Below are 57,671 nucleotides of genomic sequence, written 5' to 3'. Positions count from 1 at the left end.
AAACAAATTAGAGAATATTACGATATAGAGAGTCTTTGGGGAGATGCCAAAGTAACTGTTATCGAAACAAACTATTAAAATCAATACATGGCTGATAAAAATAAAAAAGTAGCACCAAAAAAACCTAAATTTAATCCGTATTGGATTTATGGAGGTATTATTATTTTCTTCATAGCACTTCAGGTATTTGGTAGTAGCGCAGACACTACAAGCAAAACATCTCCTGCTCAATTTTTCGAATATTTGAGATCTGGTGATGTAGAAAAAGTAGATATCATAAACGAAACTACTGCAAAAGTTTACCTAAGAAAAGAAGCCGAAGCCAAAGAAGAACATAAAAAGTCTAAGCCAACGTCTATTTTTCCAACAACAGCTAAACTTCCAAATTATTCATTTCAATTTGGTGACTTAGCTTTATTTCAAGAATCTATAAAAGAGATCAACTCCGAAATAGGAAAAGACAAAGCTGCCGAATTAACTTTTAGCATAGACAGTAACCCTTGGGGAGAATTACTATTTAGCCTTTTACCATTTATATTATTAATTGGTGTTTGGGTATTTATAATGCGTCGCATGTCCTCTGGAGGAGGTGGTGGAGCTGGTGGACAGATATTTAATATCGGAAAATCAAAAGCGAAACTTTTTGACGAAAATTCTGAAGTTAAAACAACCTTTAAAGATGTTGCTGGTTTAGAAGGAGCAAAAGAAGAAGTACAAGAGATTGTAGATTTCTTAAAAAATCCTGAAAAGTATACTAACTTAGGTGGAAAAATTCCAAAGGGAGCCTTACTAGTAGGACCTCCAGGAACAGGTAAAACGTTATTAGCAAAAGCAGTAGCTGGAGAAGCTAAAGTTCCTTTCTTTTCTCTATCAGGATCTGACTTTGTAGAAATGTTTGTTGGTGTTGGAGCTTCTCGTGTTAGAGACTTATTTAAGCAAGCTAAAGAGAAATCACCTGCTATTATTTTTATTGATGAAATTGATGCCATAGGACGTGCTAGAGGTAAAAATGCAATGTCAGGTAGTAATGACGAGCGTGAAAACACGTTAAACCAATTACTAACAGAAATGGATGGTTTTGGAACCAATACAAACGTTATTGTATTAGCTGCAACCAACAGAGCAGATATATTAGATAATGCATTAATGCGTGCTGGTCGTTTTGATAGACAAATACATGTTGATCTACCAAACTTAACAGAACGTAAAGCAATATTTGAAGTACACCTTAAGCCACTTAAAAAGGTAGCAGGACTAGATGTTGAATTTTTATCAAAACAAACACCTGGTTTTTCTGGTGCAGATATCGCAAACTTATGTAATGAAGCTGCTTTAATTGCTGCAAGACATGATAAGAAAGCTGTTGAAAAGCAAGACTTTTTAGATGCTGTTGATCGTATTGTTGGTGGTTTAGAAAAGCGTAGTAACTTATTCTCTGTTGAAGAGAAAAAGACAATCGCTTATCACGAAGCTGGGCACGCTACAGTAAGCTGGTTTTTAGAACATGCTGATCCATTAGTAAAAGTTACTATTGTACCAAGAGGACGTAGTTTAGGAGCTGCATGGTACTTACCACAAGAAGCATTTATAACTAGAACAAGTAAGTTTTTAGATGAGATCTGTGTAACAATGGGTGGACGTGCTGCAGAAAAAATAATCTTTAATGAAATCTCTACCGGAGCATTAAGTGATCTTGAAAATGTAACTAAAAAAGCAAAAGCTATGGTTATGATTTATGGTCTTAATGAAAAAGTAGGAAACATTACTTACTATGATCCAGCTGGAGAGAGTGGTTTTGTTAAACCTTACAGTGAAAAAACATCTGAATTAATAGATAATGAAATCAAAAACATTGTTGAAACGGAGTTCCAACGTGCTTTAGACTTATTAGAATCTAAAAAAGATGTATTAAAACTTTTGGCGGAAAGACTAATTGAAAGAGAAGTTATTTTTAAAGATGATTTAGAAGAAATTTTAGGTAAACGTCCGTTTGCTGAAATAGATAGAAAACCATCTGAGAAAATTCAAATAGAAACAAAGGAAGAAGAATAATATCATTTTATCATAATATATTTAAAAATCTTAGATTATCGCATCAGATAGTCTAAGATTTTTTATATTTGATTATCCCATAAAGGAATTTTGATTATAGCAACGCGCGAATGAGTCTGTTTAGGAAACTTTTTAGTTCTAAATCTCAGAAGAAAAAGGAAGAGTTAAAGTCTGAAGAAAGAGGCAGATATATGCCTACCCAAGACATTCCTATTGACGAAAGTTTTACAATTAACTTCAAAAAAAACGGTGGAAAATTCCTGTATTGTGATTCTCTAGACGAAGTGTTTGAAAACTTAAACAACATTATTCTAGAAAATAACTGGGAAGACGACGCTGCATTTTTCTACGATACTAATTTAAAGGACAGATTTAAATCTTCGCAACTTAAAACAGATAGCAGCCTATCAAATTGCACCTATTTTATTACCACTTGCGAAAACTTAATAGCCAACGATGGCTCATTATTAGTTTGCTCTAACCAATTAGCAGAGAAAAAGCTTAACGAATTTCCTAACAACGTAATTGTTTTTGCGACAACAAGTCAAATTGTTTCAAACATAGGAGAAGGTCTACGTGAAATTAAAAATAAAAACACCACGAAGATACCCACTAACATTACGACTATCAAGCATTTTAAAATGCAAGAGGAAAAAGACTTTTTATCTTACGGAAGCAGTGCAAAAAACCTATATTTGTTGCTTTTAGAAGACCTTTAGTTTTATGAACGAAACCCTTACCAGAGCACTTTCAGGATTCTTATACGTAAGTTTGCTAGTAGCCTCACTGTTAAACCAACACGCTTTTATTGTGTTGTTTTTTGTGTTTGGCTTTATTTGCTTAATGGAGTTTTGTAAACTTATTCAACTAAAAAGCATTTTTCCTTATATCATATTTACAGTACTCTATTTTATATTTGGATATTGGCAACTTGTAATGAGTTCTGACAAAGGACTAGACGAGACCACACAAATTCTGCAAGTCATAACACTATTTGTGCAATTGCTTTTAATTAAGGATTTATTTTCAGAAAAGACAATACCCTTATTTAGTTCTAAAAGATTTATAATCACTACGTTTTACCTATCAAGCGGATTCGTGTTTTTAGTACTAATAGCAAACCATAATGGCCAGTTTACACCGGCTTATATATTAGGATCGTTTATATTAGTATGGGTCAATGATACCTTTGCGTATTTAGTAGGTAAGAATTTTGGTAAGCAAAAGCTATTCCCAAGTATTTCACCTAAAAAAACAGTAGAAGGCTTTTTGGGTGGTTTATTTTTTGCCTGTATTGCCAGCTATTTTATTTATATCTTTACAGACCACACATTAACCTTTACGCATTGGTTAATTTTAAGTGTTATAATAAGCGTTTTTGGCACACTTGGAGACTTAATAGAATCTAAGTTTAAGCGTCAAGCAAAAGTTAAAGACAGTGGTGTTATTATGCCTGGACATGGTGGTCTAATGGATCGCTTTGACAGCATGATATTTGCAGCTCCTTTTATTTATTTATTTCTAAGAATTTTAAATTATGTTTCATAAAGAAGGTTTTAAAATAATTGCAATTACTTTTTTACTGGTGGCTCTTTTTGCAGTGGTGGTAGATAAGTTTGTGTCGCTACAATGGTTACAATACCTGTTGTTTTTCACATTGTTTGTATTCTTATTTTTGATACTACAATTTTTTAGAAACCCAAAAAGAACCACACTTTTAAATGACAACACAGTTGTATCTCCTGTAGATGGTAAAGTTGTTGTGATAGAAGAAGTATTTGAACCTGAATTTTTTAAAGAGAAACGCTTACAAGTAAGTGTTTTTATGTCTCCAATAAATGTACACGTTACACGTTATCCAATTGGCGGACAAGTGGCCTACAGTAAATATCATCCTGGAAAATACCTAGTAGCTTGGCACCCTAAAGCTAGTACAGAAAACGAACGCACTACAGTTGTAGTAGACAACCCAACTTACGGTAAGGTTTTATACAGACAAATTGCTGGAGCATTAGCTAAACGTATTGTAAATTATGCTAAACAAGGAGACGCTGCAACGCAAGGTGAAGACTCAGGATTTATCAAATTTGGTTCGAGAGTAGATTTATTTTTACCTTTGGACACTAAGATTAAGGTAAACTTAAACCAAAAAGTAAAAGGTGGTGAAAGTATTATTGCCGAAATGTAAGCATATGACTACCGAAGAGTTAAATACTATTTTTGAAGATGCTGTAGAGCGTATTAACGCGCATACAGAACCTTTTCCCGCAGATTTCCTACTACGTTTGTATGCTTATTATAAAAAGGCAACAAACAATTACGAAAGCCCAAGCAGTAAAAAGCGCATAATAAATGCGTTTAAAGCGAATGCCTTATTTCAAATTAAAGACATTACAACAGACCAAGCAAAAGAAACTTATATTGAGCTGGTTGATAATTACTTCCTTTATAGAAAATAAAAGAAAACGCCACTACCCCTTTTACTTACAACAACATTAAACAACAGACCACTTTACTTTATCGTAACGTCATAAATACGCACCTTTTTAATTAGCGCTGGGTATTGCCACTTTTTACTTAATGTTACATTAAACAACAATGCCATACTTTTAATAAAGTATGGCATTGTTGTTTATAATCTTTTTTTACTAAAACAGAATTATATAGTCTTCTAAAGACTAGTTTTCTAAAACAAATTCTAAAGGTTTACCAGATGCTCCATTTGGAAAACTAATCCCTAATAAAGCAGACATTGTAGGTGCTATATCAGGAATAGTAGTATGTTGTAAAGTACTTCCTGTATTGATTGCTTTTCCAAAAAATAATAATGGTACGTGAGTGTCATAATTTAAAGCAGATCCATGAGTAGACCCTGTTTTGCTATAACTAATAACTGCTGGATCTAAAACGTATAATACATCTCCTGAACGTTTTTGATTAAACCCATTTTGAAGTAAATGCTCTACTCCTCTCGAAAACTCAGCATTTGTCATACTACTAGCAGTATATGCTTTATACACTTGCGGGTAACCAATAATTACATCCACTAAAGCTTGTTGTACTTCTATTAGGTTTAAACCATAACCTTTAATAACCTCACGATCCAAAAAGACTTGATTGTTACTTATGTTTTTAATAAACGATTCTGCTTTATAATTGGAAATGATTGTCTCGTTTAACGTCTTTTTAAAAGCATCATTATTAAAGTATCCTGATGGTACTTTTACAGACTCTAAATAAGATGGCACCTCAACAGCACCATGATCAGAAGATAAAAACAATGTATAATTACCTTTACCAACTTTAGCATCCAAAGCATTTAGTAAACGTTCGATGTCCTTATCTAATCTAATATAAGTGTCTTCCACTTCTTTACTATTAACACCAAAATTATGACCAACATAATCCGTACTAGAAAAACTAACCGTTAACACATCTGTAATATTATCCTGTCCCAACTGCTCACCATCTAAGGCTGCAATTGCAAAGTCTGCAACAATACTATTTCCGTAAGGTGTTGCTTTAATAATATCATAACCTCTATTGGTTTTACTCAATGCTTTTAAATCATAAGGAAACGTTGCAGTTTCTTTTCCTTTAAAACCTCCTTCAAAAGCATTTAAATCACTCCCACTTTCTGTGTAAGTATTAATGTCGTATAATGTATTCCATTCCTTTAAATAACTTTCAGCAGCACCTGTATCATTAAAAGCTTTAACCCAACTAGGTAAAGTTTCTAGGTAATAAGTACTAGTAATAAAACGCCCTTCATCTGCACCATGAAACCAATATGCCGCATTAGCAGTATGACCGGCTGGCAAAATAGCACCTCTATCTTTTACAGAAATACCTATTGTTTTTCCTCGCATTTGCGTAAACAATCTATTTTCATCTGCAAATGATGTTGTTTTTAATCTGTGCGGAGACATTTGCCCTGCTTTATTTGTAGTCCCTACAGATTGTACTGTTGTATCACCTGCACAATACACATAACTATCAGAGACTTTGTCGTACCAATTATTAGAAATTATACCGTGTGTTTTTGGTGTCGTACCAGAAAATATTGAAGCATGTCCGGGTCCTGTATATGTCGGCACATAATTAAAATGATTGTTTTTACAATTAAAACCTTGTGACATTAAACGCCTAAATCCACCCTCTCCATACTTATTATAAAATCTAGTTAAATAGTCATATCTCATCTGATCTACAACTACACCTACAACAAGTTTAGGTTGTGTATTTAATGTTGCAACATTAGGTTTAATAACGCTTTTTTGTGACTGACAACTTAACAGAAAACATATCACAAATACTGATAGTATCGCTCTCATTTTGGATAATTTAATTTTAGAGGTCAAAAATACAGATTTTAAAACATCTAATTTGAAATTAAGGTTAAATACCTACTAGAATTTTATATTTTAGCAGTAACAAATAAAACATGAATTACCTACACTATATTGGGACGTACTTTTTAATGGTTGTCGAGATGTTTCGCAAGCCTACAAAGTGGTCTGTAATGAAAAAATTAATACTAAAAGATGTTGACGATTTAATTATCGGCTCCATTGGTATTGTCGCATTTATCTCCTTTTTTGTAGGTGGTGTTGTTACAATACAAACAGCATTAAATATTGACAGTCCTTGGATACCAAAAAACTTAGTTGGTTTTGCCACAAGACAATCTATTATCCTAGAATTCGCACCTACTTTTATGTCTATAATTATGGCAGGAAAAGTAGGGTCTTTTATCACATCTAGTATCGGAACCATGCGTGTTACAGAACAAATTGACGCACTAGAAGTTATGGGAATAAACAGTTTAAACTACTTAGTGTTTCCTAAATTTATAGCGCTAACACTATACCCATTTGTTATTTCAATTTCTATGTTTTTAGGAATTATGGGAGGATTAGCTGCTTGTGTTTATGGCGGTTACGCAACAATGCCAGATTATATAGAAGGTATCCAACTAGACTTTAAGCCTTTTCATATGGCCTACGCATTTATCAAAACATTAATTTTTGCTTTTATCTTAGCAACTGTACCGTCCTATCATGGTTATTATATGAAAGGTGGTGCGTTAGAAGTTGGTAAAGCTAGTACGACATCTTTTGTATGGACTAGTGTAATGATTATCCTTTTAAACTATATATTAACTCAACTCCTACTAAGTCAATGATAGAAGTAAAAAATTTACACAAATCGTTTGGAGACGCTCATATTTTAAAAGGGGTTACAACTACTTTTGAAAAAGGTAAAACCAACTTAATCATTGGACAAAGTGGTTCTGGTAAAACCGTATTTTTAAAGTGTCTCTTGGGGCTTTTTGATTACGAACAAGGAAGTATTGCTTATGATGGTAAAATATTTACGCAATTAAGCGAAGACGAAAAAAGAAACATGCGAGCAGATATAGGTATGGTTTTTCAAGGAAGTGCCTTGTTTGACTCTATGACTATTGCCGAGAATGTTATGTTTCCGCTTAAAATGTTTACAAAACAAAGCAAAAGTGAAATGGAAGACCGTGTCAACTTTGTATTGAAACGTGTTAACCTAGAAGATGCACACCACAAAAAGCCAAGTGAAGCGTCTGGAGGTATGCAAAAACGTGTTGCTATTGCACGCGCTATTGTAAACAAACCTAAATACTTGTTTTGTGACGAACCTAACTCTGGACTGGACCCTAAAACATCTATAGTTATTGATAATCTGATTAAAGAAATAACGGAAGAATACCAAATTACAACCGTAATCAACTCGCATGACATGAACTCTGTTATGCAAATTGGAGAAAAAATTGTATTTCTAAAAAATGGTTTAAAAGAATGGGAAGGTTCTCGCTACGACATCTTTAAGACAGATAACGAAGCAGTAACTGACTTTGTTTACTCTTCAGAACTATTCAAAAAAGTACGTCAAATGTACTTGGAAGAACGCGGTTAATAAACATTACATCACTTAGATTAAGTATCGCTATCATTCAGAAGAAAGACTAATTGCAACCTTATTATTTTAAATAAATAGATGCTTTGCTTTACTCTGAATGATAGCGTATATAATTATTCTAAATCCTGAATTTTAGTTTACTTGCTTAACCACTAATGTGTCTAATTTTAACTTTAATTTTAACCAACGATATAGTTTATCTTTCTCTTTAGACACTTGTGCAGCATCCGCCAAACTATCATTCCATTTTACCTGAAACACAGCTAACGTATCTATACTTTTAAAGTTAGAGTTTACAACGCTAGCATAAGATAGCGCCTCGATATTTTCGTAGTTAATATTAACCTCTTTAGATAATTCTTCAAACGGAACATAACCTTGTTCTAATTTAGACAACTCTCTAACTTTATCTTCTAAAAATGTGATTTTCTGTTGCTGACTCATTAGGTCTAAAGAGTCTCTTGTGCGCAACTCTTCCATATATTCTAAGTTATTAATCTGTCTATTTTTAGTCTGATTAATTAATAATTTAGAATTTTTTAAATATGTATATTCTTGTAATCTGTTTTCTAAGAAGTGTTTCATATCGTCAGAAATCACATCTGTACCAAAAGTAGTCAGCTCTATATTAGACTCTCCAGTAGGTGAGTAATTAGGTGTTGCGTATTTCTGAATATAACTAGCGTTTGGTAACGACTTTAGCTCCATGCTAATAAAGTCTTTAGCATCCACTTTAAACTGACTTTCTCTAAGTACACTTAAAAAGGTAAACATAGCTGGTATCATAACAATAATAGCGACTAATGATGCAATTCTAGCGGTACGTTTACGCTTTGCAGAATTAGCATATTTAAGCATTGGAAAACGCAATATCTTAAGTACTAAAAAGGTCGCTAATGCGATAAATATGGTATTAATAGTAAACAAATACATGGCTTGGCCAAAGTAGGTCCAATTGCCTTTTGCTAAACCATATCCGGCTGTACACAAGGGTGGCATTAATGCTGTAGCAATTGCAACTCCAAAAATAACAGATGCTATTGTTCCCTTTTTAGTTCGGGCAATAATTAAAGCTAACCCCCCAAAAAAGGCAATTAGTACATCTCGAATATCTGGTTGTACACGACCTAAAAGCTCTGAAGTGTCCTCGCTTAAAGGAAAAAATCTAAAAAACAAAAAGGCTGTTAGCAAACTAAGCACAATCATAATTGCTAAGTTGATTAACGAGCGTTTAAGCGTATCAATATCGTTAATAGCAATAGATAACCCAACACCAAGTATTGGTCCCATTAATGGAGAAATTAACATGGCACCAATTACAACCGCAGTACTATTGGCATTTAAACCAATGGATGCCACAAATATAGAGCATATTAAAATCCATGCAGTTGCCCCTTTAAAAGGTATATCTGCCTTTATGGCTTCAATAGTAGCATCTCTATCCGTATCTTCTCTAAAATCAAGTAGCTCTTGCATAAAGGTTTTAATACTTTTAAATAACCCTTGTGCATCTTTTTTAACAGCTGCTTTTTTTTGATCTACTGCTTCTTGTTGTTTCTCCTCATCAGAGAAATCAAATTTATTTTCCTTTGGCGTATTGTTTTCTTCCATAGTTAAATCCTATCCGTAATGCTCTCCGTACTTGTCTTTTACTTTTTGGAGTACTGATTTAATATCTTGTTCTTTTGACTTCGGAAAGATAAGTAAAACTTCGTCTTTATCCACAATAATATAATCTTTCAACCCATCCACTACCACTACCTTATCGGTCTTAGTACGGATCATATTTCCAGAGGCATCTTCCGTTAATGTTTTGGCATTAACTACCGCATTATTGTTTTCGTCTTTATCTAATTTATCATATAAACTTCCCCAAGTCCCTAAATCATTCCAATCAAAAGTTGCTGGAATAACGTAGACGTTTGTTGAAGATTCCATAATAGCATAATCTACAGAGATGTTTTCAGCTTTAGCGTAATTATCTCTAATAAAATCGTCTTCAAACTCGGTATTATAAGTCGGTAATCCTGTTTTAAACAACTCATATAATCCTGGTTGCTTTTCTTGAAAGGCTTTAATGACACTAGAAACAGACCACATAAATATCCCTGCATTCCATAAAAAATTACCTTTTGCTATAAATTGCTTAGCAGTATTATAATCTGGTTTTTCTCTAAATTGAATAACGTCACTTATTTTTTCTTCTGATGCTTCTCCACATTCGATATAACCATATCCTGTATTTGGAAATGTAGGTGTAATTCCTAAGGTCATTAATGCATCATTAGTCTCACAATATTCAAACGCTTGTTTTACGTTGGTTGTAAATGCGTCTTCATCTTCTATCCAATGGTCACTTGGCGCAACAATCATGACAGCATCAGGGTTTTCCTTTTGTATTTTTAAGCTAGCATACAAAATACAAGGCGCTGTGTTACGCATAGCTGGCTCTAAAACTACTTGACGTTGATTAACTTCTGGAAGTTGCTCTAATACCAAATCGTTATATTTTTCGTTAGTTAAAATAAAAATATTCTCTTTAGGAATAAGCGTACTTAATCTGCTAAACGTTTTTTGGATTAGCGTATCTCCAGTTCCAAGCATGTCATGAAACTGCTTCGGAAACTCTTCCGTGCTAACTGGCCAAAAACGTGAGCCTACTCCTCCTGCCATTAATATGGCGTAATAATTTTTATTTTGCATGTCCTTCTTGTTGTATTAAGCCTTTACTTAATCGTTAATAATATCTACCTCAGCATTGGCATTAAACAGGTAGGTTTTACCCGTTTTTACCTCAACACACTCATGACGAGTCCGTCGTTTTGCTCCTTTTTTAAATACACGTCCATTGTGTATCTTAAAAGTCTGATGTAAAGGTACTTCAAATATAAAGCTTTTATTATTTGGTGCGTCCAATTGCTTTAAAGCTAAGGCCAGTTGCACATCTGTGTCGCTAGACGCTTTTGGATTTTTAAAATGTTTTGCCAGTGCTGGTAAAATAGCATCAGGAAACACTTCTGGATTTATAAATGGTAACATTAAATGCTGAAACGTCTGCTTCCACTCCAAACCATGAGGTTTAATTTGGCGTCCAAATTTAGAAAATGCTTCTAAATGTGCAATTTCATGAATTAATGTAATTAAAAAACGGTATTTATTTAAGCTACCATTAACCGTAATTTGATGCTTTCCATTTGGTAATCTGCGATAATCTCCATGTCTTGTTTTACGTTCCTTTTTAACCAATACAATTAAATTATCGTGTTCCAATAGTTCTAACACTCTAGGTAAAGACGCTTCCGGTATGTAATGAGAAATGGTGTGTTGCATTGTCACAAAAATAGTAGATTTTGATGAGATTATTAGACAGTTTTACACTTAGATTTCTTAACTTAAATAAATCTTTTTTATCACTTCAATTTATAATCTATTAACAAGACTTTAAAACAAATGCTGCTTTGGTTGTTGTATCTTTAGATATGAAACAATTATTACTTCTAACACTACTATTTATGATAACAACTGCTGGACTAACCATAGACTTTGGACAAGATAAAGCTATAGACACTTGGCGCATTGTTAATGATGGTGTTATGGGAGGACTCTCCAAATCAGAAATCCAACTTACAAACAACAGTATCCGATTTACGGGCGCTGTAAGTCTAAAAAACAATGGTGGATTTGCAAGTATGCGTACATTGATTACTAAAGGTGCATTAAGCGCTTGTAAAACAATGACTATGCGCTATAAAAGTAGCAGTACAGATCGGACGTTTGGATTATCTTTAAAAAACAGTCAACAGTATTACATCCCGTATTACAAACACACGTTTTCGCCAAAAACAACTGAATGGGAAACGCTAACAGTTAATTTATCAGACTTCAAGCATTATCGTATCAGCGAAGTTATTGGAAACGACATGCCAATTACTGCATTAGATGACATTTATAATATGGCATTAATTATTAGCGATAAAAAAGCAGGCGACTTTGATATTGAAATTGACTATATCAAGTTTGAATAATTCACATATAAATAAGTGGCAGCAATTAAAAATAAAAACACTTTTTAAAACATAAAAAAACACTTTCAAATAAATGAGAGTGTTTTTTTTATAATAAGTAAAAAGGTGAAATTTAAAATCCAAATCCTATTGAAAATTGCCAAACTCTATTTTTTGGCGCCCCGTCATCATAGATATCTCCTAACCCTAAATGATAACGCACACCAATACTAACTCCTGTTTCTGTTTTAAAACCTGCTCCAAAATTAACACCATAGTCAAAATTATTAGGCTCAAACTGTTGTGATGTATCAAACAAATTAAAATTACTATCGTATGTTTCTTTATGTGACACCGCATAACCTATTTGCGGTCCTGCTTCTAAATAAAAAGTACTAACAGGATATATTTTTAAAGACAATGGTAGATTTATATAGTTTAACTTTTGTGTAAAGGTCCCTCCATCACTTTCTATTTGATAGCCTTGTTGCGAGTACATGACTTCAATTTGGATAGCTGCAAAATCTGTAATATATGATTCGCCATATAATCCAACATGGAAGCCACTTCTTTGACCTGTTTCTGCTTCTCCATCATATTGTACTGCTGCCAAATTATAACCTCCTTTTAATCCTCCTGACGATTTGCTTTTTGCTGTTTCATCTTGTGCTTGTACTAAAAATAAGGCACTAAAAAATAGGGCAATTGTTAAAAATTGATTTTTCATAATAATTAATTTAAGAAAGTTTGATTTGTTTTTTCTGTAATTTATTTACCTCCATTAGCCTGGAGATCTGCAATGCATTGCGCATCTAATTGAGGTGCAGAGCCACCCGAGATCATATTCATAACACCATTACCTGTTTCGGCTTGCCAAAACATTAAGCAGCTTTCTACATCGCAATGCTTTGGATGTCCACCATCTTCATGATTAGACTGCAAAGGACTTCCTAGGTTTGTTAACCCCAAAATATGTCCAAACTCGTGTGTAATTACTGTAGTTTCTAGTATTGAAGTTGTGTTTGTTATGGTACCAGATGATAATTGCTCTATAGTTTCTTGATAAATCACGAAAGAAGTATTTCTGTAAGCGGTACCTAATACAACTCCTGCGTCTGTGTTATTAGCAGATTCTGCGTCTGCAAAAAAGGCCCAAACGGCTATTTGATTTTCATTATTATATTGTGTTCTATTTGTATCTTCAATTAATATTATGTCTTCATTTGTGTAAGACGATTGTCCTGGAGAAGCAATTGCTCTTTTTAATACAGTAATACCATTAGGCTTGTAAATTCTACTTTCTAAAAAAGCGACAAAATTATTTACTGCTGTTTGAGAAGGCTCAAAACCATCGACATACACCACTTCTACAACTAAACTACTGAAATTTACATCTGATAATAAATCGTTTGCAGATACACCAACACCTAATTTATTTGCCTGTGTAGTTGCTGTGTCTGAAGTTTCATTATTAGTTTGTGTCTCATCCGTACTACATGCTACTAAAACAAATAAAATACTATATAAATAACTGATTTTTTTCATCTTTTGTCGTTTTAATTTAACAATACTGCCATATTTATTAGGATAGCAGTATTGCCAAACATACTATTAATTAACTAATTAAAAGTATTCTAAAGTTGTGTTAACACTAAAGTTAATGCTGCATTAGTAGTACTTTGTAAAGTAATTGATGTTGAACTATAACTGGTAACTACCCAATTTTGATTTAATAAAGTAAACGCAACATTACCCGTAAACATTAAATCCAAATACACTTCTGTTTGCGATGTTACTTGATAGGTTCCCGCTACATCTTGTATTGCTGCATTTACTACATTTTCTGCCACTACAGTTAAATCGTTTGCAAAATCTATGGTAAACTCTTCAAAATCCGTAGCTGTATCTACACCTGCGTTTACAATAGACTCCACTTCAAATAAACCATCTACCAGTATTGTTTCTAAACTATCTGCATCTTCACCCGCCTGATCTTCTATTTCTTCAAAACCTACACAGTCTGTAATTGCTGCTTGTAAATCAGCATCACTAGTAAACGTAACCGATTGACTTGCGCTAGCATCTACAGTTGCAGTTGCAGTTATTGGGTAATTTATGGCAAATAACTGATCGTTTCCAAAGTTATTTATATAGGTATATAATTGTTGTTCAGTTTCTATAACCACACTACCTGTTTGTTCTAAATCTAAACTGTATGTTAAAATAGTAATTGGAAAATCGATATCGACACAAGAAATTGCGTCTTCGCCAGCAGCTTCAAGTGCTTGACAAGCTTCAGTAATATCATCATACTGCGCTTGACTTGTTACTACAACTTCTGTGTAATTACTTAGTGTAACGGTAAACGGGAATTGTAAAACTACAGTATCATCATCTGTATTAAACAACGCTAAAATATCTATTACCTGCTGGTAATCTGATTGATTTACCAAGGTTAACTGTGTACCGTTTACAGTTGCTGTAACTGGTAATAAAATAGAAGAACACGAGTTACCATCTAAAAAATCATCAAAAGATCCATCGTACATAGCGCTACGTTCTAAATTGCTTGCTGTTTGTGAGTTTGATGTATTAGTATTTGGATTATCCCCACTTTCGTTATCAATTTCATCTTGACAAGATGTAAATGATAATAATGTAATTAAAAATAATGCAGTAAATAATTTTAGGTTTTTCATAATTTTAAATGTTTGTAAATTTAGTTTTTATTTTTTTATTTTATTTTATTTTCAAAGTGCTTTTTTCGCCTTTCTAATAGTAAGACAACTGTGTTTTATTTTACCCTACCCTATAATTTTAAATAAATGATTTATAATATAAAAAGAGGCTGCAAAGCTTATTATTAAAACAATAATTAAAAAGACTTCTAAAATGGCTATTAGTTTTTCGGTTGGCATAATTTTATGGTTTTAGATTATTACATCCTTAAGACAACACAAAATAATTTTACCCTACTTTTGTAAAAAATAATTTTTAAGACTGGCTTTTTTAAAGGCGATATTTGATATATGATTGACAACAAAAACAATCTTTGTAACGACCATTATTTTAGTGATTTTTATTTAGAGCACCTCCAATCTGCTAGTAACTTTGCATACTATAAATGTGGCGACAATGCTAAAGCTTTAGATTTGGTTCAAGATGCGTTTTCTAAAATTTGGCAAAACTGTTCTAAAATAGAGTTAGCAAAAGCAAAGACATATCTTTTTACATCTATTAACAATATGTTTTTAAATACTATAAAACATAATAAGGTGGTTATGGATTACGCAAAAGCAGCACCTTATATAGATACCAACAATCAAAGTCCAGAATATCTATTAGAAGAAGAAGAATTTAAAACTAAATTACTAAATGCAATTGCTTTATTAACGGACGGTCAAAGAGAAGTGTTTTTATTAAATAGAATTGAAGGTAAAAAATACAGAGAGATTGCAGAATTACTTAATATCTCGCAAAAAGCAGTAGAAAAAAGGATGTCTGGTGCTTTAAAAACATTAAAACAACACATAGAAAACATTTAATAAAGTAGGGTAAAGTACTATTTAATTGTCTTAAGACTGAAGCACTTTTATAATGAAAAAAGAAACTAACATACTAAAATGGTTTAATAATGACCTCTCTAAACAAGAGCTTGAAAAATTAAAGCAAACTGAAGATTTAAAAACTTTAGAAAAAATAAAGCATTATAGTGCCCAAATGCAAGCACCTCAAGTAGATGCAAAACAAGCCTTAAAAGCGTTTAAACAAAAGCAATTATCTAGACACGAGACCAAAGTTGTTAATCTAAATATTAAAGCCTTATTTAAAGTAGCAGCAATGCTTGTGGTCATGCTTGGCGCTTCTTATTTTATCTTTTTTAATAATGTAAAATCTATAACAACTCAAGTTGCAGAAACCACAACAGTGACTTTACCAGATAATTCTGAGGTTATACTAAATGCAAAATCTAAACTATCATATAATAAAAAAACTTGGAACGATACTCGCGATTTACAATTAGACGGTGAAGCATTTTTTAAAGTGGAAAAAGGTCAAAAATTTACAGTCAATACAAACGCCGGGATTGTACAAGTTTTAGGTACTCAGTTTAATGTTAAAGAACGTGATAATTATTTTGAAGTCATTTGCTACGAAGGTTTAGTTAGCGTAAAACACAATAACAAAATCGTAAAATTATCTAAGGGTAATGGGCTTAAAGCGACCAATGGAACCATTGAACTTATAAAAGATAACACCTCTACTAATCCAGATTGGCTACAAGCCGAAAGTAGTTTTACAAACATAGCTTTACAAGAGGTTATTGCGGAGCTAGAACGACAATATAAGGTAACCATAAAAGCAACAGACGTAGACGTATCTCAACTATTTACAGGTACATTTACACATGATAATTTAAATACGGCATTACAATCTATAACTATACCTTTAAAAATCAAGTTTAAAGTTAGAGGACAAATCGTTACATTTTATGACTATGAAGGGTAAACATTGGTCAATCTGTTTTATGTTGTTAATGGGCACGATCTGTTTTAGTCAAAACAAACAGATTAAGTTAGCAGATTATATTACAACAATCGAAACAGACTTTAACGTTAAGTTTAGCTACGCTGTTCAAGACGTTATAAATCTGACTATTACAAAACCAGAAGCCACATTAAATTTACAAGACACCATTAACTATTTAAACGCAAACACACTTTTAAATTTTAAGACAATAGATAACCGTTACATAACCGTTTCGGTATTAGAAAAGACTATTTCTATTTGCGGAACTGTTTTGTCTGCAAATACAGACCAAGCACTTTTAGGTGCTTCAGTTATTATAAATGGCACAACAAAAGGTACAAGTACTAATTATAATGGCACCTTTACATTAGACAATATTCCTTTAAACACAATCTTATCCATATCCTACTTAGGGTTTGAAACTAAAACTATTAAAGCTAAATTTTTTTTTAACGAAAATCAAACCTGTAAACCTGTAGTCTTAATAGAAAATAGTCAACAATTAAACGAGGTATTAATTATCAAGTATTTAACCACAGGGTTACAAAAACTAACAGACGGAAGTTTACTTTTAAACACAAAACAGTTTGGTATTTTACCAGGATTAATAGAACCCGATATTTTACAATCCATACAAACACTTCCTGGAATAGAAAGTGTAAATGAAAGCATCGCTAATATTAATGTTAGAGGAGGAACCAATGACCAAAACCTAATGCTTTGGGATGGTATTAAAATGTACCATTCTGGTCACTTTTTTGGTCTAATATCTGCTTACAACCCAAATTTAACCAACAAAGTTATTGTAACCAAAAACGGAACAAGTAGTCAATATAGTGATGGTGTATCTAGTACAATTAACATGTTTACCAAGGACAAAATAACGGAGACTTTTTCTGGTGGAGCTGGTATTAATTTAATTAGTGCAGATGCTTTTTTAGAACTCCCTATTACTAAAAAATTGGCTATACACCTTTCTGGACGACGATCAATTACAGACGCATTTAGCACACTAACTTATCAGAATTATTTTGAAAGAAGTTTTCAGGATAGCGACATAAACACTAATCCTAATTTAGACAATAGCACTACACAATCCGATTTTGTGTTTTATGATTATACCGCAAAGCTATTATTTGATTTAAATGGCAAGCATCGTTTTAGAGCCAATATAATTGGTATCAACAATAATTTAGATTATGCTGAAAATGTTAAGGATAGTAACAATACAACCACGTCAAAAAGCAGTAATCTAACGCAAAAAAACTTAGGATATGGCGGAAAATGGCAAGCACAATGGACCGATAAATTTAACACAACACTGTCAGGAAGCTACTCGCAATACAATGTAGACGCATCAGATTTACGCGTTCAAACCAATCAACGCTTAACACAAGCAAATGAGGTGTTAGAAACTAACCTACAACTAAAAACGCAATATCAAATCAACCCAAATATATCGCTTATAAATGGTTATCAATTTAACGAGATTGGTATTCTAAACCAAACCATAGTAACTGCACCATCCTACTCACGCACAAAAAAAGACGTATTATTAAATCATGCCCTATTTACAGAAGTGCAATACCACAAAAACAACACCTATTTAAGACTTGGTATACGTGCTAATTATTTTCAAAAATTTGACCAATTATTATTTGAACCTAGATTAAATATCCGACAAAAACTATCTAACCAATTTGCTTTAAAACTAGAAGGCGAATTTAAAAATCAATCTGCAACACAAATTGTCGATTTTCAAGATGACTTTTTAGGTGTAGAAAATAGACGTTGGATACTTGCAGACAACCAAAGTATACCTATAGCAAAAAGCAAACAAGCCTCTTTTGGTATAGATTTTAAACAAAATAATATTAATTTAGATTTAAATAGTTTTTATAAAGTGGTTAATGGTATTACTGCAAGTAATCAAGGCTTTTATAACAATTTTCAATATTTAAATGCCACAGGAAATTACACCGCAAAAGGTATCGAGTTTTTAGCAAATAAAACAGCAGACCGCTACAGCACATGGTTTAGTTACACCTACAGTATTAACAACTATCAGTTTGACAGTTTTACACCATCTGTATTTCCTAATAATGTAGATATTAGACACTCTTTGTCTCTAGCGTTTAACTATACTATTCTTGATAATTTACAACTATCTATTGGTAGTGTTTGGCATTCCGGGCAACCCTACACAAATCCATTAGCAAATAACCCAACAGTACAGATAAATAACAATTACTACGTTAATTACGACCAACCCAATAGTCAAAATGTGGAAGCTTTTTTTAGAATAGACACCTCTATTGGTTACGACTTTAACGTTACCAACCATTCCAAACTTACTCTTAGAGCTGGTGTTATAAACCTAACTAACCAAAATAATATAATAAACCGTTATTTTGAAGTCGATCCAGAGGACAACAATCAAACCATACAAATAGACAACAAATCGCTTGGCCTAACACCAAACGCTAGTTTACGCGTTAGTTTTTAATGGATTACCTTTCTACATAGCAAACAGTTATACAAGTAAAGTAGTACACTAAAATGCTAATAACCAATACTATATTTTAAGATGAATAAAATTGTATCAGTAATCATACTTTTTTTAGGATTGACCTCTTGTAAAGAAAACACAACTCCTAAAACAAAAACTACAAATGAAAACGCTAACTATATAGAACTTATAGCTCTTGATTATCAATTATATAAACCAGTACAAAAAGCAAAAGCTGTGCTGATTCTTTTTGGTGGTTTCCCAGAAAACGCAGAAGACATAAAAAAAGAATTCAAAATACTTGAACTTGCCAAACTACATAATATTGCTGTTATATTTTCTAACTATAACAGAAAATTATGGCTAGAAACACAAGAAAAACACAAACTAGCCGCACAATTACAAAAAATTATAGCAGACAATCAATTACCTACAGACGCCATTTATATTGGTGGATTTTCTAGTGGCGGCGTAGTAAGTTTATTGTTAAGCGATTTTATTGTCAGTTTAAAACAATATTATATAGACCCAAAAGGCGTTTTTATTGTCGATTCCCCAATAGATTTAGCAGCATTATATACCTCGTCAGAAAAAAACGTCAAACGCACTGCTCACGGTATATCTAACGAAGAAAGCATCTGGATCCTAGAGACATTAACTAACGCTTTTGGACATCCAGACGAACACCTTGATAATTACGAAAAAAATGCAGTTTACACCTCTAGAAGCAACTACAATGGCAATGTCAAACATTTAAAAAATACAAAAATCAGATTATACACAGAGCCTGACACACTATGGTGGAAAACCAACCATATGGCTGACTACGACCAAATGAATGCCTACTACATTAAAAAATTCTCTCAACGTTTAAAAGAACAACAATTTAAAAACGTGGAATATATCCCAACAACCAATAAAGGCTACCGAGAAAACGGAGACAGACATCCCCATAGTTGGTCTATTATTGATACAAAAGATTTAGTAGATTGGATATTAGAAGACTAAACATTTAAATAAGAACTATCCTAAAAATGTCACTTTACAATACTATAAACTTCAACACCGCTCCTTTACTAGAGGTATCGTTTGACAATACGTATATTGATATTCTTAACATGCACAATGGATAGAATACTACTATTGTGTATTACCATGAATTAGAATCTTTTAAAAATTTAGAAACTCGTTATAACGGTTTTGGATTGCTTTTATATTATAAACTAAAAACGATCCATCCTGATATTTTAATAAATTAAAATTTTATCCACCATTAAAAGACAAAGAAGATAGTTTTGCGGAATACGTAACCGATTATATTTCTTTTTTTATTGGTTTAGATTTTTATAGTGAAAAAAATATTATTGGAACTAACTACACAGTAATAGAAATAGGAACTAGGGAGAAAGCCCCAATTAAAACAGCATTCGATTATATTTTAAATGAAATGTTCGCGAATGCGAATTAACCTAAGGGTTTAAGACAAAGCTATCTTTCTTCTTTTAAAAAACACAGTTAGTTTTAAGTAGTTCTCGATACAATTTTGTTCATGCTTCACAAATCACTCGAACTGACGGCTTGTGCTTACTCTGTTTTTGGTCTAATTTACAAAATACTGATACGAAATGTTTCCATATATTAAAACAACCTGAGTACTTACACTGCGTCAGTTCGAGTGTTTGTTTTTGGAGTGACAACGAAAAAAACAAATGTATCGAGAACCTAACCTTCCTTAAAACTACTTTGTGTTTAATACGAACTCCCGGATTTTTTTTCTAAAGTAAAAACTCCCTCTCTTTAACTAAAGAGAGGTACTAAAACCAATAAATAAAAGAATTCTTTTATTACTATTGCGTTTAGCTTCATACCATTCAATAAGCATTTTAAAAGATAAAATACTTGATATTTAAAATATGTTGCGCTTATTTCACTATCTTAATAATGTCCTTTGGGCGAAAAATAAGAGTTAAAAACATAGATAATAGTAAAAGTCAAATTTTATACAATTAATCGAAACTCGTTTTTTGATTAACAATAATTGGCTTTCTATCATGTCTAGATTAATTATTAACATAAATTTCGAAAAAATGAAAAAACTAAAAAATGTAATTGCAATTGGATTAGTTGCAATAATGATGTCTAGTTGCGCTACGGTATTTGGAGGAAAAATTACTGCTTCTCAAAAAACAAAACCTCAAGCAGGAGAGCAGCAGCGCGAAATTAGGGTTGGAGCATTAATTGCTGATATTTTACTTTTCTTTCCTGGAGTAATTGTTGATTTTGCTACTGGTGCAATTTACAAACCAAGATAATAGGCTTACAACACACAACAAAAAAAACGCTTTCAAATAATTGAAAGCGTTTTTTTAATATAGTAAAGTTTTAATCTTACATACGTTCTGGCACTGCCACACCTAATAAGCTAAAAGCATTTTTTATAGTATTTGCTACTGCTTGAGATAATTGTACTCTAAAAACAATTTCATTTTGCGTATTTGCCCCAAGTATAGACACATTTTGATAAAAACTATTAAAAGCTTTTACCAAATCATAAGTGTAATTAGCAATTAATGCAGGACTATGGTTAGTGGCTGCTTGCTGGATAACTTCCGGAAACAATTGTAATTGCTTAATTAACTCACGCTCTTTATCTTCAAGAGCCACTTGATCCGCGCTTAAAGTTACTGTAGCGTCTACACCAGCCTTACGTAAGATAGATTGAATTCTAGCATACGTGTACTGAATAAAAGGTCCTGTATTACCCTGAAAATCGATTGAATCCTTTGGATCAAACAAAATACGTTTTTTAGGATCTACTTTTAAAATGTAATATTTTAAAGCTCCTAAACCAATAGTTTTATACAAGTCAGTTTTTTCTTGATCTGTATAACCTTCTAATTTACCTAAATCTTCAGAGATGGTTTTTGCTGTGTCTGCCATTTCGACTATTAAATCATCTGCATCAACAACAGTCCCTTCTCTACTCTTCATTTTACCCGATGGTAAATCTACCATACCGTAACTTAAATGAAATAGGTTTTTTGCCCAATCAAAACCAAGTTTTTTAATAATTAAAAACAATACTTGAAAGTGATATTCTTGCTCGTTACCAACCGTATAAACCATACCTCCAACATCTGGATAATCTTTAACACGTTGGATAGCTGTTCCAATATCTTGTGTCATGTATACAGCTGTACCGTCAGAACGTAACACAATTTTCTCGTCTAAACCATCAGCTGTTAAATCGCACCAAACTGATCCGTCTTCTTTTTTAAAGAACACACCTGATTTTAAGCCTTCAGCAACAAACTCTTTACCTAAAAGGTAGGTCTCACTTTCATAATATAAATTATCAAAATCAACACCAAGGTTTTTATAAGTTTCATCAAAACCTTTATATACCCAGCCGTTCATGGTTTCCCACAAAGTAACTACGTCTTTATCTCCTGCCTCCCATTTTTGAAGCATCTGTTGTGCTGACACTAAAATAGGCGCTTCTTTTTTAGCTTCATCTTCGGTTTTACCCTCAGCCATTAAAGCAGCAATTTCCTTTTTATATTCTTGATCAAACTTAACGTAGTAATTACCAACTAATTTGTCGCCTTTTAACCCTGTAGATTCAGGAGTTTCTGCATTACCAAAACGTTGCCAGGCCAACATACTTTTACAAATATGTATTCCTCTATCGTTAATAATTTGTGTTTTATATACTTTTTTACCCGAAGCCTTAATTATTTCGGCCACACTATACCCTAATAAATTGTTTCGGATATGTCCAAGGTGTAATGGCTTGTTTGTATTTGGTGATGAATACTCCACCATAACGGCTTTATTTTCCGCGGAAGCGTTAACAAAACCAAACGTCTCTTGATCCTTAATACTATTAAAATAGTTTACAAAATATGAGGCCTGAATTTCAAGATTTAAAAAGCCTTTTACAACATTAAACCCTTCGACTTCAGTCACATTTTCTAACAAATAGTTACCAATAGCCTCTCCTATTTGCACAGGATTACCCTTTACCACCCTTAACATAGGAAACACGACAACGGTAATATCTCCTGCAAACTCCTTACGAGTTGCTTGAAACTCTACCGACTGTAAGTCTGCACTATAAATTGAATTTACTGCTTGTTTTACGTGTTGCTCTAAGATATTCTGAAGGCTCATTTGATGTATTTTTTGAAAGCGCAAATATAGCATTTATTGCGTGAAAACGACAGATTTTATCGTGCATATTAGCCCCGTTTGTAATAACTTAAAAATAAAAATATATGTTTTTAAACTCCTAAATAAAGCGAGTGATTTACATAAAAAAACTAAAATCTACCGTTAGTCTAATTTTTAGGTAGTACCGCTTAAAAATTATGATATCAGCATATTAATAGTCATTTTTATGCCGAGAAGAAAAATCCCTCCACTTTTCTTCTATAAATTTAACTAACTATTTAAGTCATTATAATTGTATAATATGGGCTGCTTTTTAGCTACTTATATTATAATTCGTAATGCTGTACCTTTAAATGAAGAGACTGATTGTCCTTATTTTCCTACTGAATACTGCTTTTAGCTTTTCGCAAGACGATGAACTAGAGAGTTTGACTATTCAGTTGGCTTATCAAGATCCAGACTCCACTAAAGTTAATACTTCCATTAACATTATAAAACTACTTTTTAAATCTAAAAAGTATACTAAAGCTTTAAAATTTGTACAACAAAGCGAAAAATTAGCTAAAGATTTAGGCTATAATAAAGGCCTTGCCGAAATTATATTTTTAAAAGCTAAAATACATAATCAAGAAGGTAATATCCCGAAAGCTATAACCGGATTTAAAGCTGCTAAAGCTTTGTTTCAATCCATGAACGATACCATTGCAGTTGCTAAAGTAGATAGTAATTTAGGCGTTTTAGAAATTGAGAAAGGAAATTATCAAGATGGTTTAACCTACGCTTTATCCGCTATAAAGGAATTAGAAAAAAGAAATTTATACGAAGAACTGTCGCAAAATTACGAGAGTCTTGCAAAAGCATACCACACATCCGGAGACTTAGAAAAAGCCATTACTTTTAATTTAAAAAAATTACAAGTAGATAATAAAGACAATAACATTAATGGTTTAATTGCTACTAATAAAGATCTAGGCGATATTTATACTGCAAAAGAAGATTACAGTCAAGCTATAAGTTATTACGAAAGCGCTTTAGGTTATGCAGGAACTAAAAATGAAAATTTTAGAGCTAAAATATTACCGTACTTAGGTAATGCTTACCTAAAAGACAAAGACTATAAAATGGCTTCTAGGTATTTGGTAGAATCCATTAACCTTAATAGACGTTTTGATAATCAAGAAGAAGTACTTGTGTCTTTAAATAGCTTAGGAGAATTAAACTTACATCAAAAACGTTTAAAAACTGCAGAACACCAGCTAATCGAAGCTGCCAATTTAAGTCGAATTATAAATAATGATGAGCAATTACTGCGTAATTATCAGCTTATGAAAGTTTTAGATTCTACTAACGGAAAGTTTGATAATGCCTTTGTTTGGCAAAGTGAGTACTACCATCTAAAAGAAAAAATAGACTCTGAAAAAACAAAGAATAATGCTCTAAAAGTAATTGATTCTACGGGAGATTTAACATCTACCCGAGCTTCAAACATACTGCCAATTACACAAAACGAGAACCAAGTAAGCAAACAAAAGTACGACAAGTTTAAATTGATTTTTTATGCTTTACTAGCTGCTTTTGCTGTAGTATTGACCTCTTTTGTATTGTTTTATGTAAAACGAAACAATAGATTAAAATACACTAGAGAGCTAGAAGCAAAAAATAAAAAGATAGAATTACAAAACGAAGCTATTTTAGAACAGAGCAAAAACCTTGAGAATATCAACAAAGTAAAAGATAAGCTGTTCTCTATCGTTTCTCATGATTTAAAAGATTCGTTAACCTCTACAAAAGGGTTTATAGATTTGTTAAAAGACGGACAATTAACGCAAGAAGAGTTTCAAAGCTATTTACCTGAATTAAGTGAAAGCGCCAACAATGCCTCTTTACTATTATTTAATTTATTAAACTGGTCTAAGTCGCAAATGCAGTCTTTAGATCCAAAACCTTCCTTATTTGATATTAAAGAGGTTTTTACTGAAAAAACAAAGCTAATGGACCAGAAGTTTGAATCCAAAGGCATTAGATTAGTAGATAACACATTACGCGATTTTGTATACGCAGATCGAAGTATGATTGAAATAGTAATACAAAATTTACTGGCTAATGCTGTAAAATTTACTAATCGCGGAGATACTATATCTATAACCAATCAGATAAGTAATGGTCGTGCTATACTTAGCGTTGCTGATACAGGTGTTGGTATAAATAAAGAAGATTTAGATAAGCTATTTGTAAGCAACACATTTACCACAAGAGGTACTGAAAAAGAAAAAGGAACCGGTTTAGGACTTACTATTTGTAGAGAATTAGTGGAACTAAACAAGGGTAATATTTGGGTAGAAAGTGATAAAAATATAGGGAGCACTTTTTATGTAGAACTCCCTAAAAGTAAGGTTGAAAACCCAGGTGATACTTGAACTAGACCTTCGGTAGAAATACCTCAGCCATCATACATCTCGCACTACCACCACCACAAGTCTCTATAGTTTCTAAACTACTTGATAAAATAGGACAATGTGCTTCTATCTCTGCCTTTTGTGACGCAGTTAAACTATCATGAGCAGCTTGGCTCATTACTAAATACAACGCATCATCTTTACCTCTTAATTGCAGCATGTTTCCAGCAAACTGATTCATTTGTTGCTCTGTTATTGCAATTACTTGTTTACCCGTTTGCTTTAAATGAGACACCACGTTTTTACGTTCTTTTTTATCATCAATAGTATCTAAACAAATCACTGCAAAGGTTTCTGCCAAACACATCATTACATTAGTATGATAAATAGCTAAACGCTCTCCTTCTACCGTTTGGTTTGCAGTAAATACAACTGGTGTATATTCAAAATCTTCGCAAAATTCAATGAACAATTCTTCATCAGCTCTTGGAGACAATGCGCAATACGCAATACTATTGGCTCTATCCAATAATAAACTTCCGGTACCCTCTAAATAAACACCTTGCTCTTCTGCAGAAGTATAATCTGTTATATTATTAATTTTAAATCCTTCTTCTTCTAATTTAATAAATACATCTTCTCGTCTTTCTTTTCTCCTATTTTCTGCAAACATTGGATACATAGCAACGTCTCCATTTTCATGAAAACTAACCCAGTTATTTGGAAATATCGAATCCGGAGTATCTACATTAATATCATCACTAATTACAACAACATTTACACCAACTGCTTTTAACTTTTCTACAAAGGCATCAAATTCTTCTTGCGCTTTTGTATTAATTTCTGCGTTTTTTATGGCAAGTGTTTCTTGAAAATAATTGTTTACTGCCGTTTGCTCGTTCATCCTAAAGTTTACAGGACGAATCATTAATATGCTGTTTGTTGTTTGTTTCATTTTGATATTTTTCACAAAAGTAAATTAATTTAAAATAAAATGCATTTAAAAAAATAAGTAAATTGGTTTCTGAAAAACAACGTATCATGGAATTTGTGCAACAGTATTTGCAAAGCGAACGCTTATTAGGTTTAAGTGCAGGAATCATAGGTTTATTATCTATTACTACTGGCATATATATTTATGCCAACAAACCGCAATTTAAAGTCTTTGCAATAGCCATGTTAGTTTTAGGATTAATAGAAGCAAGTGTATTTATTACGGGTTATTTCTTGGTAAATACTCAGAAAACCGTAGATCAAAAAGTAGCACTATATCAAGATAATAAAGACCCTTATTTACAGTCTGACCTAGTTATGGTTAACAAAAACCTAAACGCCTTTTTCACGCTTAAACTAATATATGCTTTAGCCTTTATAACTTTAGCTATAGTATTATCTAAAGCATCTCTTAAACCACTCTATTTTGGCATATTTACAGCGGTGATGATTCATTTAGCAATCGCTATTGTAATTGATACGTTTGGAGAACGCTATACCAAACTATATAAAGCGAATATTGAAAACGCACAACACGTTTTATAATATCAAATCTTAAGACCTCTAAAGATCTAGGCTAAATTTATAGTACCACAAATAAGCGCATCTATCAAAATGACGATTTTTGATAACAAAAACCTCGTTATTACGTAGTAAAAAACCTATTAAATATTAATACTTTAGATAAAGTGTTAAAAAATTAAGATAAAGTCACATGTAAATTTGCGTAATTAATAAATAATTAGTTTCTTGTTGCTGATTAAAAAATAGCATCCCTTAAGATTAACTGATTAATAGCAACTATGAGATTTTCCCTTATTCTCTTGTTTCTGCTTTCCCTAAGCACGATTCAAGCACAACAAAACAACGACCAAAGCACAACTTCTGACGATTATCTACAAGTAACACGCTACCGTCTTAATCCTGAGGATTTAGATATAGATAAAGAAGTAGACACCGAAAAAGTATATATAAAAATTTATTACAACAAGACAGCAAGTGTGTCAGACGATTATAAGTTTTTTAAACCAAAAGCTAACGAAATATTATTTTTCTACGGAATTAACAAAAACAACAATCAAAGCGAGATGTTTTTTAAAGTAGACGATAGCCTAAAACCTATTTACCAAAAAAAGAATTTTGAACAATTAATGCAAGTCATTAAAGTATTAGAATACAACATCTTTTCTGAAGACAAATTTTCTAGTGCGGAAGCATACGCGGCACTTGAGCGTGTATAAATATTAACTAGTCTGCTATATATGCGGTTGATTTATTTAAATAAATCAACCGCATTTTTTTATGGTGTAGAGTTAGAGACCTGTAACATCTTACCGTTGTAAAACTTATGTCCTGTTAAAGCAAAATCTGCCATATAATCTGCCATTTGTTTAGCTGAGTTTGGTGCTTGGTATCCCGGAAAAGCCTCTTCTAACATTTCGGTTTGAACCGCACCTAAAGCCAACACGTTAAATGACGGTCCACTCTCTTTATATTCTTCAGCCAACAACTCTGTAAGCGTTATTACAGCACCTTTACTAGAACTGTAAGCAGATAGTCCTGCAAACTTCATACTGCCCTGTACACCGCCCATAGAACTTACAGACAGAACATGCCCATCTTTAGGCATAAACGGAAGTACAGTCCTTGTCATTTCTGCCACACCAAACACATTGGTTTTGTACACATGCTCAAAATCCGACATTGTGGTTTCTGCAAATGGTTTATTTACAATAGTACCTGCATTATTAATTAACACATCTACTTGTTTCCATTCCTCTTTAATAAATGTTTCTACTTTTTTGTAATCGCCTGGATTACCTAAATCAAAAGCAAAAGACGTAATGTTTTCAAAATGAAGATTATTTACAGGTTGTGCATTTCTAGATAAAGCCAAAACATTGTGACCTTGATTGGCAAAAATATGCACAAGTTCAAAACCAATACCACGACTTGTACCTGTTATTATAATATTTTTAGTTTTCATTTAACTTAATTTCTTTAGTTGATGCATTTGTTATTTGTTCAATAACTGGAGCTAAATTATTTATTAAAGTCGTCATAAAAGGGTAATCTAATTGATCAACCTCATCATCCACATGGTGATAAAAGTCAAAATTACTTAAATCGCAAGAAGATACAGTATGTGATGGCACCTTAAATGCCTCGTAAAAAGGATAATTATCCGAACGTTTAAACAAACTATATTTTGCTGCAACATCAGAAAAACCAACCATATTTGTACCTGCGTACCCATTCATTGTTTCTGCTAAATTAGATTTATCAAAACCAGTAATAAATGCTTGGTAGTCTCTATCTTTAAAAGGCACACCAATCATTTCTAAATTTATCATAGTATATAAATCCAAATTAGCGTCTTTTAATCGGCTTGCTAAATGCTTAGATCCTAACAATCCTTTTTCCTCTGCCGAAAATGTTACAAATAAAAGACTTCTCTTATTTGATTTTTTAGCTCCAAAATATTTAGCTAAAGCTAGTACACCACTTGTTCCTGCTGCATTATCATTTGCACCATTTGCAATACTATCATTTGCGACCGTTTTACTTTGTCCAATATGATCATAATGGGCACCAATTAATATAAACTCGTTTTTTAAATCGGCATCATTTCCTTCTAAATAGCCAACAACATTAAAAGCGTCTAAATCGCCAACTTTAAAATTATCACGATAAGTATCAAAATAAGGCGTTGCTCCGTAGGATTTCAATTTATCTTCTACGTACGTTGCTGCATCAGCAATACCTTTGCTACCAACATCTCTTCCTTTAAGATCGTCAGATGCCAAATAAGACACAATACTTTTTACCTCTTGTGCTGTTATTGTATAATCTATAGGTTTTACCACCTCGTTTACTTTTGTTTTACACGATGTAAAAACAGCAAATACAGCTACTAATAAAATTATTTTTTTCATTTGAATGGGTTTGTGTTTAAAGATAAAAAAATCCCAAATCAATTATATTGAAATGGGATTTTATATGATTTTAATTTCCGCTAAAGCGAAACTATTATACTAACATGGTTACTGGATTTTCAATATACCCTTTTAATGTTTGAAGGAATTGAGAACCTGTAGCTCCATCCACTGTTCTGTGGTCACAAGCTAAAGTTAACTTCATTGTATTACCTGCTACTACCTGTCCGTTTTTAACTACTGGTTTTGCTACAATTGCACCAACAGATAAAATTGCAGAGTTAGGCTGGTTTATAATTGACGTAAAGCTTTCAATACCAAACATCCCTAGGTTAGAAATAGTAAAAGTACTTCCCTCCATCTCATCTAAAGACAATTTTTTCTTTCTAGCACGACCTGCAAAATCTCTAACTGCTGCTCCAATTTGAGGTAAAGACTGCTCATTAGCAAACTTTACAACTGGCACTAACAATCCGTCCTCCACAGCAACCGCTACACCAATGTGTACATGGTTGTTTAATCTCATTTTATCATCAAACCATTGCGAGTTAACTTGCGGGTGTTGACGTAATGCTAAAGCACATGCTTTAACAATCATATCATTAAACGAAATTTTAGTATCTGGAATAGAGTTATACTGCACTCTAAACGCCATAGCATTATCCATATCAAACTCCACATTTAAATAATAATGAGGTGCTGTAAATTTAGATTTAGCTAAGTTTTTAGCAATTGCTTTACGCATTTGCGAATTTGGTTTCTCATCAAAATCTTCTTGACCTGAAGCTACAAATTTAGCTACTGGAGCAGATGATTGTGCTACCGCTACAGATGGTGTAAAGTTTTCGATATCGCGTTTAACAATACGTCCATTTTCACCTGATCCTTTAACTTGAGATAAATTGATCCCTTTTTCTTCGGCCATTTTTTTAGCCAAAGGAGATACAAATATACGTCCCGATGCAGTTGTTGTAGTTTCTGTTTGCGCCGGAGCTGCTTTAGGTGCCTCTTTTTTAGGCGCTTCTACTTTAGCTTCCTTTTTTGGCGCTTCTTCTTTTTTAGATGAAGTACTTCCGTTGGCATCAAAGCTTTTTGCTATACCAGATACATCAGTTCCTTTAGGACCAATAATTGCTAATAACGAATCTACTTTAGCTGAATCTCCTTCTTCTAATCCTATGTATAATAAGTTTCCAGATTGAAAAGATTCAAACTCCATCGTCGCTTTATCAGTTTCGATTTCTGCAAGAATATCTCCTTCTTCTACCTCATCTCCTACTTTTTTCAACCAAGTAGCAACAGTCCCTTCTTCCATGGTATCACTTAACCTTGGCATCGTTACTACTGTTACTCCTTCTGGTAAATCACTTGAGTTATCTGAACTAGCATCATCATCAGCAGTGTCTTCTGTGCTTGCTACAGCAGCATCCGCAGACGCTTCTTTTTCAGCACTTCCGTTTAACGCTTCTGAGATATCTTCACCTTCTTCACCAATAATAGCTAAAAGCTGATCTACTTTAGTTGTTTCTCCTTCTTGAACACCAATATATAAAAGTGTTCCTTCATGGAAAGATTCAAACTCCATTGTTGCTTTATCTGTTTCGATTTCTGCAAGAATATCGCCTTCTTCTATTTTATCTCCTACTTTTTTTAACCAAGCTGCGACAGTCCCTTCTTCCATGGTGTCACTTAAACGTGGCATGTTGATAATTTCTGCCATAGCTTATTTAATTTTGTGGTCTATAAATGGATAATTTTCTTGATCGTATACAACGTCGTACATCACATTTTTATCTGGATATGGCGACTCTTCTGCAAACTTTTCACACTCTGCAACTTTTGCTTTAACACGCTTATCAATAACTTTTATTTCTTCTTCAGTAGCATAATTCTTTTCAAGAAGTACTTCTTTTACTTGCGTAATAGGGTCTAATTTCTTGTATTCTGCTACTTCGTCTTTTGTTCTATAATGTTGTGCATCAGACATAGAGTGTCCTCTATAACGGTAAGTTTTAACCTCTAAAAACGTTGGTCCATCACCACGACGTGCACGTTGTATTGCTTCGTCAAAAGCCTCAGCAACTTTTATAGGATTCATTCCGTCTACTGGTCCACAAGGCATCTCGTAACCTAAACCTAACTTCCAGATATCTGTATGGTTAGCTGTACGTGCTACAGACGTACCCATTGCGTATCCGTTGTTTTCACAAACAAATACTACAGGTAAATTCCAAAGCATTGCTAAGTTAAACGTTTCATGTAAAGATCCTTGACGCGCTGCACCATCACCAAAACAACAAATGGTAACGCCATCTACACCATGAAACTTATCTCCAAAAGCAATACCTGCTCCTAAAGGAATTTGTCCACCAACAATACCGTGTCCACCATAAAAACGGTGCTCTTTAGAAAATATATGCATAGAACCACCTAAACCTTGAGAGGTTCCAGTTGCTTTACCAAATAATTCTGCCATAACACGTTTAGGATCTACACCCATACCAATTGGTTGCACGTGATTACGGTAAGCTGTAATCATTTTATCCTTGGTTAAATCCATTGCGTGTAATGCTCCAGCTAAAACAGCTTCTTGACCATTATACAAGTGAAGAAAACCTCTAACTTTTTGTTGAATGTAAACAGCTGCTAGCTTGTCCTCAAACTTTCTCCAAAACAGCATGTCTTCATACCATTTTATATACGTTTCTTTTGTTACTTTTTGCATTGGTGACGTTTGTATTTTTTTTTATCGAATAACAAAAGTAACACTTTAGTTATTAACGAAAAAACTGAAAATCGTTATTTTTATTACGAAAACGATATAGTTATAGTGCTGATTTATCAAAAAGGAGCGGTAACAGGTTTCCTAACGAATTTGAACGTACCACTTTACCGGTCTCGCCCATAAAATACAATTCGATTGGCAACTCTTGTTTTACTTCATACTCCGCAATAGCTTGTCTGCAAGCCCCACAAGGTGGTATTGGCTTTAATGTTGGATTGATTTGAGACCCTGCAATTATAGCCATTCTTAAAAATTTAGCATCTGGATATTTTGCACCTGCATAATAAATAGCTGTACGCTCTGCACATAATCCTGAGGGATACGATGCGTTTTCTTGATTACTTCCGGTAACAACCTCTCCATTGTCTAATAATAATGCTGCTCCAACATTAAATTTAGAGTACGGCGCATATGCTTTATCTCGCGCTTGTGATGCCTGACTCATTAACGATTGAATATCTTCAGATAAATCTTTAATACTATCAAAAACCTGTAGTGTAGTTTCTATTTTTACTTCCTTCATAATTTAAATATACGTAACTATTTTAGACAAAAAAACTATTGTTTTCACAATAGTTTTTTTGTCTTTTAATCTTTAAAATGTTTTAGTACTCATTATACGTTCCGGCTCCTAAGTTAAATGTTAGAGAAAAACGTAATGTGCTTTCTAATGGACTCTGCACTTGAGAAGCTGAAAATAAATATGATAAATCAACATTTATAACATTGTATTTAAAACCTGCACCTAAAGCAAAAAACTTACGTGCTCCTTTTGTTTCGTGTTCATTAAAATAACCAGCTCTAAAAGCAAATGAATCTTGGTAAGTATACTCAGCACCTAACGCATAGGTAAACTCTTGTAACTCTTCTTTAAATCCTCCTGGAGCATCTCCAAACGATTGAAATACACCTGATAAAAATGGCACATCTGGATCTTGACCAGAAACAATATAAGTTGGCTCGTCCGCATCTTGCACACCATCATCATCTGTATCATCAAAACCTAATAATGGTGGTGTTGGTACTAATAATTTAGAAAACTCAGCTGTAACACCTACTGTGTTATATTGGTCTAGTATAAAATCAAACCCTAAACCTAATCTAAGATTTGTTGGTTGGAAATTTTCCTGGCCAGCCTCGTCATATTTAAATTTAGGCCCTAAGTTTTGTATGGCAAATCCACCTCTCCAACGACCATTAAAATCGTTATAAGCTTGTTCTTCACTTTGATAATAACCAGAAATATCTACACCAAAAGTACTTGCGGCTTTTGTATCGTTATCACCAATATTTAATTTCAAATCCGATTGTAAGTAACGCATAGCAACAGACATCCCAAATTGATCACTTAATCTTAAAGCATAAGATACGTCTACAGTAAACTCGTTAGGTCTTTGGACTAACGCTTCTGAAAATTCGTCTTGAACAAACTCTATATCTCCTAAAGAAAAATACTTGAAACTTGCTGCAAAAGCACTATTATCGTTAAGTCTATTAAAATATGTTACGTTTCCTAAAAAGATATCATTAACCAACTTACTTAAGTACGGCGTGTAACTTATTGCAACTCCAGATTTATTTTCTGAGAACACATATTTAGAAGCATTCCATTGCTGAGAAAATGCATCTGGCGACGTTGCCACACCCATATCTCCCATTGCTGCTGCTCTAGCATCTGGTGCTATTAACAAAAATGGCACACCAGTAGTTATAACTCTACTATCATTAGGGTTTGTAATTGTCGTCTGAGACAATCCTTTAAGGGACAAAAAGAAAGCTATTGTTATTAGAATTTTATTTTTCATGTATCAGTATTAGTTAACAAATATAATTTTTTATTAGAGGATTACAAGTTTCTCTATTTTTTCTACGGATTTATTTGTGCTTTGTGAATGTACTTTTAATTTATAAATATACGTTCCTTTTCCTATTTTATCTCCAAAGTCATCACGTCCATCCCAAACAATATCTCTTGATGTTGATTTTACAGATTTACCTCCTGCTAAGGCTGTTTGCCCATTTAAAGTCCTTACTAACTTTCCTGAAACAGTAAAAATCTGAACAGAAATATCTAAAACCTCAGAACTATTATGGCTAAACCAAAACTCTGTATAATTAACAAAAGGATTTGGGTAATTTAGTACGTTATTAATTACTAAACTTTCATTTTCATTAAATACTATAAATTGGATTTCGGCTGTAGCCGAATTATTATAAACATCCCAAGCCTTTAAAGACAAAGTATGTAAACCCGGCTCTAAATTCCTAAAAGGAAAACTTAATGCTCCTTTAGTATAATCATCCACTTCTGTAAGATAATAATCATTAAGCACATACGGATTGACTTCGTCCCCATCTAATAAAGCAACAATATCATGTCCGATACCACTTGCTGTATTGATACCATTTTCGTCTTCAAACTTAGCTAATAATAGTGGTGACTCATTAGTTATACCTCCAGACACAAATGCTTCATCGTTCATATATAACTGTATTGTCGGCCCAATATTGTCTTCTGCAGCATCCGGATTAATCCCTCCTATTTTTAGTGTTTCTAAACTTGCGCCTGTTTTGTCTTCTAAAGAGTTTTCTTGGGTAGAATAAAAACTAACCTTACCTGTTCCTACAGGTATTCCAATATCTTTAGGAACTACAAAATCGAATTCAAACTGACCATTAGTCACTGTTGCTTGTCCTCTAAATACAATTGCTCCTAGTGTTTTGTAATCTAACTTTATTAAGCCACTAGAGCCCGTAACGTTATCGTTTGCTAAAGTTTGACGATCAATTTCTTTATCGTAAATAGTAGTGGTTACAATACCATTATAACTAGACAAAAGGTTGCCATTAAAATCTGTTACCTCTCCTGCTAATTTTGCATAACCCAAAGCCTGAAGCACGTCAGTATCCTCCGTAATTGGCACATCATTAATTTTTGTTAATCGGATATTGGGCTGAGCAAAAGTTAAAGTCAATGCGGGGTCACCAATAAAAAACGCTAAACTTTTTTGAGCATCTGAAAAACTTGGATCGTTTTTAGCCAATCTTAATGCTTCCGCTACTGTTGGATATTCGTAATCTGAAAATGTATCATTTGTACTGTATGAGAATAAATACTCTTTCAGGATTTTATTAAATTCCTTTCCTACATTAACAAAAATCTGTCTAGTTGTAGTCACTAATGCGATAGAACCCGCATCTTTATTCCAGTAAATAAATTCGCCTGCAGTTTCCCTTAACGGATTATCAAATCTAGTAAACTCACAAGTAACCGTAACAAACAAATTTAATTTACATTCGTTATTCAGCGCTTCGGCATCATCTTTTTGAAAAATACGCTCGTCCGCTAAACCATCTTCTCCACCATGACCAAAATAGTTAACCATTATGGCACCTTTTTCAATTGCATTAGTCAACGCTTCTGTTACACCAGGATAACGATCACCTCCTGCTGATGCTTGTTGTTGGTAGGCATCCGAATGAATTTTAGTTACATTAATAAACGGTTTAAAGGCTGTTACCTCGTCTCCAATCTCGTCTGTTGTTTCTTGTAATGTTGCTTCCCATTCTTCATCCACATCATCAGACACGACAACAAAATTATTTCGCCAACTACCTAATGCACCTTTAGAATAATAAACCTCAATTTTATCTACCATTTCCTTTGCACGCTGTGGCGAATCTGCTAAAATCCTACCAACTGCAATATCTAATTTATTGGCATTATTAAAGATATCTAAAACCCCTTCGTTTAAATCAGAATAAGCATAATAATCGTCTGAGATAAAAGAACTAGATAAATTGAAACTACTGTAAGCATGCCAAGACGGAAAATTATAAGTGTTTGAAGAAATTCGTCCTTTATAATCAAACGAAGAATCTCCAAAAAGACACAAATACTTAACTTTGTTTTGAGGTATACTTGCGTTGTCATATACATATTTAACAAAGTTTCTGACGCCAGTAATATCAGGATTACCAGAGGAAAACTCAGTATAAATATCTTCCAAAACAACCACTTTTACATTTAGATTTTTCTTGTCTCTATTTATTTGAGCTAAACGTTCTGCTTGAGATAAGTGAGAACGCGTAGTTAACATTAAGTAATCAATATCTTGAAAAACACCTTGGTTATTTAAAAATATGGTTCCTTTTAAGTTTTGATTATTAACACTACTATTTTGTGCCAAACTAGGCTCTAAATAATCTTGAGAGCTTACCGTAACAAAAGTTTTTAAGTCGCCCATGGGCGCATTAAAACTTAACGTATTATCTGCAGCGGTATTAGCTATAGTAGTAACGTCATAAATATTAGTGACGTCCCAAACCTCTTGAACTTCAGATGCATTTGACAACACATAAGTAGCAACACCAGTACTTTGCGTAGATAGGTTGTTTTTAAAATGAAATTGATTACCATTAAAAATAAGCGCTCGCGTTGCCTCTACAGATACGTAATCTAAATACCCTTCTGCACTAGGATTACCTTGATTGTCATAAACTAAATCTACATCAATAACATCGCTTGCTACTGTTGTTGATTGCGTCAAAGTACCACCGGTAACATAAACACCATTGGTAGGATTTATACCCGACAAAGACAAAGTCCCTAACGTGTTATTATTAACGGACACAACAAAATTACTTGGATTTGAAGATGTTGTAGCAGTTATCGCTTTTACAACAATAGACTCCGACACATCTAAATTAGGAAACTCAAAACTAAACGTTTGCGCATTTTCGACACTAAAGCGCTCTCCAAACCAGCGCCTACCTACGTAAATAATATTTTCTTCATCAATTTCATGAAACTGATACTCTTGAAACGTGTTAAAAGTTGCTGTTGGAATTCCGGTTGGTTGATTAAAATTTTGAATACGCTTACCAGAACCAGCACTTATATTAATATAATAGACCGTTGTATCAGCATATGGATTTACATTAGTATTAATATAAGATAAATCTACATCTGCAGAAGGACCTTCCGCATAAAACAGAATATAATCTTGGTCATCAAAAACACCATCTTCTTCACCAATAATTTTTATAGCATTCTCAGTTGGATCAAATGGATAGTTTGCATTATTTGCAAAAGGCATCATCTTACCTCCGTTACCAAATATTTTAATAGTTCTTGGATCAAAACTATTAGCATTAATTCCCATCTGACTTAAAAAATTCTTAGATATTTTATGCACGCCAGATGCAGTTACTTCAAACTTATACCAATCGCCATTAGCCAAAGCGGAATTAGTGATAAATTGACTAGCACTACTTCTATTAACAGATCCCGATCCCATGTTGTAATCCACATTAAAAGACAACACTTTTTTATAACCATTACCTTCCTTTACGATAGGACTAGCTGTTAATACTGCATAATTACTATTTCTAGACGTACCGTTTTTTAAAGTTACCTCAATAGCATCTGGAATAGACTTAAGATCCAAATCATACATTTGATTTATTGGCATTGGCGCATACACCACATCTTTAACTACTAAAGAGTTTTGATTTACAAATCCATTAACTTTCCATTGTTGTACGTATTGAATACCGTTAGATAAATCAAAAGAAAAGCTTTTTGCAGGAGAGAAAGTTGGCACCGTTATACTATAACTATCTGCCGTATATTTTTGAGAAGATCCCCATGTAATAGCAATACTTTTTTCTTGAGAAAATAATGGCATGCAGTACAATGCAACCAATAGTAATAAAATCTTTTTCATTGAAATGATAACGTCTAATATTTAATGATATTACTTAAATCTTAATTATTTCTTAAAACAAATCAAAATTACGATAATAATATTGAAAAAACATCGTTATATTGTTTCGAAACGCAAGACAAATGACCAAATTTAAAATCGTTGTAGCGTAAAAAAACGGGATAAAACGCAATTTAGTTTACTCAAAAAACATAATTTAACTTGTTTTGTTGGGTTTAATTCTTATATTGCGTCTCCAAAAAATAACATTATTTAGATTACTTAAATGTATTAATATGAGAAAAATAATTGTATCAAGGTTGTTATTAACAGTAGCGATTTCGTTAACCTTGGTTGGTTGTAAAAGATCCGGAAGTGGCTCTAACACATCAAGAGCAACGGGTTGGCAGATTAATTCTAAAGATGGTGGTTTTCAATACAACACCAAATTTAAAGAGCAAGAAACTGCTCCAGGATTAGTATTTGTTGAAGGTGGAACATTTACAATGGGACGAGTACAAGATGATGTTATGCATGATTGGAATAATACTCCAAATCAACAACACGTGCAATCTTTTTACATGGATGAAACAGAGGTAACTAACAAAATGTACCTTGAATATTTAGACTGGATTAAAAGAACTTACCCGCCAGAAGAAGAAAATTTTAGAGCAATCTATAATGGTGTTTTACCAGATACTTTAGTTTGGAGAAACCGTTTAGGTTACAACGAAGTAATGACAGAAAACTATTTACGTCACCCTGGATATGGAGAATATCCTGTGGTTGGAGTTAGTTGGATGCAAGCTGTAGAATTTGCAAATTGGAGAACAGATCGTGTAAACGAAATGTACTTACAAAAAGATGGTTACCTAAAACAAGGTAGTAATTTAGAAGCAACAGCAGATGCAAACTTTAGTACTGATACTTACATTAACGCACCAACACAAACATTTGGTGGTAATGAAGACATTATAAAAGGTGGAAAAATGAAACCACAAACTAATGCTGCAGGAGACGAAATTAACGTTTTTGCAACAAGAGAAACTGGTTTAATTTCGCCAAAATACAGACTACCAACAGAAGCTGAATGGGAATATGCAGCTTTAGGTTTATCTGAAATTAGAAGTTATAACGTTTATAGAGGACGTAAAAAATATCCATGGGATGGTCAATACACTAGATCTGGAAAACGTAAAATTAAAGGTGACCAACTAGCCAACTTCAAACAAGGAAAAGGAGATTACGGTGGTATTGCTGGATGGTCAGATGATGGTGCAGATATCACACAAGTTGTTAAATATTACGATCCAAACGATTATGGTCTTTATGATATGGCTGGTAACGTTGCAGAATGGGTTGCTGATGTTTACAGACCAATAGTTGATGATGAGTTTAACGACTTTAATTACTATAGAGGAAACGTGTATACTAAAAATGCAATAAATGATGACGGAACTGTAAAAATTGTAACTACAGACGAAATTGTTTTTGATACATTACCTAACGGAAAAGTAATACCAAGAGATTTACCAGGGTCTATCGCAACACAACCGGTTGATGAAGAAGAAACTTATTTAAGAACTAACTTTGATAGAAGTGATAACCGTAACTTTAGAGATGGTGATACACAATCTTCTCGTTATTATGCTGATAGATTTGGTGATGATGAAGGTGATGGTTCTGAGGATGCAAATACACGTAAAATGTATAACGCACCAAAGCACAATATTGAAATGGATTCTTCTGGAAACATGATAAGAGAATATGATAAATCTAATAAACGTACATCGTTAATTAATGACGAAGTAAGAGTTTACAAAGGTGGATCTTGGAAAGATAGAGAATACTGGTTAGACCCAGCACAAAGACGCTATTACCCACAAAATATGGCAACAGACTATATTGGTTTTAGATGTGCAATGTCTAGAGTAGGATCTAAATCTAAAAATCAAAAGAAATCAAAAAACTAAACTAATTTAATTAGTTATTATATTTAAAAGTCCTAACAATTGTTAGGACTTTTTTTATACTTTTATTTTATGAAAATAGACGACTTACACCAACTTTTTCTAAACTGCAGTGCAGTAAGCACAGACACCAGAAAAGTTAATAATAACAATATGTTTTTTGCTTTAAGTGGCGAAAATTTTAATGGTAATAAATTTGCTCAAGACGCTTTAGATAAAGGAGCAAAATATGCGATTATAGACGATCCAGATTTCAAAGCATCAGATAACACCATTTTAGTAGAAAACAGTCTTAAAACGCTTCAAGAATTAGCGACATACCACAGGACTTACTTAGGAACCAAAATTATATCCTTAACAGGAAGTAATGGAAAAACAACAACAAAAGAATTAATAAACACAGTATTATCCAAAAAGTATAACACTACAGCAACCATAGGTAACTTAAACAACCATATTGGCGTACCTCTAACCATTTTGTCAATGACAAAGGATACAGAAATTGGGATTGTAGAAATGGGTGCTAACCACAAAAAAGAAATTGCTTTTTTATGCGATATCGCAAAACCTGACTTTGGCTATATTACTAACTTTGGGAAAGCGCACCTTGAAGGATTTGGAGGCGTTGAAGGCGTTATTGAAGGTAAAAGCGAGCTGTATCACTATTTGACTCAAAATGACAAGCACGTCTTTTTAAATGCAGACGACAGTATTCAAAGAGAAAAGCTAAATACTTATGTTAAAAAGTTCGGTTTTAGCCAAACCAATCCAGAATATTTTAAAATAGAATTTCTAGATGCCAATCCATTTGTATCTTATAAATCAGAAGCTATTACAATACAATCTAATTTAATTGGTGCTTATAATTTTACAAACCTTTGCGCCGCAACTATAATTGGTAAATACTTTAATATTGACTTATTAGATATTAAAGATGCTATTGAAAGGTATACACCAAACAATAACCGTTCTCAGATTATTAAAAGAGATAACACAACCATAATAATGGATGCTTATAATGCTAATCCTTCAAGTATGGAAGTTGCCTTACAAAACCTAAGCAAACAAGATGCAGAAAACAAAACTGCTATTTTAGGAGATATGTTTGAACTAGGCACATCTGCTAAGTCAGAACATCAAAACATTGCAGATTTAGCAACAAGCTTAGCTATTGACACTATAATTTTAGTAGGAGAAAATTTTTATAAAGCAGAAATTAAAAGTCCACTAGTAAAACAATATAAAACTTTTGAAAGCTTTAAAGACAATTACACACCCATCATAGATAGCTATGTATTAATAAAAGGCTCTAGAGGAATGGCGCTAGAGCGTGTTCTAGAACTGATATAAATAAAAAAATCCGAAACAAATGTTTCGGATTTTTTTTGTGGGCGACAAGGGATTCGAACCCCTGACCCCTTGGGTGTAAACCAAGTGCTCTGAACCAACTGAGCTAGTCGCCCTAATAATAGGTCTGCAAATATATATTAGTTTAAGTTTAAATCAAAATTTAAACGCTTAAATAATATAGAGTAATAAAAAATCCAAAACATTTGTTTCGGATTTTTTAGTGGGCGACAAGGGATTCGAACCCCTGACCCCTTGGGTGTAAACCAAGTGCTCTGAACCAACTGAGCTAGTCGCCCTAATTATTAGGTGTGCAAATATACATTAGTTTTTGACATCTCAAAACCTTTTATTCAAAAAAAAACACATTTTCTATGAATTAAAAATTAACTCATTAATATATAGTCATTAACAAAACAATAAATTTAAAATAAATTGATATTTTTGATTTTAAATACGCCCCAAATTTGAATTACATATCATTAATAGATGAATTAGGTATAGATATTGACACAATAACTACGCTTGACGACACCAAAATTATAAGACTAAAAAAGCAACTAAAGGCAAAAGCGGTCTTAGACAACAAAAGTAATTTAGGAGAATTAGCGTCTATTATCGATCAACTAAAAGATGAGACGACTAGAAAGCACCATATTTTTATAGAAAAACACAAATGGCTTAAACAAGTTATTACTGGAGATTACAGCAATATTCCACAAAACTCAATTTCTATACATCACGAATCGATAGCTGATACAGAAAGTCTAAAATATTTTTTATCACCTTACTTAAAAGAACATGTCAAACCGTTTTTATCGGAAACGCTAACCAAAGGAAAGTATATTTTATTACTCAATTTTGTAAAAAGCAACATTCTATTCACGGAAGAAATTGAACAACTTATTATTAGTCTTTTTAGTTCTAAACTAAATTATGCTAAAGTATATATAGAATCTGGTAAACTTAAAGAGAAGCATTACCCTGTCGGTTTTATAACAAATAGAAATTTTGTAAAATGTCTAAGTCAATATCCAAACTCTTTTGATGACGAGGTTAATGAGTTAAACTCAGTTATTATTGACACTTACAATTCTAAACGAAAACAAGTAACCGACGATAGTTTTATTTTTGCTGCTAAAACAATGGTTGCTTTTGGCGAGTTGGATATCTCTAACTATATGCTTAAAGACATCCTTACCACTAATGCTGCAATAGCAAGTCCATACGCACATAATAGTGCTAGAAAGACCTCCAAGTCTAAATCTGGTACAGGTGTTGGAATCTGGAGTGTCATTGTATTTTTAATTTTAATAGTTAGAATTGGAGTTAAAGTGTTTAATAGCGATAATAGTTCTACTAATTATTATGACCAATATGAAAGGATAAGTGTACCTAATACCAATTATCAAAAAGAAAACATATTAGAAAGAATAAAAGAAATACAAAAAAAACGCGAAGCCGAAGAAAATCAAACAGTATATAATACAGAACAAGAAATAGAAGAAACAATACTAGAAACAACAGAAAACAATACAATAACAGAAGACAAAACGCCTAAAACCGTTACGTTACCAGATTATAACAGTAAGCATAAATCTAAAGATCACGTGCGGTTTATTTACAGCTTAAAGCTGAAAACTAACCGTAAAACAAAAACCGAATCCTCTATTAAGGCAACACCTTTAAATCCCTTTACAAATCCCTATCCAAAAACCTTTAACACGCTACACTCTTATAAAAACAATACAATCAGCACTTACAGTCTTGTTAAGAATAACAGTCGAAAAGATTTAATTGTATTTAGATTAACTAATGGTATTGATCAATCTATTATAATTCCAAAAAGAGAATGGCGCTATTTAAATATTACAAAAGGTGATTCTATATTATTTTACACAGGACATCAATTTGTTGCGGACCGCTTCTCTCATTTTAAAGAAAGCGCAGAACTATCTAGATTATACAAAATCGAAACATTAAGCAATAACAGCGAAATCAACATCCTACCACAAACAATAAAAGTTAATTTTAATAAAGATTTTAAAACTAAAGTAACAACAATAGATAGCACGCTAACCGATAATATCAAAACTGACAAAATAAATTTAGAACCCTTAAGCATTGATAACATCTATGCTAGATGGTACAGAAACAAATACAATTAATTATTAACGCAATCCTGTTTTACTATCGTCCTTAAACTGCTTTTGCTTGTCTTTTTCTCTATCTGGCAATAAAGCAAACAAGACGTACACCACGTGTTTTAACGACTTATAGTCTTGACGTTCCAGAGCATCGTCTCCTTGTTTAATAAGTTTTTGAGCCTTTTTTGTGTCTGTAAATTCAGAATTATATCTAATTCCGAAGAAATAACCAATAAAATTTTCGTCACTAGACTGCACAATAGCATTATGCAATACATCTAGTTCCTTAATTTTTGCTCTAATTAAATATTTATCTCCTGAGTTAATAACTTCCTTTTCATTTGCTATTACTTTAAGATACTTAGGTCGATATTTTTCGTTTTCTTCTTTATTAACTTGCCACTCTAAACCTTCTTTAGAATTGTTATACTCTTCAATCTCTAAAGCAATAACTTTGTTTCTTGTTAGGGTATCAAAAGTCTGAATCAACTTTCGTTTTTTATCATCTAATTGGTATTTCTGATCAGATACATCGTCCTCATCAAGCAATGTGGTTTCAATTTGTATTTCAATTAATCCAACACGTAACTGTTCTAATTTACTAGAATATTCAAAATTCTCATCTTCAACTTGCTCTGTTATCAAATGCTCTACATCAGACAAAACAGCGTTAATTTCCATATTAATTTTACTAATACTTATCGCACGCTCAGACTCGCTAAAAACATTTTTAAATTCTTGATCACAAGACTGCAAATAGACATTTATTTTTAAATCTCTAGACTCTGTAATTTCTAATTCAATTTCAATATCGGTCCCTTTAATCAAATCATCTTCCAAATCTTTTCCAGAAAACTCAATATAACCAATACTTAAACCTGAACTAGGCAACCCTTTAGACAGACCTTCTACTATATTAATAATTAGATTAGATTCTGATCCTTTTAGAATTGATTTAGATGCTGTTTTATATATTTTTTTCTTTAAAGGTAAAATACTTCCTTTTCTAAAAATTTGTTCTAATCGTGTTGTTGACGCATCAATATCATCAATTTCCATACAAATATCTATAGGTAATGGTTGTCCTAAAACATTATAACTACCTTGATTAATAGCAACTGTATTTATTGTTTTTAAAGCATTTAAATCTTTATCTAAAACCTGAATCTTAAACCTATTTAATTGTCCTTTTAAGAGCGGTACAAACTCAGAAAACCCATTATTCAATACTGTTTTTATACCAGAATCATAACCACCATCATTTCGTGTAATTCGATAATTTATAGCTGCCCCTTCTACTTTACAAGTAATTAACTCTTCTAAATCTCTTGTATTCTGTTCATAGAAAATCTGAGTATCAACAGTACTAACCTCCTCTTTTTGTATCGTTTCTTCAGCAACGATACTTGTAGGCTTTGAACCTGCAAAATAAGCAGCGCCATCTACTACTGCTGACGTCGGATCAATACTGGAGTCTACTAAAATCCCTGTTTCCTCTTTAATTCTTTGTTTTATTAAAGGTACGTACGTGCTCCCTCCTATTAAAATCAAACGTTCAATTTGCGAGTTGATTAATTGATTTTGAGAGATTACCTTTTTAATAAATGTAATAGTCTGTTCTACTTTAGGCGCTATAACAGCTTCAAACTGACTCCTAGTAATAACAATTTGATCGTATAAGTTAAAATCGTTTATATCTATATCCAATTCGATTTCTGTTTCAGGATATACAGATAATTCCTTTTTTGCCTCTTCTGCTTTCTTTAGTAACTCAAAATACAAGCCTTTATATTTACTTGCTTTTGATTTTATGTCTTTCCAAAGGTTAGCAATATTGGCTTTTGCTTCAATCTGAGGAACAATAATTTGTTCTACTATTAAATTATCAAAATCAGCTCCTCCTAAAAAGTTATCGCCTTCATTATCTATAATTTTTAACTCTCTATCATTAACCTCTACTAAAGCTACATCAAAAGTTCCGCCACCAAAATCGTATACAATCCAATGTTTTGAGGACTCGATATCTAAATTAGATTGATTAGCAAAAGCCAAACAAGCCGCTATAGGTTCTTGCAATAAGACTACCTCTTTAAAGCCGGCTAAATACCCTGCTTTTTTTGTTGCATTAGATTGAATAGTATCAAAAGACGCTGGAATTGTAATGACTGCAGCGTTTAATTGATCACCATCAGACACAAAGTTTTTAAGTTCTTTCAAAATCAAAGACGACAATTCTATTGGAGACACCTCTTTATCTATAGAAGGAATAAAATAGGTTTCTTGCGTTCCCATTTTACGTTTAAAAAGCATACACACATTCTCTGCATCCTTTTCCAGGTAATCCAAAGCTTTATCTCCAATAATGGTCCTATTGCCTCTAAAAGCGACACAAGAAGGTAGCGTTTGTTTTAAACCTAATGGGTTATTGTATATTTTAACTGCACCACTGTTGTAATTAGCAATCAAACTATTAGTGGTCCCTAAATCTATTGCAATATTAATGGTCTTCATGGAGGCTTATTCTACTATTATAATTCCTTTTTGCACTAAAGTATTTTCATCATTTATCTTTTGATAAACAATAGGTTTTAGCACTTTTACAATTTTCATCTGTTCGTTAAAATCGCCAGTAATATTAGCTTCGACATCAGTCATTTCATTACGATACGTCTGACCTAAAGGATTTATAATATGATAACCTAAAGCTTCAAACTCGTGATTAATTCTATCAATATTTCTATTAAAAAGGGTCAAATTATCTTTGTTACTTTTTAGTTGAATAGAAAACACTTGATTGATAATTTCTAACATTTTATAGTGAATTAAATGAAAGTGTAAGATACAATTAATTGGAAATTAAACCACCTCGGCAACCACAAAAGTACTACCTCCAATATAAATTACATCTTCATCCGAAGCTGCTTTTAAAGCTTCTTTATAAGCTATATCAACTGAAGCAAAAGCATTACCATAAAATCCTTTAGAAACAAAGATGTCCCTTAAAAAGTGTTGGTCCAAACCTCTTGGCACATCTGGTTTGCAGAAGTAATATGTTGCCCCTTTTGGTAATAAAGGCAGTATTGATGACACATCTTTATCATTAACGACACCAAATACTATATGGAGTTTATTATACTGTTCTTGTAGTAATTGTTGCGTGGCTAAAGTTAAGCCCTCTTTATTATGTGCAGTGTCACATATAACTTTAGGACTAGCATTTAAGATCTGCCAACGCCCTTTTAAGCCCGTGTTTTTAACTGAATTTAGTAATCCTGTTTCGATATTATTATCAGAAACCACAAATCCTTTTAACCTCAATTGTTGGATCGTTACTAAAACACCTTTAATATTCTTAGTTTGATAACTGCCTTTTAAATCTGTTACAAAAGCTTCGTTATTAGCTTGATCTGCAAAATGTATTGGACTATTATTCTTTTCAGCGAAAGCGGTAAAAACAGCTTGAGTTTCTGTTTGCGTTTCACTAATCACAACCGGAATATTAGGTTTGATTATCCCAGCTTTTTCTGAAGCTATTAAACCTAAAGTATTGCCCAAAAATTGAACATGGTCTAAACCTATATTAGTAATTAAAGACACTTCTGGAGTAATAATATTTGTAGAATCTAATCGACCTCCTAGACCAACTTCGATTACTGCAATATCTACTTTTTGTTTAGCAAAATAATCAAAAGCCAAACCAACAGTCATCTCAAAAAACGATAGATTATTAGCTTCTAGAAAGGCTTTATTTTGTTTTATAAAACCAATAACAAAAGCTTTACTTACTTCTTTACCATTGATTTTAACACGCTCTCTAAAGTCCTTTAAATGCGGAGAAGTGTATAATCCAACTTTATAACCAGCTTCCTGTAAAATAGAAGCTAGCATATGACTGCTAGATCCTTTTCCATTAGTCCCTGCTACATGTATAGATTTAAATTTGTCTTGTGGGTTTTTAAGATGCTTAGCTAAATTTAAAGTATTAGTTAAGTCTTTTTTAAATGCGGTCTGACCTTGTTTTTGATACATTGGAAGTTGAGAAAACATCCAATTTACAGTGTCTTGGTAAGTCATTAATTAGACTTGAAATTTATGCTAACATAACCTGTTTGAGTAATTATAGCTTTAGAATCTGCATTAAACTTGAAAGACATTGCGGTTTTTTCAGCAGCTTCAAATAAACAACCATCACCTGTAGTTCCTTGTTGTCCGGCTTTTGCACTTACGACCTCCCCTGACCGGTTTACTTTAATTTCTACAACTACTAAACCATATTCATTATTACAATCAGGTTTAAAAGACTTGTTACCAAGCACACCTCTTCCGTTTAATCCATAACCAATACCATCTCCTGTTCCCTTTCCAGTACCATTGCCATTACCGTCTCCAAATCGGCTTGGCCCATAGGCGTTACCAGTACCTGACCCATTTCCAGGTCCATCATTATTGGACTCGGATGCACTTTCAGAATTACTAATACCGTTAATTAACGCGTCATTAGCTTTTCTAATATCATCTTGTCTCTTTTTTTCTGCTGCTTCTGCTGCCGCTTTTGCAGCCTTAGCTGCTTTTTCTTGTGCTAATTTATCAGCCTTAGCTTTTTCCTTAGCATCATTTTCTTTTTTAGCTTGCTCCTGCTGTTTTTTAATTAAAACAGCCTCTTCATCCTCTTGTGTTAACACATTTTCTTGAGATGTTGGCGTCGCAGCTGCTTGTTGCTGTTCTTCTACTTGAGGTTCAGCTTCTTCTGGTTTAGTTTCAGTAGGTGCTGCTGCTTGCGCTGGCGCACCACCTCCACCTCCAGAAGAACCTCCAAAGTTAATAGCCACACCGTATTCTTCCGGTGGGTCCATATAATTTTGACCAACCACAAATAGTAGCAATACCAATATCAACATTATTAATGCTGTAATTTTTGCTGAATTCTGTTCGTGTTTGGTTTTTAAATATTTCATCTTATTGTGCTTTTACTGCCAATGTAGATTTAATCTTATTTCTGTTTGCAATATCCATTATAAAAACAACATGTTGCATTTCTACACTTTCGTCAGATCTTATAGTAATTGTTGGCGACTCCACGTTACCAACCTTTGCTAAAACTTCTGCTTCCAATTGCTCTTTAGACACTTGCTTCATATCTACATAGTACTTGACATTTTTGTCTACACTTACAGATACATTTTTTGTCTGTGTTGTTTTACTAGTCGATTTAGGTAATAATAAATCAATAGCTTCCGCAGACACTAACGTTGATGCAATCATAAAAAAGATAAGCAGCAGAAACACGATGTCCGTCATAGACGACATGTTAAATTCTGGTGTTACTTTATTTCTTCCTCTTAATCGCATATTAGCTAGGTTCGTTTAATAAATCTAAAAATTCAAGTGAGTTTGCTTCCATTTGATACACAACCTTATCAGTCTTAACAACTAAATGGTTGTATGCTATGTAGGCTACAATACCAACGATTAAACCACCAACGGTAGTTGTCATTGCTGTATATAATCCGTCTGCTAACGTTTTAATATCAATTGATCCTCCAGAATTTGCAATTTCAAAGATTGATAAAATCATACCAATTACAGTTCCAAGGAAACCAATCATTGGTGCTGCCCCAGATATAGTTGCTAATACACTAACATTTTTTTCTAAACTATAAATTTCTAAACGTCCAGCATTTTCAATAGCGGTATTAATATCATCCAATGGTTTTCCAATTCTAGAAACCCCTTTGCTTATTAATCTTGATACTGGAGAATCTACAGAAGTACATAAATTTTGAGCCGATTCTATTTTACCATTAGAAACAAAATCTTTTATTTGATTCATAAAATTAGCATCAACTTTAGAGGCTTCCTTTATAGCAAACAAGCGCTCAAAATAAATATAAATCGCCATGATTAATAATACAAAAAGAAGTGCAATAATAATTATTCCCGCAGTTCCTCCCGTAGTAACAAGCTCTATTATTGACAATGTTTTTTCAACCGGTTCTCCCTCTAATAATGGATCTACCCCTTGAGCAGTCTCTTGAATTAATGTGCTGATCATATTATAATTTTAGATATGTCTATAACGTTAAATATTTGTGTTGAGTATATATTAAAATAAAGTTCTTGTCCAGAAGAATACTAAAGTACCTGCTAAAAAGCCTGCTAAAGCTAACCAAGAGATTTTTTTGAAATACCAGAAAAAATCAATTTTCTCCATTCCCATTGCAACAACACCTGCTGCAGACCCAATGATTAACATACTTCCTCCTGTACCAGCAGAATATGCTATAAAGTGCCAAAGCTCGTTATCTAAAGGTTCAGAAAACATCCCTAAACTTGCTGCTACTAATGGTACATTATCAATTACTGCAGATCCAATACCTAGTAAAATAATTACTAAATCAGATACACCTTCATGATGTAATTCTGTACCTAACATTGGTGTGCTTTCTTGTAATGTCGATGCAAATCCAAATAAAATACCTAAAGATTCTAAAGCTGCAACAGCCATTAAAATACCTAAGAAAAACAAGATACTTGGCAACTCAATCTTCGATAACGAAGCATGTACTGGACTGTGGTGCGCGTGTGCATCACTTTCTTCTGAGTCATGGTTAGATAAACTAAATTTAGCAGAACTATAAATTTCAGCAAAAATAGCAACTACACCCAACGCTAACATCATACCAACATAAGGAGGTAAATGTGTTATTGTTTTAAATATTGGAACAAATACAATTGCACCTAACCCTAAATATAACATTGTAGCACTAAATCTACTTTTTGGTTTTTCTTCAACAGCTTCCTCAGATTCTAAATTACCTTTAAATGCAGGTAAGAAAGACGCGATAAAAGTAGGAACCAACATACATATTAATGATGGTAATAATAAGTACCCCATTAAATGACCTGTCGTTACTTTTTTACCAATCCAAAGCATTGTTGTTGTTACATCTCCAATTGGAGACCAAGCACCACCTGCATTGGCAGCAATAATAATTAAACCTGCAAACCAGATACGTACATTTCTATCCTTTACAATTTTTTGTAAGATAGAAATCAAAACAATCGTTGCTGTTAAGTTATCAATAATAGCAGAAAGTATAAACGCTAAGAAAGCAAAAATCCATAAAATTTTAGATTTCTTCTTAGTTTTAATAAAGCTTTTTATAGTTGAAAAACCATCAAAATAATCAATGATCTCAACAATAGTCATCGCTCCTAAAAGAAAGACTAAAATCTCAGATGTCTTTCCTAAATGGTGTAATAAGGTTTCCTCCATTAAGTGCATTTTGCTCTCATGTTCTAAACCTGCATAACCTTCTACTAATCCATGATTAGCAGAGTCAAACCACTGTGTAAAAGAGTCTAATCCTAATGATATTAATGCCCAACTTATAGCCATCATGACTAAAGCAGGTATTAATTTATCAATTTTTATATTATGCTCTAATGTTATAGCTAAGTAACCTATAACGAATACTAAAATAATTACTGTTTCCATATTATATTAATTGTTTTAATGCTATTTCAAAAGCTGTTTTACTTATCTCTTTTTTAGAATCACTTTTTGCGTGTACATTTTCAATTGCCTTTCTAATAATATCTGACGTATCATTAAAAATAGCTTCATCAGTCATTTGCACTTTACGTTCCATAAAGTAAGCAAATACACGCGCCATACCACAGTTTGAAATAAAATCTGGTATTAAACTAACACGTTCATCTGTCTGTTCCATAATTGATCCAAAGAAAATTTCTTTATCCGCAAACGGTACATTTGCACCACAAGAAACAACCTCTAAACCAGTGTTAATCATTTGATCAATTTGATCTTGTGTAATTAATCTTGATGCTGCACAAGGCGCAAAAATTTCAGTCTCCAAAGACCAAATACGATCATTCATTTCTGCAAAAGGAATCATATTAGCAGTTGCTAATGTATTTCCGTTTTTAGTTAAGAAAAAGTCTTTTATTTCTTCAAAAGAAAAACCGTTTTCATTTATAACTCCTCCAGAAATATCAATAATACCAACTACTTTAGCACCCATTTGTGCTAAATAATATGCTGCTGCAGATCCAACATTTCCAAAACCTTGAACAACTGCACGCTTACCTTTTACACTTCCTCCGTAAATATCATAATAATGTCTTACAGCTTCGGCAACACCATAACCTGTAATCATGTCTGCTACAGTATATTTTTTTGCTACATCTGGAGAAAAATTAGTGTTTTCTAAAACCTTTATTACTCCTTGACGTAATTGTCCTATACGGTTAATTTTATCTGCTTCCGTTGGCTTAAAATGACCATTAAAAACACCTTCTTGCGGGTGCCATACTCCAGAATCTTCGGTAATTGGAATTACTTCGTGTATTTCATCTACATTTAAGTCTCCACCTGTACCGTAATAGCTTTTTAATAAAGGAGATACTGCCTTGTACCAACGTTCTAAAACCCCACGTTTTCTTGGATCTTTAGGGTCAAAGTTAATACCTGATTTTGCACCACCAATAGCTGGTCCTGATACTGTAAATTTAACCTCCATTGTTTTAGCTAAAGACAAAACTTCGTTCATGTCTAAACCTTTTCTCATTCGGGTTCCTCCACCTGCTGCTCCTCCTCTTAAAGAGTTTATTACTGTCCAACCCTCTGCTTCTGTTTCAGCGTCTTTCCAGTTAAATATAATTTCAGGTTCTTTATTTTCGTAAATTTTTAATAAGTCTTTCATTCTTGATTTTTGATTTCAACTTTAATATTATTCTCTCCGGATTAACAGTTAAAGTAGCTAAAGTTGATTCATCTTATGAAGTATTAAGTTAATTAGTGGAACAAATATAAAAAAACAAAAAATGGCTTTTAATAGTAAAGTCATTTTTATTATAATAAATTATTGTTAACAATTATTAAATAGTGTTTTACTACAATAATTGTTAATTCTAGCAACCTATTTTAGGCAGGAAAATAGATCATCCCTGAGGAATGGTCTTTAGTTGCACCTGTTACCGATTTTAAACAGTTTACCTCTCCTCTCAACTTCAAAACACCCAAAAAGCCAAAAATTAGCGCTTCTTTAAACTCGATAATTTTAGTTGAAGGAATTACTAATTGATTTGAAGTTAATTTTTGGATTTCTTCTATTAAAAATAAATTAAAAGCACCGCCTCCTGTTATTAAAACCGAAGCATTATTGGTTGCGTTTATAATTTGAGTAATCTGAAAAGCAATATGCTTGACGTATGTGTGTAAAATATCTTCGGTATTTAAATTATAACTGTTAATCAAAGGAAACACTTCCTTCTCAACCCACTCTAGACCTAAAGATTTTGGAGGTTGCTGATTATAAAAAGCCAACTGGTTTAAGGACTCAAATAATTCTAAATTAAAATTACCTTTCTTTGCTATTGTACCTTCATCGTCATAATTAAAGCCTAAGCTTTCTACATATTTATTTAAAACAATATTGACAGGACAAATATCAAATGCAATTCTTTTTGAATTAATTTCAGAAGAAATATTAGCAAATCCTCCTAAATTAATACACCAATCATAGTCCGAAAACAATAAGCGATCTCCAATAGGTACTAACGGTGCACCTTGTCCACCTAAAGCAACATCCTCCACTCTAAAATCACAAACCAATGTTTGATTTATTAATGAAGCTAATTTTGGTAGATTTCCTATTTGCTTAGTAATACCTTGATCAGGTTGGTGTAATGCAGTGTGCCCATGAGAACATACAGCATCAATATTTTCAATCTTATTCTTACTAATAAATTGATTTATAACTGTAGACAAATACATTGTATAATCTTCATCTAAAGTAATTAACTCGGAAGCAGTTAATAGGGTTAAATTCTTTAGTATTTTAAACCATTTATCAGAATATGATATAGTTTCTGCAACAACAATTTTAAAGCTCCAATCAGCATCTTTACTAAATGTAATATATGCCAAATCAATACCGTCTAAGGACGTGCCAGACATAACTCCAATCACATTATAACTATGGTTTATCATATCAGGTAAAAATAACTATAACGATTGAAAATATGCTAATAAAAACTTATCTTTGTATCCAAATTTTATTAAATCAACAATCTTACATAAATTATGGATTTTAGCCTTACTGAAGAGCATATAATGATTCGCGATGCCGCTCGCGATTTTGCACAAACAGAATTATTACCCGGTGTTATCGAACGTGATAATGCACAAACATTTCCTGATGAGTTAGTAAAAAAAATGGGAGCGCTCGGTTTTATGGGAATTATGGTAGACCCAAAATATGGAGGAAGTGGTATGGATGCGATTTCTTACGTATTAATTATGGAAGAATTATCTAAAATTGATGCTTCAGCTTCTGTAATGGTTTCTGTAAACAACTCTTTAGTATGTTATGGGCTTGAAACTTATGGAACAGAAGAGCAAAAACAAAAATACTTAACTAAACTTGCTTCGGGAGAATCTATTGGTGCTTTTTGTTTAAGCGAACCTGAAGCTGGTAGTGATGCAACATCACAAAAAACAACAGCTATAGATAAAGGTGACCATTATGTTATTAATGGTACAAAAAACTGGATTACTAATGGTGGTCGTAGTGATGTATATTTAGTTATAGCACAAACAGACAGAGATAAAGCACATAAAGGTATTAATGCTTTTATAGTAGAAAAAGGAACACCAGGATTTGATATAGGTCCTAAAGAAGATAAATTAGGGATTAGAGGTAGTGATACACACACGCTACAATTTAATGACGTTAAAGTACCAAAAGAAAATAGAATTGGTGAAGATGGATTTGGTTTTAAATTTGCAATGAAAACTTTATCTGGTGGACGTATTGGTATTGCTGCGCAAGCTTTAGGTATTGCTGCAGGTGCTTATGAGTTAGCTTTAAAATATAGTAAAGAACGTAAGGCATTTGGTACAGAAATTTGCAATCATCAAGCAATTGCGTTTAAACTAGCTGATATGTATACAGAGATTGAAGCTGCAAGAATGTTAGTAATGAAAGCTGCTTGGGATAAAGATCAAGGAAACAATTACGATATGTCTAGTGCAATGGCTAAACTTTATGCTAGTAAAGTGGCAATGGAACAAACTGTTGAAGCTGTGCAAATACATGGTGGTAATGGTTTTGTAAAAGAATACCATGTAGAACGTATGATGCGTGATGCAAAAATCACACAGATATATGAAGGAACTTCAGAAATTCAAAAAATAGTAATTTCAAGAGGAGTTATTAAGGGATAATACCCTAATACATAAATATAAAAAAGGCTTTAAAATTAATTTTAAAGCCTTTTTTATTATTTAGAAATAGTATCTAAAACAAGTCTAATTTCTCCATAACTATACTTACTAGCTATTTTTGATTTCAAATCAGATAAGTTTTCAAAAGTCTGCTTAGGGATAATTTCTTTCAATTCTTTATAATGCTTTTCAGAGATTAGATCCGATATTTTTACTTCTCCTGATGGGATAAAACTTGCTAAATGCCCAAAAATAGTATTCACGTTTAAGTCTCGTTCAAAAGCTATTTGATCTATCGACTTACCTGCTTTAAAAATTTGTAAAGAGGTTTCTTTTGTATCTCCCTTTTTACGTTTTGGTTTGGCTTCCTCAAAAATCGCTTTACCAGTAGACATCTCAATGTCATTCTCCTCGCAATAATCTCTTATTATTTTTATAATCTCATCACCATATTTGGAAACACGTGTTTTACCAAATCCATTGACATTTAATAACTCTGTTTGGCTAGTTGGTAATGTTTCACACATTTCATACAATGACTTTTGTGTGAATATTTGAAAATGAACCAAATCTTCTCGTTCGGCAATTGTATTTCGTAACGCTCTTAATAGTTCAAATAATTCTACATTAGTGGTGCCATCTATAACTGTCTTCCTTGGAGTTTTTGGTTTTTCCTTTGTAAGAAACACAGATTTAGCGCGTAATTCTAAAAATAATTTAATTGAAAACCCTGAATTCAAATTAGTAAAATACAACTGTTTAACCCCTATTAACTCCTCTAAAGCATCCAATTGTTTATTAAAATCAGAATCCAATGTTTTATTATCAGTGGTGAAATTAAAGGTTTTATAAATTTCAATTATATTAGTATCCAGTTGCTTTTTGTAATACGCTAATGCTTTTACAAATCTTGCTTGTATTTCATCACTAGTTTCTGGAGTAGTTGATGCTTCCGAAATCTCTAATAACTGCGCTTTAAATCCATTAGCAACTTTTAACAAAGATGCGACACAATCTTTAATAGCTGTTAAAGGAGTTTCAATATTACCCTGAAGACTTCCTCTATTTTTATAATATATATCCAAAAGTCTATTAGTAGGATACAAAAATTGATAAAAATCAAAGATTTCAGAGATTAAACTTAATTGAAAATGCGTTTTAGATTGTTGAAGTATACTCTCGTCTGGTTGATTTTTCTCTGCTTCAAGATTAAAATTGATAACATTAGTATCACTTATAATTTGGCTAGAATTAATCTTACTTTTCAAAACTAAACCTTCCAAAGATTTACATCTACTTAAAGCGACATAAGTCTGGCCATGTGCAAATGCACCTTCAGAATCTATGATTGCCTTTTCAAAAGTAAGACCTTGGCTCTTATGGATTGTTATGGACCAAGCCAAGCGCAAAGGAATTTGAGTGAAGGATCCAATTTTGTTTTCAGAAATAGCCTTAGTATCCTTATCAACCGCATAGTTTATATTTTCCCAAACCTCTGGTTTAGTTATTATATTAAATTCGTCATCTGGACATTTAACAACAACTTCGTCTTTATCCAATAATATAACCTTACCAATTTTACCATTAAAATAACGTTTATCTGCAGAGCTATCATTTTTAACAAACATAACTTGTGATCCCACTTTAAGTAAAAGCGATTCCTTATTGGGAAAAGAAAACTCAGGAAATTTACCTTCTACTTTTGCCTTATATGTCTTTGACTTCCCTTTTAGCTTTTCAAGTTTAGTCTTGTTAGTGTATTCTGCCTTATTATTATGAGTGGTTAAAGAAATATATCCCTCATCTTCTTTATGCTCAAAATTGGGGTTATAGCGCTTATTTAATTCATCAGCCGAATTTTGAGAAAGAGTGTTTGTTCTAATTTGATTCAAAATATTTATAAACAAAGGATTGTCCTGTCTATAAATATGCTTTAACTCAACCGAAATTGGGTTACATTGCTGATAGGCCAGACTACTAAAAAAGAATGCATTATTATAAAAAGGTTTTAAAAGATGCCATTCATTGTCTTTTACAACAGGAGATAATTGTTGTAAATCACCAATCATTAATACTTGAACGCCTCCAAAAACCAAATTTTTATTTCTATAACGACGTAGTGTCTTATCAATACCATCAAGCACATCTGCTCTTACCATACTGATTTCGTCTATAATCAATAAGTCCATTGACTTAATAATATTGATTTTAGTTTTACCAAATTTCCTATTAAATCCACCACTAGAGTTTAAATCATCATTTGGCAATATGGGTCCGAATGGAAGTTGAAAGAATGAATGAATTGTAACCCCTTTTGCATTAATAGCAGCAACACCAGTTGGAGCGACTATAACTATCCTTTTTAGGGAATTCATTTTTAATTTATGAAGAAATGTAGTTTTACCTGTACCAGCTTTACCGGTTAGGAAAATATTTCTATTGGTATTATTGACAAAATTATTAGCTAAATCTAGTTCTTTATTCTCGCTCATTCTCTTATTTAATCATAATGTATCAAGATATATAAATACTATCTAAAACGAAAGTAAACTACACAAATATTAAACTTACACTCGTAAAGAATAATGACTCAGAATACGTTATGCTAAGCTAAATTTCAATAATTATTGAAAACATGATAGTTTATTATAAAGTAAAATCTATAAAACATTTATAAGAACCACATGTAGTCTTTGACATAATTTAAAAGTTTCCTAATTTAAATATAATATTCCGACCTAAAGATTAATCCCTTTATTAAACCATAATTTATAAATTATAACTGTGCTATAGTCATTTATTCAATTTGCCTATACCCTATTTACTTTAGACTTTTAGCTTTTCACTTTTACCTTCTGATATCTGCTTTTGCCTTCTTCTTTTAGCTTCTGCCTTTTGCCTTATTCTTTTAGCATTTG

Annotated in this window: 47 protein-coding genes and 2 tRNA genes (1 of these 49 running past the window's edge); 21 read left to right on the top strand and 28 right to left on the bottom strand. The window is 32.6% G+C overall.

The features are described from left to right. The 6 genes from rsfS to CXF54_RS12155 form a co-directional block, all read left to right on the top strand. Positions 1-78 carry the 3' end of a ribosome silencing factor gene (gene rsfS / locus CXF54_RS12180; RefSeq protein WP_090841523.1) on the top strand. It extends 294 nt beyond the left edge of the window, so 78 of the gene's 372 nt are visible here — the last part of the coding sequence; the start codon falls outside the window, past its left edge; the stop codon is at positions 76-78. A gap of 9 nt (positions 79-87) precedes the next feature. Further along, the gene (gene ftsH / locus CXF54_RS12175) at positions 88-2,052 is read left to right on the top strand and encodes an ATP-dependent zinc metalloprotease FtsH (protein ID WP_090841525.1); all 1,965 of its coding nucleotides are present in this window, start codon (positions 88-90) and stop codon (positions 2,050-2,052) included. Between the two features lie 110 nt (positions 2,053-2,162). Next, a complete protein-coding gene (locus tag CXF54_RS12170; RefSeq protein ID WP_090841527.1) occupies positions 2,163-2,771 on the top strand; it encodes an LUD domain-containing protein in 609 nt (202 codons plus the stop codon). A 4-nt stretch (positions 2,772-2,775) separates the two neighbouring features. After that, entirely contained in the window at positions 2,776-3,600 is an 825-nt protein-coding gene (locus CXF54_RS12165; protein WP_101203765.1) for a phosphatidate cytidylyltransferase, read from the top strand. Continuing rightward, positions 3,590-4,240 (top strand): phosphatidylserine decarboxylase family protein, encoded by a 651-nt coding sequence (locus CXF54_RS12160; protein ID WP_090841531.1) that lies wholly within the window; start codon positions 3,590-3,592, stop codon positions 4,238-4,240. The genes CXF54_RS12165 and CXF54_RS12160 overlap by 11 nt, the downstream gene beginning before the upstream one ends. Positions 4,241-4,244: 4 nt before the next feature. Continuing rightward, positions 4,245-4,511, top strand: a complete 267-nt coding sequence (locus tag CXF54_RS12155; RefSeq protein WP_090841533.1) for an acyl-CoA-binding protein — start codon at positions 4,245-4,247, stop codon at positions 4,509-4,511. Between the two features lie 219 nt (positions 4,512-4,730). Here CXF54_RS12155 and pafA read toward each other — a convergent pair whose 3' ends face one another. Continuing rightward, positions 4,731-6,386 (bottom strand): alkaline phosphatase PafA, encoded by a 1,656-nt coding sequence (pafA, locus tag CXF54_RS12150; RefSeq protein ID WP_101203763.1) that lies wholly within the window; start codon positions 6,384-6,386, stop codon positions 4,731-4,733. Between the two features lie 110 nt (positions 6,387-6,496). Here pafA and CXF54_RS12145 point away from each other — a divergent pair, with 110 nt between their 5' ends. Together CXF54_RS12145 and CXF54_RS12140 are read left to right on the top strand one after the other, a co-directional pair. Continuing rightward, a complete protein-coding gene (locus CXF54_RS12145) occupies positions 6,497-7,237 on the top strand; it encodes an MlaE family ABC transporter permease (RefSeq protein ID WP_090841537.1) in 741 nt (246 codons plus the stop codon). Continuing rightward, positions 7,234-8,001 carry an ABC transporter ATP-binding protein gene (locus CXF54_RS12140; protein WP_101203761.1) on the top strand — a complete coding sequence of 256 codons (768 nt, stop codon included), beginning with the start codon at positions 7,234-7,236 and terminating at the stop codon, positions 7,999-8,001. Before CXF54_RS12145 ends, CXF54_RS12140 begins: the two co-directional genes overlap by 4 nt. A gap of 135 nt (positions 8,002-8,136) precedes the next feature. Here the strand turns inward: CXF54_RS12140 and CXF54_RS12135 are convergent, their stop codons facing one another. The 3 genes from CXF54_RS12135 to CXF54_RS12125 are packed head-to-tail and all read right to left on the bottom strand — an operon-like array spanning position 8,137 to position 11,334. Next, the gene (locus tag CXF54_RS12135) at positions 8,137-9,615 is read right to left on the bottom strand and encodes a DUF389 domain-containing protein (RefSeq protein WP_101203759.1); all 1,479 of its coding nucleotides are present in this window, start codon (positions 9,613-9,615) and stop codon (positions 8,137-8,139) included. A 9-nt stretch (positions 9,616-9,624) separates the two neighbouring features. Further along, positions 9,625-10,707 (bottom strand): mannose-1-phosphate guanylyltransferase, encoded by a 1,083-nt coding sequence (locus CXF54_RS12130; RefSeq protein WP_101203758.1) that lies wholly within the window; start codon positions 10,705-10,707, stop codon positions 9,625-9,627. A 27-nt stretch (positions 10,708-10,734) separates the two neighbouring features. Further along, on the bottom strand, positions 10,735-11,334 hold the full coding sequence (locus CXF54_RS12125; protein WP_101203757.1) for a SprT-like domain-containing protein: 600 nt from the start codon (positions 11,332-11,334) through the stop codon (positions 10,735-10,737). Positions 11,335-11,483: 149 nt separating this feature from the next. Between CXF54_RS12125 and CXF54_RS12120 the strand changes: the two genes are divergently transcribed. Then, entirely contained in the window at positions 11,484-12,029 is a 546-nt protein-coding gene (locus CXF54_RS12120) for a CIA30 family protein (protein ID WP_101203755.1), read from the top strand. Between the two features lie 112 nt (positions 12,030-12,141). On the opposite strand, the gene CXF54_RS12115 is transcribed toward CXF54_RS12120, so the two are convergent. From CXF54_RS12115 to CXF54_RS12105, 3 genes are all read right to left on the bottom strand, one after another. Continuing rightward, positions 12,142-12,735, bottom strand: a complete 594-nt coding sequence (locus CXF54_RS12115; RefSeq protein WP_101203754.1) for a porin family protein — start codon at positions 12,733-12,735, stop codon at positions 12,142-12,144. A gap of 41 nt (positions 12,736-12,776) precedes the next feature. Continuing rightward, complete coding sequence (locus CXF54_RS12110) at positions 12,777-13,553, bottom strand: membrane metalloprotease (RefSeq protein ID WP_101203752.1); 777 nt, start codon at positions 13,551-13,553, stop codon at positions 12,777-12,779. Between the two features lie 89 nt (positions 13,554-13,642). Next, positions 13,643-14,707, bottom strand: a complete 1,065-nt coding sequence (locus tag CXF54_RS12105) for a hypothetical protein (RefSeq protein WP_101203751.1) — start codon at positions 14,705-14,707, stop codon at positions 13,643-13,645. Between the two features lie 330 nt (positions 14,708-15,037). On the opposite strand from CXF54_RS12105, the gene CXF54_RS12100 reads away from it, so the two are divergent. The 5 genes from CXF54_RS12100 to CXF54_RS12080 all read left to right on the top strand — a co-directional run bounded on the left by CXF54_RS12100 (position 15,038) and on the right by CXF54_RS12080 (position 21,359). Next, positions 15,038-15,553 carry an RNA polymerase sigma factor gene (locus CXF54_RS12100; RefSeq protein ID WP_101203749.1) on the top strand — a complete coding sequence of 172 codons (516 nt, stop codon included), beginning with the start codon at positions 15,038-15,040 and terminating at the stop codon, positions 15,551-15,553. A gap of 52 nt (positions 15,554-15,605) precedes the next feature. Beyond that, positions 15,606-16,517, top strand: coding sequence for a FecR family protein (locus CXF54_RS12095; protein WP_101203748.1), 912 nt, complete (start codon positions 15,606-15,608; stop codon positions 16,515-16,517). Continuing rightward, complete coding sequence (locus CXF54_RS12090; protein ID WP_101203746.1) at positions 16,507-19,044, top strand: TonB-dependent receptor; 2,538 nt, start codon at positions 16,507-16,509, stop codon at positions 19,042-19,044. The genes CXF54_RS12095 and CXF54_RS12090 overlap by 11 nt, the downstream gene beginning before the upstream one ends. An 81-nt stretch (positions 19,045-19,125) precedes the next feature. Continuing rightward, positions 19,126-20,055 (top strand): hypothetical protein, encoded by a 930-nt coding sequence (locus CXF54_RS12085; protein ID WP_101203744.1) that lies wholly within the window; start codon positions 19,126-19,128, stop codon positions 20,053-20,055. 1,079 nt (positions 20,056-21,134) lie between these two features. Further along, a complete protein-coding gene (locus CXF54_RS12080; protein WP_157823444.1) occupies positions 21,135-21,359 on the top strand; it encodes a hypothetical protein in 225 nt (74 codons plus the stop codon). A 76-nt stretch (positions 21,360-21,435) separates the two neighbouring features. On the opposite strand, the gene argS is transcribed toward CXF54_RS12080, so the two are convergent. After that, complete coding sequence (gene argS, locus CXF54_RS12075; RefSeq protein WP_101203742.1) at positions 21,436-23,220, bottom strand: arginine--tRNA ligase; 1,785 nt, start codon at positions 23,218-23,220, stop codon at positions 21,436-21,438. A 353-nt stretch (positions 23,221-23,573) separates the two neighbouring features. On the opposite strand from argS, the gene CXF54_RS12070 reads away from it, so the two are divergent. After that, entirely contained in the window at positions 23,574-25,637 is a 2,064-nt protein-coding gene (locus tag CXF54_RS12070; protein WP_101203741.1) for an ATP-binding protein, read from the top strand. Between the two features lies 1 nt (position 25,638). On the opposite strand, the gene ctlX is transcribed toward CXF54_RS12070, so the two are convergent. Further along, the gene (gene ctlX, locus CXF54_RS12065) at positions 25,639-26,571 is read right to left on the bottom strand and encodes a citrulline utilization hydrolase CtlX (RefSeq protein ID WP_101203739.1); all 933 of its coding nucleotides are present in this window, start codon (positions 26,569-26,571) and stop codon (positions 25,639-25,641) included. A gap of 86 nt (positions 26,572-26,657) precedes the next feature. On the opposite strand from ctlX, the gene CXF54_RS12060 reads away from it, so the two are divergent. Then, positions 26,658-27,155 (top strand): hypothetical protein, encoded by a 498-nt coding sequence (locus CXF54_RS12060; protein ID WP_157823443.1) that lies wholly within the window; start codon positions 26,658-26,660, stop codon positions 27,153-27,155. A gap of 257 nt (positions 27,156-27,412) precedes the next feature. Further along, positions 27,413-27,850, top strand: coding sequence for a hypothetical protein (locus CXF54_RS12055; protein ID WP_157823442.1), 438 nt, complete (start codon positions 27,413-27,415; stop codon positions 27,848-27,850). Positions 27,851-27,909: 59 nt separating this feature from the next. Here CXF54_RS12055 and CXF54_RS12050 read toward each other — a convergent pair whose 3' ends face one another. The 7 genes from CXF54_RS12050 to porU all read right to left on the bottom strand — a co-directional run bounded on the left by CXF54_RS12050 (position 27,910) and on the right by porU (position 38,059). After that, complete coding sequence (locus tag CXF54_RS12050; protein WP_101203733.1) at positions 27,910-28,596, bottom strand: SDR family NAD(P)-dependent oxidoreductase; 687 nt, start codon at positions 28,594-28,596, stop codon at positions 27,910-27,912. Continuing rightward, positions 28,586-29,545 carry a M28 family peptidase gene (locus tag CXF54_RS12045; protein WP_101203732.1) on the bottom strand — a complete coding sequence of 320 codons (960 nt, stop codon included), beginning with the start codon at positions 29,543-29,545 and terminating at the stop codon, positions 28,586-28,588. The genes CXF54_RS12050 and CXF54_RS12045 overlap by 11 nt, the downstream gene beginning before the upstream one ends. Before the next feature lie 94 nt (positions 29,546-29,639). Further along, positions 29,640-31,265: a pyruvate dehydrogenase complex dihydrolipoamide acetyltransferase gene (locus CXF54_RS12040; RefSeq protein WP_101203730.1), complete on the bottom strand. Its 1,626-nt coding sequence runs from the start codon at positions 31,263-31,265 to the stop codon at positions 29,640-29,642. 3 nt (positions 31,266-31,268) lie between these two features. Next, on the bottom strand, positions 31,269-32,270 hold the full coding sequence (gene pdhA / locus CXF54_RS12035; RefSeq protein ID WP_090841566.1) for a pyruvate dehydrogenase (acetyl-transferring) E1 component subunit alpha: 1,002 nt from the start codon (positions 32,268-32,270) through the stop codon (positions 31,269-31,271). A 100-nt stretch (positions 32,271-32,370) separates the two neighbouring features. Further along, entirely contained in the window at positions 32,371-32,853 is a 483-nt protein-coding gene (gene cdd / locus CXF54_RS12030) for a cytidine deaminase (RefSeq protein WP_101203728.1), read from the bottom strand. 82 nt (positions 32,854-32,935) lie between these two features. Beyond that, a complete protein-coding gene (porV, locus tag CXF54_RS12025) occupies positions 32,936-34,135 on the bottom strand; it encodes a type IX secretion system outer membrane channel protein PorV (RefSeq protein WP_090841570.1) in 1,200 nt (399 codons plus the stop codon). 33 nt (positions 34,136-34,168) lie between these two features. Beyond that, positions 34,169-38,059, bottom strand: a complete 3,891-nt coding sequence (gene porU / locus CXF54_RS12020) for a type IX secretion system sortase PorU (RefSeq protein ID WP_101203724.1) — start codon at positions 38,057-38,059, stop codon at positions 34,169-34,171. 275 nt (positions 38,060-38,334) lie between these two features. On the opposite strand from porU, the gene gldJ reads away from it, so the two are divergent. Both gldJ and CXF54_RS12010 read left to right on the top strand, forming a co-directional pair. Next, a complete protein-coding gene (gldJ, locus tag CXF54_RS12015; protein ID WP_090841574.1) occupies positions 38,335-40,011 on the top strand; it encodes a gliding motility lipoprotein GldJ in 1,677 nt (558 codons plus the stop codon). Positions 40,012-40,080: 69 nt separating this feature from the next. Beyond that, on the top strand, positions 40,081-41,358 hold the full coding sequence (locus CXF54_RS12010; protein WP_101203722.1) for a UDP-N-acetylmuramoyl-tripeptide--D-alanyl-D-alanine ligase: 1,278 nt from the start codon (positions 40,081-40,083) through the stop codon (positions 41,356-41,358). Between the two features lie 38 nt (positions 41,359-41,396). Here CXF54_RS12010 and CXF54_RS12005 read toward each other — a convergent pair. Together CXF54_RS12005 and CXF54_RS12000 are read right to left on the bottom strand one after the other, a co-directional pair. Then, positions 41,397-41,471, bottom strand: a tRNA-Val gene (locus tag CXF54_RS12005). 108 nt (positions 41,472-41,579) lie between these two features. Beyond that, positions 41,580-41,654: transfer RNA gene (locus tag CXF54_RS12000), tRNA-Val, on the bottom strand. 168 nt (positions 41,655-41,822) lie between these two features. Between CXF54_RS12000 and CXF54_RS11995 the strand changes: the two genes are divergently transcribed. Next, complete coding sequence (locus tag CXF54_RS11995; protein ID WP_101203720.1) at positions 41,823-43,523, top strand: hypothetical protein; 1,701 nt, start codon at positions 41,823-41,825, stop codon at positions 43,521-43,523. 3 nt (positions 43,524-43,526) lie between these two features. On the opposite strand, the gene CXF54_RS11990 is transcribed toward CXF54_RS11995, so the two are convergent. From CXF54_RS11990 to CXF54_RS11950, 9 genes are all read right to left on the bottom strand, one after another. Next, entirely contained in the window at positions 43,527-46,013 is a 2,487-nt protein-coding gene (locus CXF54_RS11990; RefSeq protein WP_101203719.1) for an Hsp70 family protein, read from the bottom strand. Positions 46,014-46,019: 6 nt separating this feature from the next. Continuing rightward, positions 46,020-46,313, bottom strand: coding sequence for a hypothetical protein (locus CXF54_RS11985; protein WP_101203718.1), 294 nt, complete (start codon positions 46,311-46,313; stop codon positions 46,020-46,022). Between the two features lie 45 nt (positions 46,314-46,358). Continuing rightward, positions 46,359-47,576: a bifunctional folylpolyglutamate synthase/dihydrofolate synthase gene (locus tag CXF54_RS11980; RefSeq protein ID WP_101203716.1), complete on the bottom strand. Its 1,218-nt coding sequence runs from the start codon at positions 47,574-47,576 to the stop codon at positions 46,359-46,361. Then, complete coding sequence (locus CXF54_RS11975) at positions 47,576-48,457, bottom strand: energy transducer TonB (protein ID WP_101203715.1); 882 nt, start codon at positions 48,455-48,457, stop codon at positions 47,576-47,578. The genes CXF54_RS11980 and CXF54_RS11975 overlap by 1 nt, the downstream gene beginning before the upstream one ends. Position 48,458: 1 nt before the next feature. After that, the gene (locus tag CXF54_RS11970; RefSeq protein WP_090841587.1) at positions 48,459-48,851 is read right to left on the bottom strand and encodes an ExbD/TolR family protein; all 393 of its coding nucleotides are present in this window, start codon (positions 48,849-48,851) and stop codon (positions 48,459-48,461) included. A 1-nt stretch (position 48,852) separates the two neighbouring features. Further along, positions 48,853-49,554, bottom strand: coding sequence for a MotA/TolQ/ExbB proton channel family protein (locus CXF54_RS11965; RefSeq protein ID WP_101203713.1), 702 nt, complete (start codon positions 49,552-49,554; stop codon positions 48,853-48,855). Positions 49,555-49,605: 51 nt separating this feature from the next. Then, positions 49,606-51,000 (bottom strand): sodium:proton antiporter NhaD, encoded by a 1,395-nt coding sequence (gene nhaD / locus CXF54_RS11960; protein WP_101203712.1) that lies wholly within the window; start codon positions 50,998-51,000, stop codon positions 49,606-49,608. A gap of 1 nt (position 51,001) precedes the next feature. Continuing rightward, the gene (locus CXF54_RS11955; RefSeq protein ID WP_101203711.1) at positions 51,002-52,228 is read right to left on the bottom strand and encodes a Glu/Leu/Phe/Val dehydrogenase dimerization domain-containing protein; all 1,227 of its coding nucleotides are present in this window, start codon (positions 52,226-52,228) and stop codon (positions 51,002-51,004) included. Positions 52,229-52,449: 221 nt separating this feature from the next. After that, positions 52,450-53,517 carry an anhydro-N-acetylmuramic acid kinase gene (locus tag CXF54_RS11950; RefSeq protein WP_101203710.1) on the bottom strand — a complete coding sequence of 356 codons (1,068 nt, stop codon included), beginning with the start codon at positions 53,515-53,517 and terminating at the stop codon, positions 52,450-52,452. Positions 53,518-53,610: 93 nt separating this feature from the next. Here CXF54_RS11950 and CXF54_RS11945 point away from each other — a divergent pair, with 93 nt between their 5' ends. Further along, entirely contained in the window at positions 53,611-54,753 is a 1,143-nt protein-coding gene (locus CXF54_RS11945) for an acyl-CoA dehydrogenase (RefSeq protein ID WP_090841597.1), read from the top strand. A 56-nt stretch (positions 54,754-54,809) separates the two neighbouring features. On the opposite strand, the gene CXF54_RS11940 is transcribed toward CXF54_RS11945, so the two are convergent. Next, the gene (locus CXF54_RS11940; protein WP_101203709.1) at positions 54,810-57,245 is read right to left on the bottom strand and encodes a helix-turn-helix domain-containing protein; all 2,436 of its coding nucleotides are present in this window, start codon (positions 57,243-57,245) and stop codon (positions 54,810-54,812) included. Between the last annotated feature and the right edge of the window lie 426 nt (positions 57,246-57,671).

It is taken from the genome of Olleya sp. 1-3 (assembly GCF_002836085.1).
Lineage (GTDB): Bacteria > Bacteroidota > Bacteroidia > Flavobacteriales > Flavobacteriaceae > Olleya > Olleya namhaensis.
This window is presented reverse-complemented; position numbering and strand designations above follow the sequence as displayed.

Coding starts and splice junctions, on each gene's coding strand:
- CXF54_RS12140 (WP_101203761.1), top strand. CDS start 7,234: ATGATAGAAGTAAAAAATTTACACAAATCGTTTGGAGACGCTCATATT.
- CXF54_RS12055 (WP_157823442.1), top strand. CDS start 27,413: ATGAGATTTTCCCTTATTCTCTTGTTTCTGCTTTCCCTAAGCACGATT.
- CXF54_RS11940 (WP_101203709.1), bottom strand. CDS start 57,245: ATGAGCGAGAATAAAGAACTAGATTTAGCTAATAATTTTGTCAATAAT.
- CXF54_RS11990 (WP_101203719.1), bottom strand. CDS start 46,013: ATGAAGACCATTAATATTGCAATAGATTTAGGGACCACTAATAGTTTG.
- ftsH (WP_090841525.1), top strand. CDS start 88: ATGGCTGATAAAAATAAAAAAGTAGCACCAAAAAAACCTAAATTTAAT.
- CXF54_RS12060 (WP_157823443.1), top strand. CDS start 26,658: ATGGAATTTGTGCAACAGTATTTGCAAAGCGAACGCTTATTAGGTTTA.
- CXF54_RS12165 (WP_101203765.1), top strand. CDS start 2,776: ATGAACGAAACCCTTACCAGAGCACTTTCAGGATTCTTATACGTAAGT.
- CXF54_RS11945 (WP_090841597.1), top strand. CDS start 53,611: ATGGATTTTAGCCTTACTGAAGAGCATATAATGATTCGCGATGCCGCT.
- CXF54_RS11985 (WP_101203718.1), bottom strand. CDS start 46,313: ATGTTAGAAATTATCAATCAAGTGTTTTCTATTCAACTAAAAAGTAAC.
- CXF54_RS12125 (WP_101203757.1), bottom strand. CDS start 11,334: ATGCAACACACCATTTCTCATTACATACCGGAAGCGTCTTTACCTAGA.
- porV (WP_090841570.1), bottom strand. CDS start 34,135: ATGAAAAATAAAATTCTAATAACAATAGCTTTCTTTTTGTCCCTTAAA.
- CXF54_RS12135 (WP_101203759.1), bottom strand. CDS start 9,615: ATGGAAGAAAACAATACGCCAAAGGAAAATAAATTTGATTTCTCTGAT.
- CXF54_RS12155 (WP_090841533.1), top strand. CDS start 4,245: ATGACTACCGAAGAGTTAAATACTATTTTTGAAGATGCTGTAGAGCGT.
- CXF54_RS12080 (WP_157823444.1), top strand. CDS start 21,135: ATGAAAAAACTAAAAAATGTAATTGCAATTGGATTAGTTGCAATAATG.
- pafA (WP_101203763.1), bottom strand. CDS start 6,386: ATGAGAGCGATACTATCAGTATTTGTGATATGTTTTCTGTTAAGTTGT.
- CXF54_RS11970 (WP_090841587.1), bottom strand. CDS start 48,851: ATGCGATTAAGAGGAAGAAATAAAGTAACACCAGAATTTAACATGTCG.
- CXF54_RS11980 (WP_101203716.1), bottom strand. CDS start 47,576: ATGACTTACCAAGACACTGTAAATTGGATGTTTTCTCAACTTCCAATG.
- CXF54_RS11975 (WP_101203715.1), bottom strand. CDS start 48,457: ATGAAATATTTAAAAACCAAACACGAACAGAATTCAGCAAAAATTACA.
- CXF54_RS12115 (WP_101203754.1), bottom strand. CDS start 12,735: ATGAAAAATCAATTTTTAACAATTGCCCTATTTTTTAGTGCCTTATTT.
- pdhA (WP_090841566.1), bottom strand. CDS start 32,270: ATGCAAAAAGTAACAAAAGAAACGTATATAAAATGGTATGAAGACATG.
- CXF54_RS12145 (WP_090841537.1), top strand. CDS start 6,497: ATGAATTACCTACACTATATTGGGACGTACTTTTTAATGGTTGTCGAG.
- CXF54_RS11950 (WP_101203710.1), bottom strand. CDS start 53,517: ATGATAAACCATAGTTATAATGTGATTGGAGTTATGTCTGGCACGTCC.
- CXF54_RS12045 (WP_101203732.1), bottom strand. CDS start 29,545: ATGAAAAAAATAATTTTATTAGTAGCTGTATTTGCTGTTTTTACATCG.
- CXF54_RS12010 (WP_101203722.1), top strand. CDS start 40,081: ATGAAAATAGACGACTTACACCAACTTTTTCTAAACTGCAGTGCAGTA.
- CXF54_RS12170 (WP_090841527.1), top strand. CDS start 2,163: ATGAGTCTGTTTAGGAAACTTTTTAGTTCTAAATCTCAGAAGAAAAAG.
- argS (WP_101203742.1), bottom strand. CDS start 23,220: ATGAGCCTTCAGAATATCTTAGAGCAACACGTAAAACAAGCAGTAAAT.
- CXF54_RS12120 (WP_101203755.1), top strand. CDS start 11,484: ATGAAACAATTATTACTTCTAACACTACTATTTATGATAACAACTGCT.
- CXF54_RS12100 (WP_101203749.1), top strand. CDS start 15,038: ATGATTGACAACAAAAACAATCTTTGTAACGACCATTATTTTAGTGAT.
- ctlX (WP_101203739.1), bottom strand. CDS start 26,571: ATGAAACAAACAACAAACAGCATATTAATGATTCGTCCTGTAAACTTT.
- cdd (WP_101203728.1), bottom strand. CDS start 32,853: ATGAAGGAAGTAAAAATAGAAACTACACTACAGGTTTTTGATAGTATT.
- nhaD (WP_101203712.1), bottom strand. CDS start 51,000: ATGGAAACAGTAATTATTTTAGTATTCGTTATAGGTTACTTAGCTATA.
- CXF54_RS12095 (WP_101203748.1), top strand. CDS start 15,606: ATGAAAAAAGAAACTAACATACTAAAATGGTTTAATAATGACCTCTCT.
- CXF54_RS12040 (WP_101203730.1), bottom strand. CDS start 31,265: ATGGCAGAAATTATCAACATGCCACGTTTAAGTGACACCATGGAAGAA.
- CXF54_RS12105 (WP_101203751.1), bottom strand. CDS start 14,707: ATGAAAAACCTAAAATTATTTACTGCATTATTTTTAATTACATTATTA.
- CXF54_RS12085 (WP_101203744.1), top strand. CDS start 19,126: ATGAATAAAATTGTATCAGTAATCATACTTTTTTTAGGATTGACCTCT.
- CXF54_RS11955 (WP_101203711.1), bottom strand. CDS start 52,228: ATGAAAGACTTATTAAAAATTTACGAAAATAAAGAACCTGAAATTATA.
- porU (WP_101203724.1), bottom strand. CDS start 38,059: ATGAAAAAGATTTTATTACTATTGGTTGCATTGTACTGCATGCCATTA.
- CXF54_RS11965 (WP_101203713.1), bottom strand. CDS start 49,554: ATGATCAGCACATTAATTCAAGAGACTGCTCAAGGGGTAGATCCATTA.
- CXF54_RS12090 (WP_101203746.1), top strand. CDS start 16,507: ATGAAGGGTAAACATTGGTCAATCTGTTTTATGTTGTTAATGGGCACG.
- CXF54_RS12050 (WP_101203733.1), bottom strand. CDS start 28,596: ATGAAAACTAAAAATATTATAATAACAGGTACAAGTCGTGGTATTGGT.
- CXF54_RS12130 (WP_101203758.1), bottom strand. CDS start 10,707: ATGCAAAATAAAAATTATTACGCCATATTAATGGCAGGAGGAGTAGGC.
- CXF54_RS12110 (WP_101203752.1), bottom strand. CDS start 13,553: ATGAAAAAAATCAGTTATTTATATAGTATTTTATTTGTTTTAGTAGCA.
- gldJ (WP_090841574.1), top strand. CDS start 38,335: ATGAGAAAAATAATTGTATCAAGGTTGTTATTAACAGTAGCGATTTCG.
- CXF54_RS12160 (WP_090841531.1), top strand. CDS start 3,590: ATGTTTCATAAAGAAGGTTTTAAAATAATTGCAATTACTTTTTTACTG.
- CXF54_RS12070 (WP_101203741.1), top strand. CDS start 23,574: ATGAAGAGACTGATTGTCCTTATTTTCCTACTGAATACTGCTTTTAGC.